Consider the following 57,671-nt stretch of genomic DNA (forward strand, 5'->3'; position numbering starts at 1 on the left):
GGTCACCGCATCACGCTGTACCGTCAAAGCAATATCTTGTCCCAGATTTAAAGCTTGATATCAGCACATTATGCTAAAGCTATAACGTCATTCATTTTGACCTTCCCGCTCCTTCAGCACCTCGGCAAGCAGCCGGTAACACTCCAGCCTTGCCGTGTAGTCCGGGATGGGACATACGATCAGAAACTCATCATTTCCGTATTCACGCTGCATTTCCTTAAGCTGCTCATATACGCTTCGCGGTGTCCCGGTTATGCTTTGGAATAAACTGCGTCCTGTTTGCTTTGCAGTCTCATCCAGCGTCTCCGCCCAGTGCGCTGCTTCCGTCTCCGCTGCTGCACAAACAACGCTTACGGCGAGAATTGTCCTTGGATCATTCTGCAAAGGCGAGGGGGTAAAGCCTGCCCGATAAGACTCAAGCACATCCACCCCGTCCCGTTCACTCATAAATCGTCCGAACACATAGCCCGTTCCAAATTTTGCCGCATACTGAGCGCTTTTAACGTTCGTCCCAAGCATCCATACCACCGGTTCGATTTGCGGCTCCGGACGGGCAGTCACACCATGCCCCTCATACTTATAATTGTTCTGGAGCAGCTCCATCAGCGAGGCCATTGTCTTCGGAAGCTCGGCGACCCGCCCTAAAAAATTGCCGCTCAAAGCCATAACCGCATGAGGATCTCCCCCGGGGGCGCGTCCTAAGCCCAAATCCACCCTGCCGGGGTATAAAGCAGCCAGCAACCGGAACCACTCCGCTACTTTGAGCGGACTGTAATGCGGCAGCAGCACAGCCCCGGAGCCGAGGCGGATCCGCTCTGTTTTGGCCCCGACATGAGCAAGCAGCACCTCCGGCGAGGAACAAGCCAGCCCAGGCATATCATGATGCTCAGCCGTCCAATAACGCTCATACCCCCATCGTTCCGCATGCTGCGCCAAAGCTGCCGCCTGTCTCAGCGCCTCTTCATCCGTACTTCCCGGCAAACAGGGCACCAAATCCAGCACACTAAGCGTAAGCGGCGTGAACGTTTCAGCTGTTATGACTGACAAGCCCACCACTTCCTTTTATTGATGTTAAACGATCTAAGCTTTATTCCTAGTCTATCTCCCCAGCTTGAGCTTCAATATATTTCCAGCGTCGATATGCGTATCCCAAAATCCCTTCTCGGGACGCAGCAAAGAGGAAATCAGCGAGATGACACCTCCATGGGTGATGACCAAAATTCGCTGCTTATCTCCAGCATTTGCATGAGCATGACGCTCAGCGATACTTTTCCATGCCTCACAAATTTCGCTTACCCGCTGCTGAAAATGCTCCCATGCTTCGCCCTTAGGAGGCGCAAACGATTGCGGGTCATCGATCCATGCACGGTAATGCGGATCCGCCTTCAGCATCTCGTAGGTTTGACCTTCCCACTGCCCGAAATTCATCTCCCGCAGACGCGAATCATAAATCGCATCGGTGACAAGATCCGGTCTAACCCTTGCCAGCGTCTGACGGCAGCGCAGGAGGTCACTGCAATATATAGACGAAAAAGCTATTCCTCTCAGCTCCTGCCGAAGATCGCCCAATCCTGCAGCTTCCTCGTCTAATAGAGCGATATCCGAATGCCCTTGATAACGCCGTTCATAATTCCAGCGAGTTCGTCCATGACGGACAAGCCATAGCTCCGCCGCATGATCCTCTTGCTTCTCCAATCGTGATCCCCCGCCTTCTGATCCGCACTCATATAACGTCCGGAATTCAATATGTCGCCAACTGCTGCTAAATCATATGGTCATTAAACAAAGCGCTCTAAGGATTTAATCGTATTTCAGCATCAGTCAAGCGATAGCGATTAGCCTCCATTGAATCCGCCGCTCCAAACCAGCCCTATCACCGTTCCAAGCAATACAAAGACATCTGATACCAAAAAGAGCATTCGGCTCGTCCTCGGAATATCCTCTGCCTGCAGTTCCCGGGTCTTATCCCCCATGTAGGCGCGAAAAGAAACGACGCCATGATACGAATTCTCGCCACCCAGGCGAATCCCCAGCGCTCCGGCCACGGCCGATTCCGGGTACCCGCTGTTCGGGCTCGGATGGGACGAAGCATCGCGCAGCACCATGGCCGCCGCACCTTTGGCATTGAAGCGAAGAAGCCAGGCTGCGGCGATTAGCAGCAGCGCCGTCAAGCGCGCGGGAATATAGTTGGCGATATCGTCAAGCCGGGCCGAGGCCCAGCCGAGATGAATGTATTTGTCGTTCTTGTAGCCGACCATCGAATCGAGGGTATTGACGGCCCGGTAAGCCATCGCCAGCGGCGCGCCGCCCAGCAGCGCGAAGAAGAGCGGCGAAATGACGGCGTCGACGATGTTCTCGGCGACCGTCTCCACCGCGCCGCGCACCACGTCCGGCTCCTGGAGATGTGCGGTGTCGCGCCCCACGATCATGCCGAGCGCGCCCCGAGCGGCAGGCATATCCCCGCGGCGCAAATGGCCGCACACCTCCATACCGGCATCGCGCAGCCCCTTGGCCGCGATGGTCGTGGCGATCAGCGCGGCCTCGGCCAGCGCAGCGAGCCACGGGCTGACCTGGGCCAACAGCCGCAGCGCGGCCCAGGTCAAGGCAAAGCTGCCGCCCGCGACGAGCAGCGGCAGCAGCAGCCCAGCGGCCCGGTAGGCGCGGGGCTTCACCAGGCGGCGAATGGCCGCCTCGATCGCGGCGATCGCCTTCCCCATCCCGACGACGGGATGGGGAAGCCAGCGCGGATCGCCAAGCAGCCGGTCGAGCGCGTACGCGACCGGCAGCACCCACCACGCGGCCGTCATTTCGGCGCTCCGGCCGCGGCCAAAGATTCGCGAACTGCGTCGTACACCAGGCGGCCAATAACGCCGCCCAGGTCGGTCGCGGTTCCCGCGTAGGCGTGCAGCAGCGGCCATTCGGCGCGCTGGCTGACGCCCAGCATGACCGCATCCGTCGTCGTGCCGGTTGCGGTCAGGCCGTTCTCGGCGTCGCGCACGCCGAGGTCGCTCAGCGCGGCTGCCTTCGCCTCCGTCGCGGTGATGACGGCGTTCACCATAGCCGCGGGGGTCATTCTGCCGTCGACGACGAGCATAATGTTAATCGTGCCCGGCGTCCATGAGGCCGGGAACGTCGTCCGCTTTACTCCGGCCCGGGCCGCATTGGACACGCCCGCCGTCGCGCAGCACAGCACGCCGAAATCGCTGCCCTGCTCCTCGGCGACGGCCGCGTGCTGCAGCTGCACCGCCGTCAACAGCCCCGCCGTTCCTTGCTCAGGGTATCCCCATTCGCCAAGCAATTTGCGGATGTCCTGCACCGGGTCATCGCAGCGATAGAACCGATCCACGTAAATATTTACGAATCGCTCCAGCGAATGCATTCCGCCGCCGTATACCGCGCTGCCCAAACTTTCCATCGGGCCCGGCGCTTCCAGCAAAATATGCCGCTCCTTCCGATACAGCTTCAAGCCAGGCCATATTTTCGCGTGGTAGGCCGCCTGTCCGATTGGATCGGTTTGACCGAATCGATGATGGGGATCCGATTGTTCCTTCAGATCAAATTGATCCCCTCGATCGAACTGATCGTTAAAATCAGTTCTGCCGGTTTGATTGTTTTGAACATGTAAAAAAGGGGTCGTCATCCCTGTCCGCCTCCAATCACCCGCTCCATTTCCCGGATCAGGATGGCATTCGCTGCCCGATCCTTTACCGCGACGCGGATATGGCTCCCTTCAAGTCCCGGGTACATCGCACAGCTTCGCACAAGCACGCCGCGCCGTCCAAGCGCCTCCTGCATGCTTCCGGCCATCCACGGCTCCGGGAGCTTCAGCAGCAGGTAGTTCGCTTCCCCCGGTGTCACCTCGCAGCCCAAGCGTGCAAGCTCCGCCCGGAGATACTCCCGCTCTGCGGCAATCATAGCGATTGTCGCCGCTTCGTATTCCTCCCCGGCCTGTAGGCTGATCTCCCCTGCCCGCAGCGCCAAAATGTTGACGCTCCACGTCACCTGTTTGCTTCTCATCGCAGCAGCCATGTGAGGATGTGCGATGCCATAGCCGAGCCGCAGACCGGGGATTGCATAGAACTTCGTCATCGACCGAACGAGGATGACATGCGGATACCGCTCCAGCTCGGGCAGCAGCGATTGGCGACGTTCCGCAGGAATGAAGTCGATGAAAGCTTCATCCAATACAAGATAAGTCTTATGCTGCTCCGCAGCCTCCGCGAACTGCCGCAATAGTTCCACGTCATACTGCACCCCGTTCGGGTTGTTCGGCTGTCCAAGAAACACAAGGTCGCTTGAAGCAATCAGCTGCACAATTTGCTCGGGCTCGGCGCGGTAGTCCCGCTCTGCGGTGCCGTAAACCGCGTGAACCTCTGCTCCAAACTGCCGGGACAGCGTTTCATATTCCGAGAAGCAGGGCTGCACGACACCAACCTTATTGGGTTCCAGCGCCAATAAGATGAGGGCCATGATTTCCGCCGCGCCATTGCCGATGCAAACGGCCTCCTGCTGTATCCCGTGCCGCTCGGCCAGCAAGGAGAGCAGCGCCCGATGGCCCGGATCGGGGTAACGAATGATTTCAGGGAGCGCAGCCCGCAGCGCCTCCAGCATGCCCGGCGGTGGCCCGAGCGGGTTAATATTTGCGCTAAAGTCGGTGAATTGCCCCGGCTCAAGGCCGTATCGTTGTGATGCCGACTCTACATCTCCTCCATGTCCGTACACTTCCAACATATCGCCATTCCTCTTTTCCCATAAACCATTAGTATGTCTTGGCTGTCTTTCGCCCGTAAGTTCAATGCCCTCATTATGAGGTGAATTCCTATCTTCCGTCAATGTCGGCTGAACGCATGATTGCCCATTAAATGTAAAATGCTTGCTGCCGCGTTTTTTCCTTTGGTTTCGGTCTTAATTGGTTTACAATAATTACGGTAGGATATTTCAAATTTACTTTTAAAAATATAGATCTGTAATGGAGGAAGAGTCATGCTGTTTATTGATAACCAGGGAATTACCGATGCCTCGGTCAATCTGGCCATTGAGGAGTACGCGCTGAAGCATCTTCCGCTCGAAGATGACAGCTATTTGCTGTTCTACATTAATGCGCCGTCGATCATTATCGGCAAGCATCAGAATACGATTGAGGAAATCAATCTCGATTACGTCAAGGAGAACAACATTCAGGTCGTACGCCGTCTGTCCGGTGGCGGAGCGGTCTACCACGATCTCGGCAACTTGAATTTCAGCTTTATTACAAAAGATGACGGACAATCCTTCCATAACTTCCGCAAGTTTACGCAGCCGGTCGTTGAGGCGCTGCAATCTCTCGGGGTGAATGCGGAGATGACGGGACGCAACGATTTACAGGTCGGTGAACAGAAAATATCCGGCAACGCCCAGTTCTCCACGCGCGGCCGCATGTTCAGCCATGGCACGCTCATGTTCAACCTGAATCTCAGCGATGTCGCGGCTTCTCTGCATGCCAATCCGGAGAAATTCAAATCCAAGAGCACCAAATCCGTACGCAGCCGGGTAGCTAATATTATTGACTTTTTAGAGCAAAAAATGACGATTGAAGAGTTCCGCGCCGAGCTGCTGCGGCATATTTTTGGCATGGATGCGGACAAGGTTCCGCAATATCATTTGACCGAGGACGATTGGAGCAAAATTCACGAAATCTCCAAGGAACGCTACAAGAACTGGGACTGGAATTTCGGTCTGTCCCCGGAATCCAATGTGAAGCATACGAAAAAGTTCCCGATCGGCATCATCGATCTGCGTATGGACATTAAAGACGGGCATATTCAGGACATTAAAATTTACGGTGATTTCTTCGGGGTAGGCGATGTTGCCGATATTGAGGACAAGCTGCGCGGGGTGCGTCACGAGGAACAAGCTGTACGCATGGTGCTGGCAGATATTGATGTAAAGCATTATTTCGGCAACCTGGAATTCGATGATTTCGTGGGCCTGGTCTTCCTGAAAGAGTAGCCGTTCGTGAAAAAAATAAATATGCCGCGTTCACGCATCGCCGACCTGAGCCTGCTTGCCGTCGCTATGATGTGGGGCTGCACCTTCCTGATCGTGCAAAATGCAGTGCAGGCGCTCCCGCCGCTCGCCTTTAATGCGATTCGCTTCATTGGAGCCTCCCTGCTGCTGGCGCTGATTACGACGCTGTTCTACCGCAAGGATTGGCGCCGGTTCAATCTGCGCTTGCTCGGCCATGGCGTGCTGCTGGGACTGTTCCTGTGCGCGGGCTATGGCTTCCAAACGGTCGGCTTGCTCTATACGACGACTTCGAATGCCGGATTCATCACCGGCTTGTCCGTCGTACTCGTGCCGTTTCTATCTGTTGTCCTGTTCCGGCATAAGCTGTCCGTATTCACCTGGCTCAGCGCCCTGCTGGCCGCTGCCGGGCTATACCTGTTAATGTTCACGAACGGCAGTTTTTTGTTGAATCGCGGCGACGTCCTGATTCTGCTTTGCGCCTTCGCCTTTGCGCTGCATATCGGCTTTACCGGTCTCTATGCTCCCCGTTACCCGGCTCTGCTGCTAGCTACGGTTCAGCTTGGGGTGACCGGATTGTTCAGTCTGGCCGCCTCCCTAATGACCGAGCATACCGGAACTTTCGCCCAAACGACGGAGCTGCTTCTGCGTCCCGAGGTGCTGCTGGCGCTTCTCGTTTCCATCGGCCCAACCAGCGCCTTTGCCTTTTGGATTCAGACCGTCTGTCAAAATTACACGAGCCCAGCGCGGGTTGCCGTAATATACGCGATGGAGCCAGTATTCGCAGCGATTACGGGCGTGCTGTTCGCCAGCGAGCGGTTGGGCTGGTCTGCGCTGCTGGGCTGCGGCTTTATTTTTACCGGAATGCTTCTTGCCGAGTTAAAGGCAGGCCAAAGCTCGGATCATGGAAACATGAATGATGGCGGACATTCGAACCCTTCATATCAAGCAGCAAGGGAAGACGGTATCCCCTCTCTGCCTACGGAGGGCGCTACTTAAGTTCGTGATTACTGCTTTCAACCATAACAAGAAGAGGAGACACCTACACGATGTACAAACTTATTGCAATTGATATTGATGATACCTTGATTAATGATGACAAAGAGGTTACTCCGGCAACGCAGCAAGCGTTGGAAGAAGCTATTGCCGCGGGGGTAGTTGTTACGCTGGCCACCGGGCGAGCCTACTCCTCCGCCCAGGCGATTGCACGCCAAACCGGTCTTAACGTACCGATCATTACATACCAGGGCGCCTACGTGAAGAATCTGCTCGATGAAAAAGTGCTGTACGAGCGCTATCTCCCTCTGGACGCGGCCAGCAAGCTTTTCGATTATTGCGTGGAGCACGATTTGCATCTGCAAACGTATATCGATGATAAGCTCTATTCCCGAGAAGAGAACCAAAAGCTGATCGACTACACTTCTCTCAACAACACGGAATACTTTATCGAGCCGGATTTTGCCAAGCTGGTAGCCCAGCCTACGCCCAAAATGCTCATTATCGACGAGCCGGATTATTTGGACGAAATCGCCCCGGTGCTTCGCAAGCTGCTCGGGCCGACGGTGCATGTTACTAAGTCCAAGCCAAACTTCCTTGAATTCATGCATGCCGAAGGAACAAAGGGGCATGCGCTGAAGTTTATCGCCCGTCATTTCGGCTGCGGTCTGGAGCAGACGATTGCGATTGGGGATTCTTGGAATGATCATGAAATGCTCGAAGCCGCCGGACTTGGCGTCGCTATGGGCAACGCGATCCCGGCGCTGAAGCAAATCGCCGATTATGTGACTCGGAGCAACAATGGGGATGGCGTCAAGCATGTGATCGACAAGTTTATTTTTAACCGGGAAGCTTAAATGGAATAAAAGAAGGGGCAGCTTATGGGCTGCCCCTTGCTTATTAACCTTTAATCGAGCCTGCCACCATGCCCTTCATAATTTGGTCCTGCAGAATCAGGTACACAACAATCGTAGGGATGACGGCGATAGCCATGGCCCCCATCGTCAGACTATAATCCGTACCAAAGCCATCCGAGAATAAGGATAGACTCAAGGGCAAGGTCTTTAGCGCCTGTGAGTTAATGAATACAAGGGCAAAAGAAAAGTCATTCCAAAACCGCAGAAAAGCTAAAATTGAAATAGTAGCGATGATTGGAGTACAAAGCGGGAAAATCACCCGGCCAAAGATTCCCCACCAGCCGCTGCCGTCGATCATGGCCGCTTCCTCAATTTCCTTCGGAATGGAGGTCATATAGCCCATAGCTAAAAAGACAGCTAGTGGAAGCTCAAATGCCGTATAAGGTAAAATAAGCGCTCCGTAAGTATTTAACAGGTTTATCTGCTTCATCATAAGAAATAAAGGGACAAGCGTACTATGAATCGGAATAAGCAGACCCGCCAGGAACAGCGCTACGGCTGTCTTCTTAAAACGGAATTCAAATCGTGAAAGCACGTAGCCTGCAAGAAGACCAAGAATAAGAGTAAGGATGACGGCGGCTAACGTCACAAACGTAGAATTCAGCATCGCCCTTCCCATATTTCCAAGCTCCCACGCCCGGATAATGTTCTCTTTCATCCACACATTCGGCAGGGAGTAGGGGTTCTTAAAAAAATCTTCATTGGTCTTAAAAGCACTGATAAACAGCCAATACAAGGGATACAGCGTAAGGACGGCATATCCGAGCAATATCGATTTTCCGAATACGGCTAATCCCTTTCCCATAAGCTTTCTGCCAGAGGAATCCACGGCAATTTTCGTGGCCCTGGTCGTTCTGAGCTCCACTCTCCTTCCCCCTTCTCGTTATCCCGCTTTCCTTCGAGTCAGGATATAATTGATCCCGATCAATAAGGCGCTTATGATCATGATGATGGTCGACACGGCAGAGCCGTATCCATAACGATAAACACGGAACGTATTGTTATACATATAGGTCGCTAGCAGTTCTGTCGATTGCGCCGGTCCTCCTTGCGTCATCACCATCACATGATCGAACGCCTTCAGGCTTCCCGAGATGCAGAGTACCATGGTGACGATCACGGTACTCCAGATCATAGGCAGCGTTACGTAGAACAGCCTCTTTCTCCCGTATGCTCCATCGATATGAGCCGCGTCGTAAATTTCCGGCGATATATTCTGCAGCGCTGCAATAAAGATAAGCATATAGGGTCCGATATTGCTCCAGTTAATCGGAATGGTAATAGCGAAGATGTTCACATGTGGCACGGAAAGCCAAGCCCGGGTCCAAGACTCCAGCCCGACAGCCTCTAGGATGGTGTTGACCAATCCGAACTGCGGATGGTAGATATATCCCCAAATGAGCCCCACTACAACCGTCGAAAGCACCATGGGCATAAATACCGCCGAACGGATAAACCGGAAGAAGAACGAATTCTTGACCAGAACCAAAGCTAGAAGAAGTGCAATAGGAATCTGCCCTATGATCGCCGATATAACCAGAATCAAGTTATTTTTAAGCGCTCTCCAAAAAATAGGATCCTGTAGAATTTCACGATAGTTGCCTGCACCGATAAATTTGGATGCTCCGATTCCCTTCCACTCGAATAGTCCATAGTAAGCGGACCAAAAAATAGGGACGATCACAAAGACCACGAACAGAAGCAGCGCAGGAAGCAGGGCTAGTGCAATAAATCCTTTACTCCGCAGAGCGGTAGGCATGAGAAGTCTACCTCCTTATGTCGACTCGGGATAGCCCTACTATGGGGTGACTGACCTGGCCTGTGCTTCTTGGAGCTTCTTCGCGACACTTTCTGGAGAACCTCCTGCCATAATCTCCTGGAGTCCGTTGTTGATCACTTCCGCCGCTTCAGCAGATAAATAGGCATCATAGACGGGTGTAATATTGGTCTTCTTCACCAAGTTGAATGCTTTATAGTAAAGCGAGCTTACCTTGGATTCATCAATTTCCGTATCGTACATCACCATAGAATTACTCTCTGCAATCGCCTTCTGTGCTTCCGGGCCGCTAACGGCATAAATGAGCTCGAGGGCTGCTTCTTTAGCTGCGCCTTCCGTTCGTTTGCTTAATGCGAGACCGCCGCCGGCACCGCCGGAAATCGTATTCGCCTCTCCTTTGCCTCCCGGAATAGCTGGAAGTACGGTAACATCAACGACCTTCATCTGCTCCTCGCTCGCCGAGGCTGCCAAATTGGTGAGACTCCAGGCGCCGCTAATCATCATAGCCGCATTACCTTGAATGAAATATTGCTCTGCCTGCGTATTGTCTATGCTGTTGGCTCCCTCTTGGAAAGCCTTATGATCAACTAGCTGTTTAAAGTAACCCAAAGCCTCGATAAATTCAGGGTCCGTAAAACTCGCGCCATTTTGGGCAGCAGCATTCTTAAACCATTCAGTTCCGGTTACACGGTCGGCGAGCGAACCAAGTATGGTCGACTGCGCCACCCAGGGTGCTTTATTCCCCAAAGCGATCGGCGTTATTTTATTTTCGTTAAAAACGTTAATAGCGGTCATCATTTCATCCCATGTCGTTGGAACCTTCACGTTATATTTCTCAAACAGAGCTGTGTTGTAATAAAGGATGGAGGTTGCCGACATTCCGATAGGAGCTGAGTAAATCTCGTCCGGCTCAAATGTATAGGGATCAAAGGCGCCTGACAGGAACTTATCCTTCCACTCGGGATTCTGGTCAACAACTTCTGTAATCGGTTGCAATAATCCGGCCTTGTATAATTCAGCAGAATGACTTCCCGCATAGACGAAAAATAAATCCGGAAGCTCATTCCCTGCTGCAACCGTGCTTAAGCGTTGGCGGTAGCCATCCGGCGGAATTGCTTGCGCATCGAGCTCCACCTCAGGATGCTCCTGAGCAAACTTCTCGATCAATCCTCTTACCGTTTTGGCCCGCAAGTCATCTCCGGCAAAATTATGCCAAACCGACAGCTTTATTTTCTCGCTCTTCTTGCTGGCGTCGCCAGCCTTGTTACTGCCGCTATCCCCACAGGCTGCGAGAAGCATCGTCATCAGCAGCAGCAAAAGACTCATCTTTTTTAATGATTTCACCGTTAATCCCCCTTTGTTATACGGAACGAACCTATGAACAACCTGATCCATCCTGTAAAATAAATTCCTTGAGCGCGAGTTCAACAGTCACCTTTCAGCACCTGGGCATATGCTTGCGATGCTGCGTTTTCTCAGGCGGGTATAGCTGCAGAGATGCCTTGTGAGCAAAAAGATGACGGCTCGAACCTGCTCTTTTTTAAGTATAAAGAGAAGGGGAACAGGCCCATAGGGGACATATTTCAGTTAATAGAGGGACTTTATTCAGCTTTTGCTTCGATATTCCGAAGGGGTTTGATCCGTAAATTTTTTGAATAAACGATTAAAATGCTTGATATCCTCATATCCAATCTGGTTGGCCACTTCACTGATTTTAGCGGGCGTCTCCCTTAACAGAGCCATTGCTTTACGCAGCTTGGCCTGCGTCACGAATTCAATATAGTTCTGCCCGGTCTCCCGTTTGAATACCTCGCTAAAATAGTTTGGGTTCATATGCACATGCTTGGCTACTTGGCTCAGTGAGAGGCTTTGATCCAAGTGATCATGAATGTAGGCCAGGGCTCGCTGAACTGGACTTACCCCCGAAACCATCAAGCTGTACTGCTTCATCATCGATTCAAAATGAACCATAAGCGTCTGTTCGGGCCTGCTCGCTAGTGCTGCCTTATCTATTTCCTCCCCATGGGGCAGTTGGCTGGAATACCCGATGGAAGATGCGGCGCGTTCCAGCCAACGATAACCCGCGATAAGCAAGGAATGCAGGTAAGCCTGAACAGAGCCCGGCGTTGCCTGACTATCCTGCTTGATCCGCTCTAAAACCCTCTCGATCTCCGCCCGCAAGCCCTCCTTGCTGCCTGCCCGCAGCAAAGAGGAAAGTGCAATTTCCTCTTCCTGTGTGCAGACCATTCGCAGCCCTTTACGTTCACCAAGCTCGTCATAGCGTATGAACTGCTCATGGCTTAACAGCCAGGCGTAGGAATGCGCTTCTAAAGCTGTGTCGACAGCTTCACGTATCTGGCGCACATCCTCTATACTCCGGCCGCAAGCGGCAAATGTCCGGCAATGCAGCGCTTGCTCCGCTTTTTGAATCGCCCGCATTACCGGATTCCAGCCTTGATGATCCGCTTCGATTTTTACCAATAAAAGTAAAGATTCATTCCATGGCAGCCACTCGCAAGGCAGCAGTCCTGTTAACATTTCACTCAGCCTGCCATGCAGAACCTCAGAATTGCTGACTCCCGCGAGATCTCCAGCTTGCGCTGAGATCACCCAGATCTGCAGCAGATGCTTACCTTTTATCGTTCGCAGACGCGGATATCTGTTCCATAGCTCCGCTGCCATTTGCTCATCCGGACTGGAAGCTGAGGTCACGAGTTCTCTTAGAAAGCTTCGGTTCACAACAGCTTCCCTCGCTCTTCCCAGTTCATCCGCCTGTCTTCGCTGTTCAAGGCGCCCTTTTGCCCGAAGGGCAGCTTGAATGATTTCATCGGGACGGCTTGTTTTGAGCAGATAATCACTGACTCCTTCCCGCAGAGCCTGCTGGGCATATACAAATTCATCAAATCCGGAGATAACGATCATTTCAGTGTTGGGGTATGCCTGCTTGACTTCATGAGCCATCTCCAGTCCGCTTTTCCCAGTCATCCGAATGTCTGTAAAGATAATCTCCGGGCGTTCGTCAGGTATGCGCAATAGAGCCTCCTCAGCCGAGGCGGCCGGCTCCAGCACCGTAAATCCGCTAGCTTCCCAATTGATTACGCTGCTTAATCCAGTGCGAATGATCACTTCATCGTCAACAATCAGTACTTTCATTCTCATCATCTCCTTACCCTCGTTAGTTGCTTGCGCTCTCCATGCAAGGGATCGTAAACATGACCCGAGTTCCCTCACCCTCTGTACTATCTACACGAAGCCCTGCTTCCTTGCCGTAATGAAGCACCAGCCGGTTATGAACGTTGCGCAGCCCATACCCGCCGTTAGCGGACTGCTCTTTCTTGTGATCTGGATGCCCCGACAACTGAGCGCGAAGCCACTTCAATCGCTCAGGCGCGATCCCGATGCCATCGTCTAAAACGGTAAAATGAATGCCTTGCCCATCGCACTCCGCTGAGATTGTAATACAGCCCTGTCCTTCTCGCTTCAATATACCGTGTAGCATAGCATTTTCGACTAATGGCTGAAGCAGCAGCTTTAATGTGAACTGCTCCTGGATAGCCGTATCTACGTTGACCTGAAATGCGAATTTATCGGGATACCGGATGGATTGAATGCTTACATAATTTTTAACATGGATGATTTCTTGCTCGATGGAGCAATATTCTTGACCATTATTCAGGCTAAACCTTAAAAAGTCGCTCAATGAGCCTACCATTTCCGCAATTTTGGCATCATGGTTCATCAGAGCCAGCCAATGAATCGAGGATAGGGTATTGTACAGAAAGTGCGGATTCATCTGGATTTGCAGGGCGTGCATATCCGCTTCTTTTTTGAGCGACTCATTCCATTTGACTTCATCCGTTAGTTTGACAATGCGGGAGCTCAGCTTGTTATAGCTGACAATAAGCTGGCCGACTTCATCTATGGACTTCACAGGAATGGCAGGCATAGGCTCCTCAGGACTATTATGCTTGAGAAAGTTAGTCAGCTGGGACAACGGATTCGTTATTTTCTGGATAAGAAAAACTACTAAAATGATAACAAACAGGATGGCAACCGAGACGGCTACGGCCGTTAAAGTCAGAAAGTAGCGGTTTTGCGAACGGTATTCCTCAGAAGGAATGATCCCGACCAGCTTCCAATTTCCACTGGACATGGTTTTATAGAGAATGGTTTTTTTCTCAGCCCCTTCCCCATAGTCTATAAACCCGCTCACTCCATCGAATGGCCCTATGTTGGGATAATAATCCGAGAGTAGAAGATTGGTCTCCCATTCAGGGGGGCCAGCAAGAATCCGATTCTGCTCATCGAGAAGCAGCACAAACCCGCTTTTCTCTAAAACCGCCTGCCTGATTTGCTCGGCAATAACAGCTTGATCGAGATTAATTTGCTCCTTGCCAATCAGTTTGTATTTATCTGTACTACGTATCGGCCTGGCGAGCGTAATCACCTTGCGCGCTCCATCAAAGGACCATTGCTGGTGTACACCCGACCACCATTTAGGCTGCTCATCATAGTAATTAGGGTAGGCTTCGGTAATGTCCGTAAAATCAGATCCAGTTATTGATTTATGAGAAATAGGCGGTTTGGCGCCTAAGGGTTCAATAATGATGTTCGCAATATAATCTTTGGAGAAGGCCAGATTCGTCAAGAAATTAATGATCGACGTTTGCTGGACAAAGTCGCCCTCAGGCGACTTCAAATAATTCTGCACCCCATTGTGACCGATTAAAAATAAGGACATATTCTCGACATCTTTGACCATCGTAGCCAAATAAGCCTCCAGTTGACGCAGCGTATTCATCCCTGATATCTTGGCCTTCTCCTCGGTGAGACCTGCTGCTATATTATAAGAGAACAATCCAAGAAACAGCAGGGGAACTAGTGTAGCCACGATAATGAGTATCGATAATTTATGCTTAAGAGATTTTCCCAACCACCTTTTCATACCCTACACCCCGATCTTAAATTAAACATAACGGAATAAGCTTCCCGAAGTAAACGCTTCCAATTTAAAATTGATTTTTAATCAAGTTATGTATTCCACTTCGGCCTAATGGTAACATATTCGCCGAATAGGGTATATCCCCACAGAACTAATCCCTTCTTAATAACATCGACCGCAATTCTCCAAAAAATTAGACTTTCACCATAGTGTGAATCCCGTGCTGGCACCGTAAAAAAACCGTCCTGCTACTTCAGCAGAACGGTCATTCCTATGTCGGCTAACCCGACGTTGTCAGGCAGTCCATAATCACAGCGCAAATCGATATCGTGGGACATGTGGGTAAATAGCGAACGCTTCGGCCGAAGCTCCTGAAGGAGCTCTAGCGCTTCCTTCACATCATATACGGAGCGGGTCGAGAATTCCGCCTTCTCCTCGTAGAAGCTCGTTCCCAAAATGAGCAAATCCAATCCGTGAAGTGGCGCTTTTTGTTCCTCGGGAAGCGCAATGGCATCCGAGCAATAGGCCCATGCATAACCCTGCTTAGTCAGACGATAGGCGTAGGAAAAGCCATTTTTGCCATGGAATACTTTCCAGCCCTCGATATGCCATCCAGCCAATTGCAAGCCCTGATCCACAGCATGCATATCAAGCTGACCCGGCAGCCAGGGATATTGGCGCAAAATCATGTCGATCACTTCCTGCGGCGCATACAGCTGTCCCCGCCGATTTAACCAGCGGCAGGAGTCCGCCCATTCCGGCAAACCGCCGATATGATCAAAATGCGCATGCGTCACCAGAATATGCTCTACAAAGCGGAGGCCATTCCGCTCCATGGCTTCACGCCAATCCGGGCCGCAATCGATAAGGAATGTCCCGTCTACACTCTCAAGCATCACAGACGAGCGATATCGCCGATTGATGCCCTGTTGCCTCGCCTCCTGGCATACCCCGCATTCGCAATATACTCTGGGCACGCCCATTGCGTCTCCGGTTCCCCAGAACGTCAGTTGATCTGCCTTTCTAACCATCCTTTAGTTCACCCCGTAGTCAGCAAGCTGTAAAATATATAGTCTCCCATTGGCAGCACTGCCCGTGCCACACGATCTATTCGATCATACCACAGTCCTTCTGCGGCTTACTTGGCGAATCCTATTTTTATTACTGGTTATTTTTTCAAATAATGTTGACTGCATCACCCTCTGCTTCTCCAATCAACAACAACCGCCCTTATAACACGGACGGTTGTTCATATTATTAATATTCACAGTAGAATAAAATGATTATAGCATGTGCACAGGATTTAAATCATCACGGTTAACGGATCGCCCTTCAGTGGATTTTCCACAATCCAGCTTTTCTCGTCATTGAACAAATATGCCCGATGCACAAGCACTCTAACCTCTTGTCCTGCGTGAAGAGTTTCCTTCTCCAGCGAGCGGAACGTCGTTAGCTTGTGCCCGCCGACCTCCACTTCTACGAGCCATTCGCTTCCCCGGAAGTGCAGATGCTTCACAACTCCCGGCGCCGTAGCGGATTTCAGGATAAATTCCTGCTCCGTTCCTACCTCAATGTATTCCGGACGGATGAAGGCGCGGATCCCCGAAGCCTCCGCTTCCTTCTCAAAGCCTTTCAGGTCGGAGGCCCTCTCCACCAGCGTAGATTGGCCGATAAATGAGGCTACGAATGGCGTATGCGGCTCTTTATAAATGTCCCAAGGCGTTCCCTTTTGCTCCAAGCGGCCCTGATTAATAATCATAATTTCATCCGCGACTTCGATCGCCTCGTCCTGGTCATGCGTGACGAAAATAGAAGTAATCCCGACGCGCTCAATCAGCTCGCGAAGCCAGGAACGAAGCTCCTGCCGAATCTTGGCATCAATGGCCGCAAACGGTTCATCCAGCAGTAGAAGCTGCGGCTCCGGCGCCAATGCGCGGGCAAAAGCGACACGCTGACGCTGTCCTCCCGACAGCTGATGCGGATAGCGCTGCTCAAAGCCTTTCAACCCCGTCAACTCAACGAGCTCCATGACCCGTTCCTTGATTTTGGCCTTCGATACCTTCTTCACCTGTAGGCCAAAGGCTATATTATCAAAAACCGTCATATGCTTGAACAAGGCGTAGCTTTGAAAGACGAAGCCAATCCCGCGTTCTTGTGGAGCAAGCCCATTAACCCGCTGTCCATGGAACAGAATTTCTCCCGAATCGGGCTGTTCCAGACCTGCCAATATGCGCAAAATAGAAGTCTTCCCCCCGCCGCTCGGCCCAAGCAAACCGATGAGCTGTCCTTTCTCGATTCCAAAGCTAACCTCTTTTACCGCATGAAAATTACCAAAATGTTTGTCTAAATACCTTACTTCTACATGCATTTTAGGCCACACCCTTTCGTTAATGCCTTGCCCGCTTGCTTCTTATATTATTCTTATGAAATTACTCGGTATTATATAGATAAAAATACTTTACCAAACCCTGCCTTTACCGTCAATCCATTAAGTTTGTTTCTTTTATTTACAGTCAAGCATGATGTGCTCCTGCGGCGGATGAAGTGTATCCCTGGAACCATCCAAAATACCGCCATAGCGAATGAGGGCAACAAAAATAGCAGGAGTCGAGTCACTCGATCACCTGCTATTTTACAGCCATCGCATTTACATTTTGGAAGTCTGTTACGTTATTAAAGTAATGTAATAAAGGAGTACAGCTATAACAATGTAAATGAGTAAAGTGAGAACCGAAAACAAAAACGTCCTATGACGTCAAACGGTAATTGCTCTGACTCAACATCTTCACATGAGCAATGGCAGCAGGCATAATTTCTTCGAATGTCAACCGATCCTGAATGTAGAATGAAATAAACCCATGTATGCCCAAAAACATGCTAAGCGGAAACGCCGGGTTATTTTCCATAGGATGTCTATCTTCCTTTAGAAATTTTCTGATGATCGATTCGAAAATATCAAAGCATTTCGCCTGCTCACTGCGACAATAGGCCAGTATTTCTTCGTCCCGAAGCATGAACATAATTTCATATTGATGCGGATGCTCAAGGCCAAATTTGATGAACTCCAGCATCAACTGCTCAATATGCGTCAGCCCGTCCATCGGTGGAGATTTCGTGACTTGGTTGCACAGCTGGATCAGATGATTGAAATCCTGCACCACGATGGCATAAAACAGCTCCGCCTTCTCCTTAAAATGATAATAAAGAGAGCCGTGACTATATCCCAGATGCTGTCCAATGCTTCTCATCGATATTCCTCGATAGCCCTTGGTGATAAACAAGTGTCTGGCCGCATCCATTATTCTTTCCCTCGACAACTCCTGCTCTACTGCTCTTCTTGCCATAGGCATTATTCCCCTTCAATAAAGTAAACCTTGTTACCTTCCTTCAACACGACTTGTCCTTGGGTTAAATCGACCAACCAATCCTTAAAGGCGTCACCTTCGCTATCCAGCGGCAGACATAACAATGTAACTGTATCCGCAAAAGCAGTCTCTCCCGTGCGGATTTCCCGATTCCTGAGCTCATTCTCTACCTTGCCCAGCCAAGTATAATCGAGCTCGGCATAGACTTCACGATGGAGTACGCGAGTAATCACTTCTCCAGCCTCGGTTGCTGCAACCGCACCGTCCGTGTAAGCCCGGATCAAGCCGCCTGCCCCCAGCATAATTCCGCCGAAATATCGCGTTACGACGATGGCTACATTTTTGAGGCCCTGCTGCTTTATCACTTCCAGAATCGGCTTGCCAGCCGTCCCGCTTGGTTCGCCGTCATCCAATTGCTTCTGGATTTCGTCCCGTTCCCCAATCATATAGGCGGAACAGTTGTGGGTTGCGTTCCAGTGCTTCTTCTTAATCTCTTCAATAAATGCAATAGCTTCAGACTCGTTTTCGACCGGCTTAATATGACCGATAAAACGCGATTTCTTGATGACAATTTCTTTTTCTCCGGCTCCACGAACCGTCTTGTAACGTTCCAGCATAGTTGATCATCCTTATAGAATGTGCCAAGAAGCAGCTCAACCGGGAATTATCCGGTGAACTGCTTCCCTGGCGCTGATATCTTCTGGCTTAAACGATGTAGTCTCTTGTCCTTATTCGGACAATCTGGCTTCCAGTTCTGCTTTTTCTTTCTCAAAGCCCGGCTTGCCGAGCAGTGCGAACATATTCTTCTTGTAGGCTTCAACACCCGGCTGGTCAAACGGATTTACTCCGAGCAAATAGCCGCTGATGCCACAAGCTTTTTCAAAGAAGTATACGAGATAGCCGAAGGAGTACGGCGTCAAATCCGGAACGTTAACGATCAGGTTCGGCACTTGTCCATCCGTATGGGCAAGCAGCGTGCCTTGGAAGGCCTTCTTGTTCACGAAATCCAGCGTCTTGCCGGCTAGGAAGTTCAAGCCGTCCAGGTCAGCAGGATCGGATTCGATCGTAATATGGCTAGGCACCTCCGTCACTTGAATGACCGTTTCAAAGATGTTCCGGTTCCCCTCCTGAATGAACTGTCCCATCGAGTGAAGGTCTGTACTGAAATCGACCGATGCCGGGTAAATCCCTTTATAGTCTTTCCCTTCGCTCTCGCCGAACAGCTGCTTCCACCATTCGGATACATAGTGCAGGGACGGCTCGTAGTTCACGAGGATTTCAGTCACTTTGCCTTTGCGGTAAAGGGCATTGCGGACGGCTGCATATTGATAGCTGGCGTTCTCGGCCAGATTAGGATTGCTGAATTCCTTGGCTGCCTCGGCAGCGCCCTGCATCATTTCCTCAATGTTAATGCCCGCTGCAGCAATCGGCAGAAGACCGACAGCTGTAAGCACGGAATAACGTCCGCCTACATCATCCGGAATAATAAAGGTCTCATAGCCTTCTTCTGTAGAAAGCTTCTTAAGAGCGCCCTTCTCGCGATCCGTTGTAGCGTAAATGCGCTTGCGCGCTTCTTCCTTGCCATACTTCTTCTCCAATGCAGCGCGGAAAATACGGAAAGCAATCGCCGGCTCCGTCGTTGTTCCTGATTTGGAAATGACGTTAACCGAGAAGTCCTTGCCTTCAATGAGGTCAAGCAAATGATTTACATAGGTCGAGCTTATATTGTTACCGGCAAAATAAATTTCCGGAGTTTTGCGCTTGTCTTTCGGAAGCAAATTGTAAAAAGAGTGTGACAACGATTCAATCGCTGCGCGGGCACCAAGATAGGAACCCCCGATTCCGATCACGATCAATACATCGGAATCGCTTTGGATTTCGGCAGCGGCCTTCTGGATGCGGCTGAATTCTTCTTTATCATATTCTGTTGGCAGATTGATCCAACCGAGATAATCCGAGCCTGCCCCAGTGCCGTTATGTAACTGTTCATGAGCTAGACGCACCGGCTCCGTCAAATAATCGATTTCGTGCTGCCCTACGAATTCCAGAGCTTTGCTGTAATCAAAAGTGACTTTTTTAGACATGGTAAATCATTCCTCCGTCTATACAATATTGTTTCTATCTCACTGCCCTATCCACAATTAACTTACACCTAGGATACTGTAAATTCCCAGTGAAGACAAGGCACAATATGCAGTATTCCAATAGTCGTGATAAAATAATTAAATGCTGTTCAATTCCTTATAGAAGGTGATTGTTGTGAAAAAAATCGGATTTATCGGTCTCGGAACAATGGGTGCTCCCATGGCCGCGAATTTGCTTAAACAAGGCTATCAGGTTACCGTGTTCAATCGTACGGCAGAGAAGGCACAGCCGCTTGTTCAGCAGGGGGCGGCGCTGGCAGCCACACCAAAGGAAGCGGCGCTGGCGGCCGACACCGTCATTACAATGGTCAGCGACGATGCCTCGATTGCTGCTGTTTATGAAGGCGATAACGGCGTTCTGCAGGGCGTTCGTCCCGGCAGCACAGTGATTGACTGCAGCACGATTTCTCCGGCGCTTGTCCAAAAATTAGCAAGCGACATTGCCCAGCTCAGCGGACAGTTCCTCGATGCGCCCGTTACCGGCAGCTCCCCGGCCGCTCATGCCGGTACGCTCGTATTCATGGTCGGCGGATCGGCCGAGGCGCTGGCCGAGCAGCGGGACATTTTTGAAACGATGGGCCAGAAAATACTCCACATGGGGCCCAGCGGCAGCGGGGCCGTCGCCAAGCTGGCTCACAACACAATCGTCGGCATCAACAATCTGGCTCTGGCCGAAGGCTTTGCCATCGCCGCCAAATCCGGGCTGCCAGCTGACCTTTTCCTTGAGCTGGTTCAGAATGGCTCCGCAGGCAGCAAGCAAGCCGAGCTGAAGGGACGCAAAATCATCGAGCATGATTTCACCAATCAATTCTCCCTCTCGCTCATGCTGAAGGATTTGAAGCTGGCCTCCTCGATGACCGACGGCGCCAGCATTCCGGCCCCGATGCTGAACATGGCCAAAAGCCTGTTCCAGGCAGGTCAAACCGAGGGCTACGGCGACGAGGATCTCTCCTCCGTCGTTAAACTCTACGAAGCCTGGATCGGCCAAACCATCGGCGGCAAAAAGCTGTAGCGGTTGGAAGGGACATCGTCATACCTTAGCTGCAATTAGGTGCGAAAAAAAGCAGGCGTCAACGGTTCGTTGTATTCGTAACTTGCCAAGGAGGCAAAAAGGCAGGCCCTTGCAATATGCGCGGTGCCTGCCTTTTTCATGCTATCCCAAACCTATTTCAACTGCTCTTTAACATGCTTCACAACGTTCTCCACCGTGAACCCGTACTCGGCGATAACTTTATCGCCAGGAGCGGATGCGCCGAACGTGTCAATGCCGATAATGGAGCCCTTCTCGCCAACGTAACGCTCCCATCCGAACGGATGCGCCATTTCAATAGCTACGCGTGCTTTAACGTCTGGAAGAATGACAGAATCTTTGTAGGCTTGATCCTGTTTGTCGAACAGATCCCAGCTGGACAAGCTGACAACGCGAACATGAATGCCTTCTTCGGCAAGCGCTGCTTGCGCTCTAACTGCCAACTGCACCTCAGAACCGGATGCAATCAGCTGAGCTACCGCTTTGCCGTCCTTCGCATCGGAAACAACGTACCCGCCGCGCTTCACGCCTTCACGAGCCTTCTCGGCAGTACCTTCGAGCACAGGCAGGTTTTGGCGAGTCAGCACCAGTGCTACCGGATTCCCTTTATTTTCAACAGCGTAAGCCCAAGCGGCAGAAGTCTCGTTGCCGTCAGCTGGACGAATCACCGTCAAGTTAGGAATAATGCGCAAAGAAGCAAGCTGTTCAATCGGCTCATGCGTAGGTCCATCTTCACCGACAGCGATACTGTCATGCGTCAGAACATAAGTAACCGGAAGTCCCATCAACGCCGACAGACGCACAGCCGGACGCAAGTAGTCTGTAAAGACGAAAAACGTACCGCCGAAGATTTTCAGACCGCTGTGAAGCGCAATACCGTTCATGGCAGCCGCCATAGCAAACTCACGAACCCCGAAATAGAGGTTGCGGCCATCGCGGGACTCAGGTGTGTAAACCGTCAAGCCTTTCAGGTGAGTCATGGTCGAGCTCTCCAAGTCAGCAGATCCGCCAAGAAGCTGCGGAACGCCGCCAGTCAAGCCATTCAACGCATTACCGGAAGCAACGCGTGTAGATAGCGGCTTGTCTTCTGCGCTGTACTTAGGAAGATCCGCGTCCCAGCCCTCTGGAAGATCTCCAGCAATAGCAAGCTCGAATTGAGCTGCCAGCTCAGGGAATTCTGCTTTATATTTCGCAAACTGCTCATCCCAGGCTTTATTTGCGGCAATACCGCTTTCTTTCACTTTTGCAAAGTGCTCGCGCACTTCTTCAGGTACATAGAAGTCCTCTTCATATACCCATTTATAATATTCTTTCGTCAGCTTCGCTTCATCGGCACCAAGTGGAGAACCGTGAGTTCCGCCAGATCCGCCTTTACCCTGTTTGTTCGGGCTGCCGTAACCGATAACAGTCTTCACTTCGATCAAAGTAGGACGCTCGGTGTCTGCTTTGGCTTCAGCAATAGCTTTTTCGATTGCATCCAAATCATTTCCGTCTTCTACAAGAAGCGTTTGCCAGCCATAAGCATCAAAACGCTGTCTAACATTCTCGGAGAAGCTAAGGTTCAATTGACCATCAAGCGTAATGTCATTGGAATCATACAGGAAGATCAGCTTGCCCAGCTTCAGATGGCCTGCGAGCGAAGCCGCTTCACTAGCTACGCCTTCCATCAGGTCTCCGTCACCACAGATTCCGTAAGTATAGTGGTCGACAATTTTGTAATCGCCTTTGTTGTAGGTAGCCGCCAGTTGAGTTTCGGCCATAGCCATACCCACTGCCATTGCAATACCTTGACCCAGCGGCCCAGTAGTTGCGTCTACCCCTGCAGTGTGTCCGAATTCAGGGTGACCCGGTGTCTTACTGCCCCATTGACGGAATTGCTTGAGATCGTCAAGCGAAAGATCATAACCGCTCAGGTGCAGCAGGCTGTACAGCAGCATGGAACCGTGTCCGGCGGACAATACGAAACGATCGCGGTTGATCCAGGATGGTTGATCTGGGTTGTGCGTCATTGTTTTGGCAAACAGCTGATACCCCATCGGCGCTGCTCCCATCGGCATTCCCGGATGACCCGACTTAGCTTTCTCGATCGCATCTATAGCAAGAGTACGGATCGTTGTGATCGACAGATTTTCGATGACCTTGTTGTCTGAAAGTGGCATTCTAGCTTCCTCCTTAGTTATGAAGAAATACATTCTAGTTACAAAACAATCACTTTGAAAAAATCATTTCGACTTTATATATTGTAACACGTTGTTAAGCACCTTTCCATATCCCTTTTTGTCATACCCTGCCCTGGATGATGACTTTTTTATGCATCTATTCTTTAGGCGGGGAAAATCGGGGATGCAAGAGCCATCGCCAGCCAGCGCTTATGCCGCGGCTAGCGCTGGCCACGCCGCTTGGCCTCCAGCAGGCGGCCAAGCGTGGCCGTGCCCGGCGACTCGCTCGCGCCGGGCCCCGCGCCTCCGGCTTCCTCCTGCGGAGGTGAAGCCGGGGGCGCCGCCTTGGCCCGCGGCGGCTCAGGCCGCGCGGGCTCGCTGCCCGTCCCGCCTAGAGGCGGACGGGCCGAATTCGGCGCAGGCGTTCCGGGGGCAGTCTCGCCCCCGGCATCTGCGCCGTAGAAGCTGGCCGTGCGCGCTTTGCGTGCGGCCAGCCGGGCCAGCCGGGCGTCCGCTTCCGCAGGAGCGGCGCCGGCTGCAGCTGCCGCGCGCGGATCGCGGCGGCGCCAAGGCATGGCAGCGGCAGCCAGCCGCTCCGCCATGCGGCCCCAGGGCAGCGCCAGACGCCTGACGGCGATGTCGGCGAGCCATAGCAGCAGCGCGGCGATGAGCAGCGCGCGCTCCCAGCTGCGCAGCGATTTATGCGGCTGCACCGGGAAATCGAACACCTCGCTCGGCTCCTCCCAGGTCAGCTCGCGTCCGCCCGTTAATGCGGCGAGCTTGCCGAGCTTCTCTCCGGTCTCCTCCGTCACGATCCGATACTCCGGTGAATAGGGTATCACGAAGCCCGTGCCAGTTCCCCCGCCACCGACGATTTCGTCATCGCGCTTGCCCTGCAAATGGATAAGGAAAGAACCCGGATCACGCACTGTCGTCACGCCGGTATATACGCCAGGAGATGTCTGTATTAACGGTACAGTAACATCGTTTAAATCCTCACCCGTAACAATCGCCTCAAGCTCCTCCGGCGGAGCTGTCCCTTCCGCGGCGGCAACTTCAAAGTAAACCTCATTGCCCTTTACCGTCGTGTTCACCTCAAAAGGGGAAGCCGAAAATTGCGGAAAAGTCCACTTCACCATATCCGCGAACGCGTTCGGAAACCCCGGCCAGTTTACCCAATCCCGTGACCATTTCCCCGTCAAGTCGCTCGTCCAGGCTACAGTTCGTCCAGAGCCGTACTGCCATCGGGCCAGGAGGGGATCAGGCTCGGGACTCGCCAGCACCGTCTGCGCGGTCGACTTGGCCGACGTCGCCACATAACCGTATATGGTCGGCAAGCCGCCCGACAACGATTCCCGCCAATCCCCCGGTTGAACAAGCGCGGGTACGAACGGTTTGTCCACAATGTACGTTCGGGCAATCATAGCCGCTTCCCGGCTGAATATTGTCGGCAATGTCGTCGCATCTTTTACAAAATAATAACGCCCCTTGGCGCCCTGTGCGAGCGATTCCAGCAGCTGCGTGTCCGCGCCGTCGCCCACCGCGACGGTAGACATCGTCATATGATTATCCTTCATCGTATTCAGCAGCTCATCGTAGCCTGAATTCACCGCCGACTGCCCGTCCGTCAGCAAGATGATATGTTTACGCTGAGCCTCAATTTCCAGTAATTTATTTGTCGCATCGGCCACAGCCGGATAAATATTTGTTCCGCCCGCGCTCGGAATACTGCTGATCTTGGCAATGACATCGTCCTTCTGATCGCCCAGCCTTGTCGGTTCGACCACCCACCACGGCTTGTCGTCGAAGGCGACCACTCCAACCGTATCCTTGGAACGCAGCATCTCCACCGTCCGCATAGCCGATTCCTTGGCCAGCCTGATATTGTCTCCCTCCATGCTGCCCGAACGGTCAATGACGAGAATGAGTCCAAGGGATGGTATTTCACGCTTGCCCTGCAGCTCCATCGATACAGGCAGCAGCTTCTCGATCGGCGTTTTAAAATAACCGCCCATGCCAAAGCTCTCTGCTCCGCCGACCATCATAAAGCCGATGCCATAGGAACGTACTGCCTGCTCGATCAACTCCATCTGCTTGCCTCCGACCTGCTCGCCGGAAACATTATTAAAGATCATGCTGTCATAACCAGCGTACTTCGCCATCTCCGTGGGGAGCATGCCAGGTTCAATGACCGAATATTGGATCAGTCCGGATTTCAGCGCATTTTCCAGATTGGAAGACGTTCCTGGCTGCCCCTCCACGATCAATACCTTAGGACTGCCAGTAACGCGGGTAAAAGCATAGTTCGCGTTATTCGCCGCTTGCTCATCCCCGTCCATAAATATTTCCGCTCTATAGCGATGGAGCCCGGGTTCTCTAGCCAGGCCTTGCAAAGCGAAGCGATTCTCTCCCCGATCGAGCGTAACCGTCTTGCGGCCGATTTCCTGATTATCCTCATATAAACGAAGCTCGCCGGTGCCCGAAAAAGTACTGCGAATCGATACCTCGAACGTAAAGGACTCCGCTCTATACAGCTTTTCCGGAATTTGCAGCGACTCGACGGCGACATCCTTCTGCTCTTTTGCCGGTGCCTGCAGTACATCCACGCTGATGCCTCTCTCCTTCAGCATTTTTGCTGCGGAGAGCGCATCGCCTACATTTTCCTCCCCGTCCGAAATTACAACGATCCGCTGATTTCCTTGACCGCCAAATAAGCTGCCTGCAAGCTGAAGTCCCTTTTCCAAGTGAGTAAAGCTCGCATTCACTTCGGCCCGGGCGCCACTCGTTGACAGCGGAAAGGGATCCAGATTCTTCTCAATGACAGCATCAAGCCCCGCCGAGACAATGGCTGCGCTATCCTGATCCCCTTTGCCGCTGGATGCCTGAGCTGCCCAGGCCAAGGCAGCTTCAGCGTCCTCCATACTCGCGGAACGGTCGAGGAGAAACACGACTTCCTTATTCTTAACCAGTGTGAAGGTCTGAAAACCGGCAAGCGCCAATATGAGCAAAGTAATGATCGTTACCCGCAGGCCTACGGCCCATTTCTTTCTGCCGCCAATTAAGCGAAAGTCCGAGCGATAGGCATAGAATGCACCAGCAGCAACCAGAATCAGCAGCAGTAAAACCCACGGATGATTAAATTGAACGCCCACGCTGGTACACCCCCCATTCTGCGATAATCACGATCAAAGCCAACAGCACCGCCAAATACGTAAGGGAGTGCTTGGATTTTGATTCCGGGGCGGAATGGCTTGAAGCTTTACTGGAGTCGCCTTGGCCAGGCTGGATGCCCTCCGAACCCTGTCCATCGGCTCCTCCCAAGGACGCACCTTCTGCTGACGCGCCGCCCTTAAATACAAGCGGCTTCGCCTGCCCGATCACGGATTCGGACGGATGGGCGGTCACCTCCAGATTGTAGCCGGGCAGCGTACTCCCGTCCGCTCCTTTCATCTCAAATCGCCATAAACCAGGAATCAGCGGCACTGTCTGCGCTGCTGCTGGATTTTGATCCTTGGTCATCGCGGGAATCGAAGCGGCTCCCGTCTCCAGTGCAAAACCATCCGCCGCAATCCAGGAAGCCTCGGCTGCCTCTACGGTTACAGGAATCTCCAGTGCCGATCCCGCAACCATGCGGCCCAGCCCTGTCGTCCGGCCCGCCTGCAGCCATTGAACCGCATTATTGACCATAACCGGAAACTCCGGTCGCAGCGGCAAATCGCCATCGCTTAATGAAAATAGAAATACCAGCCGATTGACCCCACCCTCTGTTCCCGCATAAGCCGCCGTTGTAGAGCCGATTTCGATGAGCGGTTTCCCCCATGCTGGAATTTCCTGCGACAGAAGAGTTCCCGTTGGCGGATCATTCAGCGATATATAGCGGGTAACCGGGTGGTTGGATATCATTGTGTTGCCGTTCGAGGGCTGAAGGCTTTCACCCTCCCCGCCGAATGTCCATGATGGCGTCTCTCTTACGAGCCTGGCCCACTCCCCGGTTTCCATGTATGCCGGGGGCGAGCCGTCCATAATGAGCATATCCGGTTTTTCTTTGGGTATGGCCGGAGCCTTTGCAGCCTGCTCGCCCGCTGCGTTTGAGTCGGCACTTGGTAAAGGCTCCATGCGGGTTACGCGCGCCCCCGACAGCTGGAGCGCTTTCTCTAGAAACAGGTTGCCCTGAGAAATAAGCAGCACGTTAGGAGCACCGCCCTTTTCGCGGAAAGCAAAAGCCTCATTATCCGGCGCGTAGTCATCGCTCGGTCCGAGCTTTAACTTATAAATATCCGCTGCAGGAAGCTCGTCGAAGTTAACAGTTACGGCCTGGCCGCCAGCCACATCTACAGCCTCCGAAGCCAGCAGCTTGCCATCTCCGAATAATTCCAAAGCAGCCTCGAAAGGACTTTCACCGTAATTTCGAATGACCGCCACTCCTGTGCCATTATCCCCGTCGCTCTTTACACCGAACTGTTCCACGGCAGCATTATTGGCCGCTTCCCCCCGCAGAGACACCACCTCTACCGGAGCGGTAAACGAAATATCGTCGGCAAGCTCACTCCACTGCTCATCCGTAAAAATAACCACCCTCGCTTCAGGATCATCCCTCGTCAATGCCGCAGCAAGGGACATCGTTTCCCGGTAAGCAGCTTTGCCATACTCTACCGCCAGCTTGTCTACCTGCTCCCGGATCACCTTCTGATCCTGTTCCCGAGTAAGCAGCACTTGCGGCTCCGCTCCTAGCTTCAAGAGAGTAACCTCGCCGTCCGCTCCCATCGATTCGATGTATTTGCTGACTTGCAGCTTAAGCTCGTCCATCGCGGTATGGGATGAAAGAGTCTCCTTCCCGGGTTCGTCGTTCCAAGCTGCGCTCATGCTTGCCGACGTATCGACGACGATGACGGTATGCCCTGCCAGACCTCCTTGAATCCACAGGAATGGCATCATCAGCGCAAATGTAAGCAGGGCAGCTGCCAGCAGCTGCAGCCACAGCAGCAGCCGATTTTGCAGCTTCTGCCAAGGACGATTGGCCTCGATATTGCGAAGTACGCGATTCCACAGCAAATGGCTGGGCACCAGCGTATCTACATACTTCCGCTTAAACAGATACATCAGCAAGATCACCGGAATCGTTAAAGCGAACCACAATCCGGCCCAAGAGGAAATCCCCATCATTTCACCCCCTTCTTGTTGCTATAACACGATCGCCTATATACCGCATGCAGCTCCTTCGATAAACAGGCCGCAAGTATAGATGCTATCTTAACCAAGAACTCCGGCTCCGCGGAGCGTCTCAAAGATTCCCGTTTCCAGCGGGAGATCTGTGGTTGTCTGAACATAATAAATCGCCCGTTCACTGCAAAAGCGTGCAATTTCCGCTTGATAAGCCTGCAGGCTGCGCCTGTACGCATCCAGCACTTTCCCGGTTAAGGCGATTTCTTTGCCCGTGCCGAGCTCACTGTCCACGAGCCGCAGATCCCCGCTCAAGGCTGGTGATATTTCCTCCGGCGACAATATATGCACGAGCACAATTTCCTGGCCGGCAGCAAGCAAATAGGACAATGTTTCCGTCAGATCATCCATTCCTCCATCCAGCCAAAAATCAGAAAATATCCACGCCATCCCCGGCTGCTTCGGAAGGGCTTGGGGCCGTCGCAGCGCCTGCGCCAGGTTGCCCAGACCGCTCGGCTCCGCCGACTGCAGAAATGAAAACAATCTGGCTGCCGAAGCCTTTCCCCTCACAGGCGGCAGCTGCCCCTCCAGCTCAGAGCTGAATAAAGTCGCCTGCACACGGTCATATGACGCCAGTGCCATGTACCCTACGGAAGCCGCAAGCTGCTTCGCATAATTCAGTTTATTCCAGGCCGGCAGCCGTTCCTCTGTTCTGCCTGATGCCTCATTGCCCTCGAAATCCATCGAAGCGGAGACATCCACATACAGGCTCACCTGGAGCTCCTGTTCATCCCAATATTGACGCACGAAGGGTCTTCCCGTCCGAGAATATACGCCCCAATCGAAGCGGCGAATATCGTCGCCCGGCGCGTACTCCCGATAATCGGCAAATTCCAGCGATGAACCGAAGCGGCCCGAGCGCCTCTTCCCCTGCATCGTTCCGCGAACCCGCCGTTTGGATGCAATCGACAGCCTTTCCAGACGGGGAAGAAGCGACGGCGGAAGGAGAGGTTCGGTCATCTTCTCGTCCCCTCCAGCGCCGCCAGAATATCCTCAATCAGCAAATCTGTGGAGATGCCTAGCGCTTGGCCCTCAAAATTCAGGAACAATCGATGGCGCAGCGCAGGAACAGCTACCGCCGCAATATCCCCGGTGGATACATGCATCCTTCCCTTGGAAATCGCTCTTACCTTAGCCACAGATACGATCGATTGGATGCCGCGCGGTCCCGATCCAAACCGCAAATATTTGCGGACGGAGTCCGGAGCGAGGGCTTCCTCGGGATGAGTCATCATAAGCAGCCGAACTCCGTAGTCCAAAACATCATCCGCAAGCAGAACCTCCTTGGCGGCCTGCCTGATTTCCAATAACTCAGCCGCTGAGGCCAGCTTATCTGCCGTCGGCAGGCTGCCGGAGGTCGTCCGGCGGACGATTTCCTTCAGCTCATCGGGGGACGGATAACTAACATGAATTTTTAGCAAAAATCGGTCAAGCTGCGCCTCCGGCAAAGGATACGTCCCTTCATTCTCCAACGGATTTTGCGTCGCAAGGACAAAAAAGGGCTGCGGCAGTTTGTGTGTCTCCCCGCCAACGGTTACCGTCTGTTCCTGCATCGCCTCGAGCATAGCGCTCTGTGTTTTCGGCGTAGCGCGGTTAATTTCGTCCGCCAGCACAATGCTGCTGAATACTGGCCCCGGCTGAAAAACGGTTTCCGTACTGCCCTGGGGCCCGAAGCGAATGACATTCGTTCCGGTTATATCGCTCGGCATCAGATCGGGTGTGAACTGAATTCGCGAGAAAGACAGATCAAGCGTGTCGGCAATCGTCCGGACGAGCATCGTCTTGCCGAGCCCCGGGATGCCCTCCAGCAGGGCATGCCCTCCGGCAAATACGCACCAGAGCAGCTGCTCGACGATCTCCTCCTGGCCCACGATGACTTTTCCGATCTGTTCCCGTACGTTTGATATCGTATTTTTCCAAGATTCTACCTGGGCATTTGCTTCCAACATCATATGTCCCCCTTCTCCTTCATCCTCAATATCCCGGATCGATTTCCGTAAAATAGCTCTCTACTAAGCTTTGCATGCTCTGCGGCAGCTCGCTTCGCTCCAAAGAGCGTTTGGCTTCGGCGGCATAATCGCTATACACTTCATCATAAGGTCGGCTAACTCCGTCAAAAACAGGCGATTTCCCGCCCTTCTGCACATCCCCGCCGCCACCGTGAATTTCGCCGCCATCCCGCTCTACATTTCCACTGCCCTGCAGATCGCGGGGCGTCGTAACGAGCTCCCGTCCGCCGCTTCCGAGCCCTGCGCCCTGGCCGGTGCCATTCCCTTGGCCGCTACCAAATCCTTGGCCGCCGTTTCCTATGCCACTTCCGTTCCCGCTGCCTGATGCGGAGCCTTGACCTTCGCCGCTCCCTTGGCCGGAGCCTTGACCCTGACCTTGGCTGCCTCCATCTTCACCGGAATCTCCGGTTCCCGGCTCCCCGCTGCTAAGTGGATAGCCAGAGGCTAGATTGTCAGCGACACCGCCCATACTCCAAGTATCGGATACCGCCAGCCCGGAGGCGGCCATTTGTTCCGCCAGCTCCATCCCTTGCTTGGCTAGTGCGGCGGCCAATGCAGCTGCAGCCTCGGCCTGATCCAGATCGGAATTCAAGCCGGCCATGCCCTCTTGTATCGCTTGATTCAGAAGCTCCAAAGCTTGCTCAATTTCTTCAGCATTTCCCTTTTCAAGCGCCTCGGCAGCTTTCTTTAACGCTTCGGCCAGACGCTGGGCCTTCTCGTCGTTTAATGGAGCGGCCTCTGCCACTTTTCGCAAATCCTCAGCAAGCTGCTTGCGCTCTTCCTTGGACATTGAGGAGGCTTTCTGGCGCATTTCCTCCATTTTCTCGCTCAATGTCTGTGGATTTTGCTGCTTCAGCGCCTCAGCCAAGCCCTGGGAAAGCGGATTGATCTTCCACTGATCCAGCCATTTCTCTATTTCCTGCTGCTTTAGCTCTATTTTGTCGGACATTTCCTTCAAGCTTTTCATCGTATTCTCCACGCTATCCAGCGCTTCTTCCGGTTCTTTGCTTAACTCCAGCGCACGTCTCAGTTCAGCCATCTCCCGGCTCAAGGCATCATGCGCTATCGGCTCCAGCTTACGCGTCTCCAGCTCCTTGACTCTTTCCTCCGTCTCCTCCTTTTGGGCGTTTACCCACTCCCTTTGCTCCTTGCGCTTGGCAAGCTCCTGCTGCATCGGATTCGGAAGCATAGCCAATAGGACTAAGGCTGCCAACAAGCAGGCGCCGGTTACCCAAAATTTACGACGAATCGTAAAGGGGAGCCGTCGCTTGATCTCTCGCAGGTAGGCTGAGCCGTATGTAGCAGCCTGAGCACGCTGCCATTTCGCCGCGACCGCATCCGATTCGCTGAACGACAGCGCTGTCGCCATGTCGTCCCGCCGCTCTTCTCTGGACGCCTGACGATCCATCGTACGAGCCGCGTCCAGCAAAGAGACACGTCTGGCGAAAAATCCCCATAACAAACCAGACAACACACACAAAACGATTAAGCCCGCTCCCTGCCACAGCAAGCCCTCGATCGGCCACAGGCGACCGACAGCCAGCCATAATAAAGCGGCTCCCAATCCAATGACTAGTCCATAGCGGGCTCCTTTCCACGCTTTGAGCCACTGCATACGACGGCGCACTATGTTGAGCTGCTCATATATTTCCTTCACGCTGCCGGCCTCCCCCCATAAATCCAGCTACGAACCTATTTTTATCAAAAATTATTTTTCCGTCTGCTCGCTTTCCTGCGCTTCCCAGCCTGCCTGGAGACGCTTCTTCCCCCGGCCTCGTTTGACCGGTCGGATATAACGGATGGCAAGCCACAGCACCAATACAATGACTACACTATAAACCAGCAAAAATTGCTGCCAAAGCTGAATCGGCGCACCCTTCTGCTGACCGCTCCAGCGCGTTAGAAAAACGGTATCCGAAAACGAAGGCTCAAAAATGCTGATCAATGCCCCCGCAGGATTCAGCCCGAGAATGAAGCCGATCCAGGAGTGATCCGGAACTGTAGTCGTCCCCGAAACATAATAATTAGCTTGAACAACTCCCATGGCAAACAAATAAACAATGCCGGTAACGAGAAAAATAACAAGCCCTACGCCATAGGTCATAATCACCGCCACCATCGTTCGCTTGAACAACGTGGAGAACAAAACACCTAGCGAGCCGAGCAGCAGCATGATGAATAAATAAAACAAAAATACGGATATAAGCTGCTTCGGAGCTACCCCCCCATAAAGAAAAGCTATGCTGTACACAGGCAGCGTCGCCAAAATGACTAGCGTCATAAAGCTTAACGAAGATACCAGCTTGCTCAATATAATCGTCGACGAGCTTTGCTGGGTTGTCAGCAGCATGTTCAAGGTCTGCTTCTCCCTTTCTCCGCTGATGACCCCTGCCGTCAGCGCGGGCGTCATGAATGCGATAAGAACAAGCTGGGCAATACTGAGCGCGTAGAACATCACCCGGCTTGTGCTCGGATCAATCCGCCCCGAAGAACCGGCACCGCTGCTCATCATGACATAAATAATTCCCATCGCCAAAAGTCCCATGACCAGTACATAAATAAATACCGTTATAGCAGAACGGGAAGAGCGCATACGCAGCCTAAACTCTTTATCCATCACAGGATTGATTAATTTCCTACGCCAATTCATCCGCCGCGCCTCCCTTCGTAATCTCCAGGAATACATCCTCGAGATTGGTCTGTGCTTCATGGAAGGATACAACCCCGTATCCTGCACCAATAACTTTATTCAACAACTGAGCTTGCTCTGCATCTCCGCCGCCAAAATGAACATGAACGCCCGTGGAATCGCTCAATACTTGAGTGACATGGAGCTCATCGCGCAGCATGGCGGCAAGTTCATCCCCGCGCTCCATCACGCGAATATGGAGTACTCGCTTGACGCGCAAGCGATTTTGGATATCAGCTACTTTGCCTTGAGCAACCATCTCCCCGTGCTCAATAACACCGATCTCATCCACCATTTCAGCCAGCTCGGGCAAAATATGCGAGGAGATGATGATCGTCTTGCCCATAAGCTTCAGCTCTTTCAAAATTTCTCTCATTTCGATCCGGGCTCGGGGATCAAGGCCTGACGCAGGCTCATCCAGAATGAGCACGTCCGGATCGTGCACCAGGCAGCGGGCCAGGCACAGCCGCTGCTTCATGCCGCGTGACAAGCTGTCCACGTACGCATCCTGCTTGTCTGTTAAATTGACCAAGTCAAGCAGCTGCGGAATAAGCTTCTCCCGCTCAGGACGCGGAATGCCATAGCTGGCTCCGTAGAAATGCAGGTACTCCGTCGTCCTAAATTGATCATAGACACCAAAGAAATCCGGCATATACCCTATTCTCTTCCGCACCTCATGCGGCTGCTCGGTCACCTCAAAGCCGCCTACCGTTGCCGTCCCTGAGGATGGCAGCAGCAATGTTGCCAGAATGGACATCGTTGTTGACTTCCCGGCTCCATTCGGCCCGACAAAGCCGAATACTGTCCCTTTTGAAATGGAAATATTGACCGACTTCAGAGCCTCAAAGCTCCCGTAGGTTTTAGTCAGATTACGTATTTCTATCATCGGCTGCTACTCCCCTTTACAGCAATTTCCGGCAGGTCGAATCCGTTCCAATCCTGCGTAGTGATGACAACCCGCAGCGTCGTCCCGCCGATCAAGTATTGATCAATTGGCTGAGGCAGTTCGGCCGTACCCTGATTCCATTGAACAGGCTCAAGCTCTTCCTTGACCGCATTCCATACGGATAAGGTGATCCCATTCCCGCGATTGCTCTGACGCATCGTCAGCTCGGAATACTCAACATGGCTAGGCAAAATGTATTCAAGCTCCATTTCACCTGCAGACATATGCACACTTCGGGAGGACTCATATCCCCACTCTGAAGATGTTGTCTTACTGATCGAAGGGGTGATATACCCGTAAGGCGCACTCCATTGTCCATTTTCTTGGAGCTCCGGTTTAATCCGCTGAACCCACATATTCAGCGGATCATCCGTCACATTTTTACCGTTCACCTCATAATCGAGCAGCTTATCCTTGCTCCAGCCGATAAACGCATAGTTGTGTGTCATATTGTTCTGGCTGAAATAACTGTTGACTAATCCTCTGGCTCGTTCCTGCTTCATATCCTCCTGGCGATTTCCAATCGTCGGAAATATATGATAGCCGTAATCATTGTAGCTTATAGGAATCGGAGATGAGGTGATCGTCGCCGATTGGTTTTTGGCAATATCGCCAAGCAAGTATAATTTATCATTCAGTAGGATCGCTGTATCTGTTAAGTCTACGGAGGTTTTATTCGTAACCGTCCCTTGGGGAACGCCTTGATCATCAAAGGCAATATTCATTTCCACCTGACCGAACTGCCGACTTTCAACCTGCGCGGTCGTTAATTTGGCGAGAGAACGATGTGTCATTCCTTTTAAACTTACAGCTGTCGCGCTATCGTCGTTCCGAATCATCTGACGATCTGAAGCAACCGACTGTCCGCCCGAAATAAGCCCGTCTTCACGCTGCACCGTAACATGCGTCCCGGCAGGAAAGCTTAATTTGTAATTGCCGCTGCGCGGGATAAATAGTGCTGTAGATGTGCTGCGGTTTGCATGGCCCGTGCCATCCAGTTCAACAATACTGAGCGTATTCGTACGCATTGTGCTTTTTCCGGTCGTTCCGGCCATATATATTCCACCGCTGGCAAGCACCGCAATAACCGGGATCAACAGCCAAGCCCATTCCCGCTTGTCGAGCTTTTTCAGCACGAAATAGAGCCCCGGGGCAACGATAACCGCATATCCCAGCAGCAGCCATAATAATAGAGAATAAGGCGGCAGCGTAAGGCTTGGGAAATAATCCAGCAAATAATTGATTCGTTGGGCGAAGTCCCCTCTTTGGACTATGCCTTTCGAGGCCAGGGACATGTGCTGCTGAAGCACCGTATTCCATACATCGGCATGACCTGACCAGGATTGCAAAGGCTCCATAGAAATATCATAGGCGGCATAAATAACCGTACCCTTGCTTACGTCCCAGGAGGCAAACAACGGCTGTTCTCCTTGATAGATCATTCGTGCACCGTCTTTGAGCTTACCGGCCGAAATCGGAAAAGCTCCATCCAAGGACAGGGATTTGCCTGTCGCTTTCTCCAGTTCCTTCAACGACGTAACGTCGTCATGGCCGGAATAGTCTACAGGCGACAATTCCTCCAGCCCCTGGATCGTTTTGGCGTAGCCTGCGCCTCCGGCAAGAACAAGAGTTCCGCCCTCTTTTACCCAGGCTTTAATCGCGTCCGCCCGTGCGTTGCCCAAATTGCCAGTCGTGTAATTATTGATGACGAGCATATCCAGCCCTTCCAGCAGAATGCTGTCTTCCGGTAATTGCTCCGACCTAAGCGGGATAACCTGCAAATTCTTGCCCTTGCCGTTCAGCACGTTCAGAAAGTTCATACTGTCCGGGTCGGAAGCCAGGACGCCGATCAAGGTTCCATTGTTTCCGCTAGTATTCAAGTATGCGTCGGAGGCTGCAAATGGGATATATTTCCCCGACTCCACCGAATCTTTATAGAATCGGATCGAGTTGTTGTTTTTGTTATAGGAATGTCCCAGGATGCCGAAGGTGATTTCCTTTGGAGTGCCCGCTGGCAAGTCCACTCTTTGGACATAGGAAGCCTGACTGGAGTTATATGGATATTCCGCCTGGACAACGAGATCACCCGATAGATCCGTGTCACTGGTCAGTGTAATTTTAAGCGGTGTCCATTCTCCCATTTTGTAATTTCCATCGTAGCCGATTTCCTTCTTTATGCTGATCGACGGCTCCGCCGCGCTGGCAGCTTGAGGCTGAACGACCCCTGGCAGAAGCGCTAATATGGCGATTACCAGCCACTGCATCGCAAAGGATAACCTCTTATTGTTATGTAAGAACAAATGATTCTCTCCTCTCATCATCAAAATGACCCTATACATTAGGACGTTTCAAGCGCATAAAATGTTTACATTTCAGCATCTGATTTTTCTGCATATAAAGGCAAAACCTTACAAAATAACCTCGAAAAACGTAAAGCTAAAGCCGTCCAGTATGACATGTACGCCAACTGTGACGGCTTTCTAGTTGTTCGAGGTAGATTAATAAATTTACTCTATAATTAGCTGAATACGACGGTTTTGTTCTGATGCACGAGAATGCGATCCTCGATATGCCATTTCACGGCCCGGGCCAATACGACTCTCTCGATCGTTCGGCCGATCCGTTTCAGCTCCCCGACGTCATCACGGTGGCTGACGCGCTGAACGTCCTGCTCAATAATCGGACCGCCATCCAGCTCTTCGGTCACGTAATGGGCGGTTGCACCAATGATTTTTACGCCGCGATCATAAGCCTGGGCATAAGGCTTGCCCCCTACGAAGGCCGGCAGGAAAGAGTGATGAATATTAATGATGCGGTTCCGGTAAGGCTCAATCAGAGCCGGTGACAAGATTTGCATGTATCTGGCCAGCACGATCAAATCTACCTTTCCATTAACCAGTTCCAGCTGCTTCTGCTCGGCCTCTCTTTTCGTATCCGGCGTAACCGGAATATGATAGAAAGGAATACCGAACGACTCGACGTATTCTTTATTGTCGGGATGATTGCTGATGACCATGGAAATCTCTGCATCAAGATCGCCTGCTTGCCATTGCCAGAGCAGTTCTACAAGGCAGTGGTCTTCCTTCGATACGAAAATAGCCAGCTTTTTCTTCCGATTCAGCGGGTAAATATTCCACTTCATGTCGAATTTATCGGCAATGACCGCGAAATCCTGCTTTAATTGCGCCAGGTTGTCATGCAATTGCTCCAGATCAAATTCGATCCGCATGAAAAACATGCCGCCCTCGGGATTCATCGTATACTGATCCGATTGCACAATGTTCGCACCATGCTGATGCAGGAAATCAGACACCGCTGCGACGATACCAGGCCCGTCCGGGCAGGAAATCAACATTCGCGCTCGGTGATTCTCGTAAGGTTTGATAGGTCTTGCGCCTGTTTTAACATGTATATCCATCTTTTCTCTCAAGTCCTCCTACTAACTATTATAACTATCATTCGTATCTATACTGTAACGGACAAATTCTTTGCCGCCAGCCAGCCAATCAATCTAAAGTTGATTTGCTCCTCGCTGTAATCCGGGAACAGGTTGGCTTCCAATACTAAATCGTATAGGCGCTCTAGCGGCTCCCGCGGATCTGCCTTTCTTGCTTTGGCATCTTCCTTAAGCAGTGTCCAGGTGTCCAGCACGAACGACCGCTGTTCAATATCCCGTTTCGCGAAAAAGCTGCTGAGCAGCTCCATTTCCGACAGGAAGGATTCTCCGAATCTCTCGGTAATGCTGCCGCGAAGCAAAGCGATTTCTACTTCATACATCGGACGCTGGGTTTTGGCTTCTTTGCCAATCCAAGGCGTCTCCAGAATAAATGGACGCCCCTGCAGCAATTCATGATGCACCACGCGGTTCAGTGCTTCGAATCCGATCCATCCAGTACCGATCGGCGTATGACGGTCTTTCCGCGCACCGATCGGATTTTTGCTGTCATTGACGTGCACGACCGCGATCCGATCCAAGCCGACCAGTTGATCAAACTGGTGAAGGACGCCATCCAGATCATTTACAATATCGTAGCCGGCATCGTGAATGTGGCAGGTATCCATGCAGATCGTCAGTCGTTCGTTATGCTGTACTTTGTCGATGATGGCGGCGATTTCCTCGAAGCTGCGGCCCATTTCCGTACCCTTGCCAGCCATCGTCTCCAGCGCAATATTGACTTCCGTTTCATTCGTTCCGTTCAGAACCTCGTTCAAGCCCTCGGCGATTCGGTTGATGCCATATTCGGCATCCTTATCCGTAAACGCGCCGGGATGAAGTACGATATTTCTCACACCCAGCGCATGGGTACGGCGAATTTCCTCCTGCAGAAAATCTACCGCCAGCTGGTACGTGTTCGACTTATAAGATCCCAAATTGATAATATAAGGCGCATGGACGACTATTTCGTCAATGCCGGCAACGGCCATCGCGGCCTTGCCGTCTTCAATATTCATCGATTCAATCGGTTTGCGGCGCGTATTTTGCGGTGCGCCGGTATATATCATAAACGAGCTGGAGCCGTAAGATGCGGCCTCCTCCGTTGCGGTTAATAGCCCCTTGTCCGAGAACGAGACATGCGAACCTATTTTTAACATTTCCTTTATCCCCCTTATGGACAACGATCTTTGAACAAACCTATTTTATCTTGAATATCGATATAAATCCAGAAATAAGGTATAATTCTTAAAGATTGAAGGGTTTTAGGACTAATTACTTGAGGTGAATGAATCGATGCTGCACTTGAACATAACGTGGTTTGCACTGGCTTCGTCTCAGCCGAATCGCTGGTTTATGAACTCGATAGCATTTTGGGGATTTGTCATGCTTGGCGTCATGTGCATCGGCGGTTTTTTCATGTTTCGCAAATTTTTGAAGGTACTCCCCAAGGCCGACGGCATGTCCAAGCTTGATTGGCAGAATCACTGGGTAGAGAAGAGCCGGCATTTATGGACGGATGAAGCAAAAGCCTTTCTGGATGAGCTTGTACAGCCTGTACCGTCTCCGTTTCGGGATATCGCCAAGCATTCGATTGCGGCAGAAATCGGCAAAATCGCAATAGAAGAGGAAGCGAACGAAGTCACTCAGGATCACTGCATCAAAGGCTATATTGTGGCTACGCCAAAACGGGACTACAAGTTCCTGATGAATTTTTTAGAAAAGAGCAATATCGACTACCATCCGTACCAGCATCTGATCAACAAATAGCACAATTCCTGCATCCGGTCGCGACGTCCTGAACAACGCCAGCCGGATGTTTTTCTTATTTGCTCGCTAATTTTAACGTAGGAGGGAAAAGCTTTGAAAATCATAATATCCGGGGGAACGGGTTTTATTGGAAGGGCATTATCATCCTACTGGCGGCAGCAGGGACATGAAATTACGATCATCACGCGCGGCAAGCCAAAGCAGGACAGTTCAAGCCATCCAAATAATGAAGCTCATCGGCAGGCAACTCCGCTTGCCTATCTGACATGGGAGCAGCTTCAAAATCCTTCATCCCGTGAAATGGAGGTAGATGCGGTCGTCAATTTGGCAGGTGCTACGCTGAATCAGCGTTGGACAGGCAAAGCCAAAAACCGCATTCTGGCATCAAGGCTGCAAGCAACAGATTTGACCGCCAAATGGGTGCAATCGCTGAACAGCAAGCCTCAAGTTGTCATTCAAGGCTCTGCCGTCGGGATCTACGGGACATCCCTCACGGAGACCTTTGATGAGGCCTCGCAGCCGAAGGCCAACGACTTTCTCGCAAGCGTAACAAGACAGTGGGAGGCCGCAGCGAATGAAGGATTCCAAGGAATTCGGCTCGTAAAGCTGCGGACAGGCGTAGTGCTGGGGAACACTGGGGGAGCCTACCCACTTATGCGGCTGCCTATTCTATTAGGAGCAGGCGGCAAAATAGGAGCCGGCAATCAGTGGGTGCCCTGGATACATATCAACGATATCGTTGCCTTGATCGACTTTTGTATCATGCATCCGGAGGTCGAAGGCATCATTAACGCAGTAAGCCCAAATCCCGTGACTAACGATGATTTTGGCAGAATCGTGAGCCGGGTACATCGCAGGCCCTATTGGTTTCCGCTGCCTGCTTTTATGTTAAGAGCGATGCTGGGTGAAATGTCTGCTCTGCTGCTCGCGGGTCAAAGGGTTATGCCGCAAGCCGCTTTACAATACGGCTTTTGTTTTCGGCTGCCTGAACTGGAATCGGCAGTAGCCGACTTAAAGAAAAGGCATTAAATATTCCTTCCTAGTTGAAAAGTGATCTCAGCAATGCTGAACGAGTCCCCGGGCTCAAGCGGGTAATCCTTGTAAGGCGCGAGCAGCTCACCGTTTAATTTGGTGCCGTTTCGGGAACCTAGATCCTTGATGCAGCAGCCGTTCTCCCGAATCATGAGCTCGACATGAGCACGCGACACCCCGGCCTCCTTCTCTACATATTGAGCCAGATCCTCTGAGCGGCCGATAATAAAGCTGCCCTTTGGAAGTGGGATGCGTTCCGCTCCCATGCCGGAGTGAGGCTTTCTTTCTAAATAATGGACTACATTTCCTGTCTTCAATTGGTCAGCCCCCGATAAATCCTTTAACAAAACAGTAGCGGGAGCAGGCTCTGCTGAAGCCCTGTTTGACATGAACGGTGACAATGGAATTTGAACAGGATCTGAAATGGGCGATTCTACCGCAATGGGAGCCATATTTCCTCCTGCTTGTTTCGCTGATGTGGATGACAATCCTAATGCTTCCGATCCTTCATTCCATCTCCATTTTTCCTCATAGCGGTGAAGCTTACCATGGTATGTCGATCCAATTTTTCCCTCCCTATCTATATCGCCCTTCCCATCAAAATGAACTTTCCGTTCCTCATGATCCTGATTCTCGTCCTCGCTTCGTTTCAAACTGCTATCGCTTCTAAAAAATCTGCCTAAGTCAATTCTACCGCTATTTATGAACAGAACGATTAATATTAAAGCTGCCGATATTCCGATACTGATATATAATCCAACGTTGGTCGGCCTATCCCAATACGCAAATTTCCAGACTAACGCGCCTAACAAAGCAGCGCCAAGCCACAAATAAGTAGGCTTAATTTCCGTCCGGCTTATCTCTGGCTCCCCTGGGCAAGCATCGTCTTCTTCCTCCCTGAAGGAGCGATCACCAAGGCTTGCTGGATCGAACGTAAAATTCATTCTGCTTGGATTTTGAGGATAATCCGCTAACGGGAGATTAAGATGATTTAAAGAATTTTCTGTCAGCTGAGGGGCAACGGTCGCTTCGTCCAGCAGCAAGGATGTCAGTAATTTTTTTAACCCGGCGACCGAGAATAGCTCTCCTCCGCATAAGCCGATGATTTTCTGTATGCCACTCCCTTCCATATCCGTCACCCTCGTCATGAGACGATTGACGAGAGTCAGCAAAGATTGGGATATAGACTGCTCTGACGATATATCGAGTAAGGGAAGATAAGTTAAGTAAACCGTGCCGCTGGATAACGGCTCCTCCACGAAAATATGTTCCTCATCCAGCAGGTAATTTCCGGCAGTGAGCATGTATTCCTTACTACTATCGAGCACTTTAACGATCTGCAGCAAGAGGCTGTAAAACTCCGTCATCGTCATCCAATCGCTTTTTAGGCACTGCGACAGCATTCTTTTCCCGGTAATTTCATAATGCAGCGTAACCTCAAAGTCTATTTCCCGAATATCCAGCCGCAGTAAATTAGGAATCGTCACCGAAGCCAGCATATTTCTTTGAATTCGGTTCAAGTGATCGCTATGTAATCCTTCTTCAGTATTAATAATCATATATGTTCCACCGTTCCTGATAAAATCGGTCACAAAGCCCGACATCAACGTTCACCCCCTTGCTTCTAAAAATAATAGACAGCCGTGATGGCACCGGGCAGCACAGCCAGCATAAATGGGAAGGTCAGCGGCTTATCCTTCGCTGTAAGAGATTGAACGGGACTAATGCTGCGGAGCATGATGACCCCCAGAAGGCTGCGCAAGATACCGCCAAGCCGCATGATCGTTTCCCTTCTGAAAATAAGAATGAGGATGCCGATGCATCCGGCAGCTAAAATCGAATACAGCAGCATAGATAATGTGAGAGGTACTCCTACCCAAGCCCCAATTCCAGCAAACAATTTCACGTCTCCGCCACCCACAGCTCGCACCGCGTATAATATCGCCATAATTCCAAAACCAACGGCGGCGCCCTTCACTGAAAAAACAAGGCCTGTACCGCCATTTGCCATCGTATGATATACAGCGCCGAGTACCGTGCCAGTTATTGTGATCGTGTTGGGAATTTTCATCGTGCGAATATCGGTAATAAAGGCTGCGGCGAGCAAAATAAAACAGCCCCAAATTTCTAAAAGCATGGCCAGCTCTCCTTACTTCTTTTTATTTGGACTCTCGACAACAAACTCTGCCGTAGTACGAAGTCCATCCCCCGTCTCGACTACAAAAGTCCAGGTACCCGGCGTCGTATTCCCCCCGACAAGCCATTGCCATTCCACAACGCCTTGCTCATCGGAGGAAGCCTCGCCCAGAAATTTAGCTTGGCTTACTCCGCTTTTATAGTAGACCGTCAGCTTGGCAACCGTACCCGGCTCGACTTGGGCAGTTATCCGCGCTTTATGGCCAGCAAGCGCAGGCTCTGGCTTGGTTAAAATTACCGGGGCCCTTCCCTCCGCCTGCTCCTCGCTACCGCTCTCCTTCAGCTCCCCGGTATCCCCGATCCAAAGGCGCTCCTGCGCCCTGGCCTGAAGCACCAATTTCCGATTGGTGAATGGCACCTTGACCGGTAATTCATAGCTTAACTCGATGCCAAAATACGGATTTTTACCTGTCTTTAATTCGGGCACAGTAATTCGACTGACATGCACTCGTTCTACACTTAACAGGGTGTCCAGCAAAAACGGCTTCAAAAGCGGCTTCACCACGGGATCAAGGACAGCCTCCAGCACACTATTTTTTAAATCGTTTAACGGTTCATCCCCCTTGGCTGCGGCATCGGTCATCCACCCGGATAAGGGCTCGGGAAGTGAACCAGCGTACTGTCCAGCCCATTCCGATAGAGACAGCTTAGGCATACTCCAATCAAAGACGTCCTTTTGCCCGCCATCCTCATTCCCGTTCCCGGCATTTTGCTCCGAGTACTTATCGACAGCCAAAGCAACGGGGTATATGTGCGCAGATACTTGCTTCACCGCGTTTGAAGCAACGATATGCATTTGAACTGAGTAGACGGTCATCTGAACCATATATATAAAAAAGAACATCACCATAATGAAAATGGGCAGTACGAGTGAAGCTTCCAGCACCATGCTTCCTTGAGTGCCTCTGGCTGAAGTTTCAATATGAGTAATGCGCTTGCTTGACAGCATAATATCGGCTTCCTTCCACCCGTCCCTTTAAAGCGCCGGAACTCCCGATAGCTTTGGATACGCCCGGCAAGAACCATAATGGTAAAGCTATCGTTACTTCTCCTTTAATATAGGTAGCTCGTTCATCCGGGTTAATTCCTGTTTTCAAACGAATTACCGATAGCATCCGCGATAGCCGCTGTTCGCTTCCTCCATGGAGCAATAGAAATAGCCGCAAGTGATCCCTGTACGTTAAATCGATTTTCAAAAAACTGCTCAGCGGTATGCTGCCCTTCTGACATAGCAGTACCATATCTTTTATGGCTTCGACGACTCCGTATAATAAAGCGGAGGCCAGGATCAATAACGGATTGACCTTGTTAGCGTTCTTGATCAATCCCTCCATCGTACGGATCGCTAGACGCATCGTGAATATTTCGCCATAAGCTGCACCCACATTTCCTGCCGGATTATGAAATCCATACAAGATGTATTCCACTTCCTGACGTTCAGGGGCAAATTGCTCCACGATAGCGTCCAGTTTATCCGCGCTTCCTTCCATAAGCTCCTTAAGGGCGCTAACATCGAAGAAGTCGAAGTAACTGACGATATACTCGGTCTGATAGCCATTGTCCGTCATGCTCGACAGCATTTCGGACAAGGACGCATACAAGGCATCCATGCCCCCCATCGCCTCCTCGCCCGTTTCATAAGGATCATTGCTGCGCCCCCTCGGGCTTCCTCCTGTTTCGTTAGATAAATTCTGATTCAGGCTGCGATTGCCGTCAAAATAAGTCTTCAGCACATCGAATTGCTTCTGATGCTCGCCCATTTTGTTCTTCAAATCCTCGATTTTCCGAAGCAAATTGGATACTTCCTTCAGCTCCGCAGCAGCTTGCTTCTCTGTCTGCTTACGCTCAGCATCGCTGGAACGATGAGCCTGCAAAGCTGCTTCGAATTGCTGCAGTACGTTGCCGCTTCCGGAATCAGCATATGTCCGCAAATAATGATCGACTTCACGACTGGCGTGAATAGTCTCCGACTTAAAAGTACTTGCACTTCCGTAAGAAGTCCCGCCAATAGCAGAAGGGCTTGACAGCAGCGAGCCTACTGCCTGGTAAACCTTATTGAAACTCGACGCTTGGGCCTCGATTCCCGCTTCCAAATCCGCCAGAAGGGAGTCCTGCAGCAGCAAGGATTGACTCTTATTTCGGATGTCGGCGATTTCAGCCTCTCCGTTGATATCTGTCTCTCCCCCTGTGCTTGGCGCCTCGGTTACTGAGTTATACCCCTGTTGAACCGGCCGTTTCTCGGATTCCCTGATCACTTGACGCATCTGCTCGTTAATTTCTCGTACCTCTTCAAGCAAAGCCCTAGCTGCCGGAAGCTGCTGAGCGTGCTGCCTTTCTGAAGCTTGATTGGCTTGTGAAAGGGCGGTAAAAGCAATATCCGTATCGTATCGGAAATCCGCCAGCAGCTCGGTATAAATTCTCTCGGACGCTTCCCTCTGCTGATCCTCCTCCAATTTTGCCAAGTAGTCATTATATTGGGAGGCCGCATCTGAAATGAGATAAATACGCCCGCCAAGCGAGTTGTCCGGAATATATGCATTGCCTCCGCGGGCTAACCGGTCTGAAAATGCTTTGACCGAGAAGGCTGCCTGTTTCTGGGCAGCAAGCAATTGATCCAATTTACTCTCCCGCCTGTCATACAGTCTCTGAAGCTTGCCCAGCAAATCCACCGTGTTCGAGGCTTCCTTCATGACCTGCGACATCGGTTTAAATTTGTTGATGACCTCGATTGCAAAATCAATCGGGGCCTTATATTTCATCTCCTCCCGAATTTGCTGCGTTAATACGGAATAATTCCCCAGCGGCCGCAACAGCTCTACAGTGGAGGAATCCAGCCTTGCCCCCATGATCGGCAAATCATCGCTCCGTATTGCAAGATCAAAATGATCCTGGAGCACCTTCGACATAATATAATTCTCATCCGTTTCGCCAAATGCGAATAAGCCATACTCCTCTAATAATTGCTTGTCATACGCGGATAAAACCGAACGAGATGCCGCATGGGCAAGCGCCTCTGTCTTCGCGTGGAGCGCTGACATTCTGGCAAAATCAATAAAAATAGCTACAAAAGCGAAGACAGCCGCAAAAATAACGATCAAAAATACCGTTACTGCCCCCTGTTCTGAACGGCGCTTGTCAACCATATGAACCTCCTTATGAAAGATATGGCCTTATTTTGCATATAACTTCAACGCGTTCCCTGCCTCGGCCTGATTGACATGCTCTTTTCCAGAGCCTCTGAACCTCGCCCCGTAATATCGGACAAGTTTCACCGTTCGAATCCATTCCGCCGGCTCCACAACATAGGCAGCGGAATGCCCCGATTGCATGACGTCTCCAATTACGGCTTCTAGCGGGGAAAGGGAATCATATCGATTTAAAGACACGGAAACCTTGCGAAACAGCAGCCGATTATCGTATTGCATTTGTCCTTCCATTTCGGCTGGAATCTCGCTCCCTGTATTTCCGAGTTTCTTTAAAGTCAGGCTTTCACCGGATCTCCCCTCCTTTGGCAGCTCCAATACAACCGAGGAATTTCCTCCGAGCCAGCCGAAGAGAAGCTGCAGCATGCCATCGTCATTTAAGCGCCAATAAATGGAGTCCTGCTTTCCTTCCTCATAAGCCCCTGTTCGGGGATCCCGATAGCTGTTGTCCCATGTATAGGCGCTGCGTTCAGCGGCCACGGCAGACATGTGGCCAAGTACGGCATTTTGATACAAATACATGCAAAAAAACATAAGCAGCAATATCGTAAAAAATATGACCGGAAAAACTAGCGAGGCTTCTATTGTAAAGTTCCCATCCTTATTCCGGAGCAGCTTCACTACTCTCCGCCTTCCATGAAAGAATCGGTTTTTTTGCCGGCTTTGGAAAGCAGGTTCTCAACGATCGCCTTCAGCTCCTTACGAAATACAACTGCAATAATAACGATGACCGCGATAATCAGGATCATTTCAAGCATCCCAAGTCCGTCCTCGTTCCGCCAAAGCTCTCCCATTCTCGCACGCATTACCTTCAACATAATTAAATTCCTCCTTAATTAATAAAAGCTATAAATCCATGATCATGAAGGCGGGAGTCCCCACCAAAATTACAATAATTAAAAATAACAGCACCATCGGAAACACCAGCTTGGATGAAGCCTGCTCTCCCAATGTCTTACCGACTGCCTTTCGCTTCTCCCACAACGTATGGGACAAATCGCGAAGCGCCAATACAAAATCGTTCCCGCCGCGGCGGAAATTAAGCAGAACAGCCGTCGTAAATGCAGACACCTCCTGAATTCCACAGCGTTTGCTGAAGCCTTCCAATGCCTGGGGAAAGGAATATCCCCCTTCACACTCTCTTTGCATTTGAAACAGCTCGCGATACAGAGGATGCGTCTCTTGCCCCCGCTTTCGTTCCAGGCATTGCTTGATTGCCTGCTGGACGGTTGAACCGGCGCCGACCAGCAGTACAATTTTATTCAGCAGCTCCGGCAGCTCAAGTATGATCTGCTGCTCTCGACGCTTTACCTTGCTGTGCAGATCTTTAATCAGAGCGATCGGCAGCAGCACGGCGAGAACAGTACTTATGAAGAATCCGCTGGCTTCCCCCTCCATGACTAAAGAGATGAGGCAACCTCCTATAAGCAGCAAGTAACTGTAGGAGAGCATCTCCGCTAGAAACAGCATGGTGTATTCCCCGCCGTGCTGCTGGCCATTAATCCGCCTTATCGAGCGCTGGATTTTGAAGAAAAAAAGCGGGAGCCTTTGCGACACTCTCACCTTTTCCAGCAAATAAAGCATGGGAGGGGCAATTCGCTGCAGCCGGATGACTTCCATCCGCAGCTTGGCGAGGCCGGAATATTGATGTACTGATTTCTGATACAGTAAAATCCACGTGATAAGTAAAACGATCAGCAGGGTTCCCCACAGCAGGTTCATTTTCATCCCTCCTAAACCCGGATATCCATAATCTTCATCATGATCCAAGAGCATATGACGAATAGAATGAGGGCAACGGCTGAAATGATCAGTCCGACTCCATGATGAAGCGGCTGCATATATTCCGGAGATGTCAGATCCATAAATAATAAAAACAGGACGGGCGAGGCCAGCATGGCCTTTGCCTCAAAGCGCTTTTGGGCAATCATGACACTGATCTCCTGGCTGATTTCCAGCTTCTCGCTAATAATGGAAGAGGTTCTTCTCACCACCTCTACTAAATCACCGCCGGAGCGCTTGCAAGTCATAAATACATCCGCGAAATTACTGATGTCTTCCATGCCGGCCCGTCTGCTGAAATCCTGCAGCGCGTCCTCGATCGGCTCCCCGTACTCAAGACGGGTGCATATAATTCCAAGCTCAATGATGAGATCATTCGTCCCATCCGGGTATAGTAGCCGCAAATCTTGTATCGCTTCACGAAATCCGTTCTCCACCGAGCGTCCTGCTGCGAGGGAGGAGGATAATGAATACAAGGCCTGCTTGAAGTTCAGACTCAGTGCCTCCCTTCTTCTGCGCAATAAATACCTGCTCCACGGCTTTGGAACAAATACGGTGCAGCAGGCCAGAATAAGCGCCAGTATCCAGGAGTGAAAAAATATATACCCGACAACTAAAAGCAGCGCGCCCCCTACGACCAAACAAAGTACGGTTTGCCTTCCTGAAAGCACATAATCCCGATAATCCGGCAGCTGCCCTGCTTCATTCTCCGGGGAATTGATCCTGCTACTCCGCCTAAGCAATGCTTTCTTCATGCGTTCTCACCCTTCGATACTGCTCTTTTCGACTCCTATTGATCCGGCGTAATTCCCGCCATGCGAAGCTTATCGAGATGAGTCAAGCTTCCTCTCCTAGCCAACTGCCCTCGTATTTTCCCCTCACATTCTTCCTCTTCTTGAAAAATATATAGCGGATTCAGCACCACCTCCCCCTCGCTTAAACCGCATACTTCCGAGATTTCTACAACCCTGCGCGAGCGATCCCGCAGCCTTGAAAGATGAACAATGATATCAATCGCAGAGCCGATTTGCTGCCGCACCACTTGAATTGGCAATTCGGCGCCGCTCAGCACCATCGTCTCCAGCCGGCTGATCATGTCCTTGGTGCTGTTGGCATGGCCGGTTGATAGAGATCCATCATGTCCAGTGTTCATTGCCTGCAGCATATCCAGGGCTTCGCTCCCTCGCACCTCGCCGACCACGATCCGGTTAGGCCTCATCCGCAGTGAAGCGCGGATTAAATCCCGGACGGAAATTTCGCCTTTCCCTTCCGTGTTGGCATTTCGCGTCTCTAACGAGACTAAGTTCGGTACCGTGACAATTTGCAGCTCTGCCGAATCCTCAATCGTAATCACCCGTTCATCCGGCGGAATATATTGCGAAAGCGCATTGAGAAACGTTGTCTTCCCCGATCCCGTTCCCCCGCTAATAAAAATGTTGTATTTCCCCCTTACTAAGCATTGCAAAAAAACAGCCGCATCCTCGGTCAATGAGCCCCATTCCACAAGCCTTTCCATCGTTACAGGCTGCTCGGGGAACTTTCTAATCGTCATCGTGGGGCCTTTCAGCGCTATGGGCGGAAGCACGATGTTCACCCGTGACCCATTCGGCAGCCGCGCATCGACGATCGGTGAAGAGTCATTTACGACCCGGTTCACGCTGGAGACGATATTTTGAATGATGTCTTCCAGCTTGTCTCTCGATTCAAAGCGCACCCCAATGCGGCGGATTTGGCCATGCTGCTCAATAAAAATCTCCTCATGGCTGTTGATCATAATTTCAGATACCGATCGATCATCCACGAGCGGCTGAAGCACGTCCAAGCCCCGAAAAGAATCATGCAGCCTGCGAACCCACTTTCTCTTCTCGGATGCCGTTAATTCATAAAGCTCCTTCGCCTCGAGCACGCGGCGTTCAATATAGTCCATCAACTGCGCATCCGATAGCGTCGAAGTCATATCCAGCCCGGATCGGATGCTTGAACGCAGCTCCGCAAAAAAGTCCTCGGTCACCCTGCAGCTCCCCCACCCTCATTCGCATATCGGCCGCTGCGTATGCTGCGGCATAGCTTCAACATATCCTTCTGGAAAATCGGAGAATGCAGCAGAGTCCCTTGTCCCGTTCCCTGGCTCCATGAAGGAATATAGGGCAGGACAATCTCAGGGGTCATGCCTGATCTCGGCATGGCATGATTCAATTCCCCCATACAGCGGTTGACAGCAAACAACGTCTTCCCCATCACTCGGCGAAACAGGGCCGGATCTGTCCGCTCCAAATGAGCCATCCACAGTCCGCTTTTGCGCATCACGTTCCATTCATCGGCTAAAAGCCAAATCAGCTTGTCAGAGCGCTCTAGAATCGTTTCTGTTCTCGCGTTAGGATACGAATCGACATCGACGATAATAACATCATAGAGACTGCTGTCCGTGATGAAATCAATCAGCTCTGCCGCATCCTCGCGCTCCATCTCGAGCATTTCATTTACATTATCTAGCGGCCCAAATGTATCCCCCTCCAGTAAAGGGTGTCTGTGCGCATAAGCCGAAAGCGGTTGCTTCATGGGATCGCCACGCTCCCTCGTTGCCTTTAGATCATATAAAAGCCTCGCAAGACCTTGCGCCGGATTCTGCCCTTCCGACAAAGACCGGCCATCGTATAGAATACCGCTGCTGATCGTCTCTAGATTAAGATAAAAAGCCTTGCATCCCTCCCCGGCAAGCTGCTTCATCAAATGGATCGCCACCGTCGTTTTGCCGCATCCGCCAACTACGGAATATACGCCTACGATCAGCGCCTTGCCCTCCGCCGAGCCTCTGACCCCAGCTCCTCCCCGAGCATATTCCAGCACAGCGGACAGAAGCAGAGGCAGCGGTTGAAATTTGGAGAGGCTCTTCCCTTGGACATTCCCCTCCCCGCCTTCATCAAGGCGAATCCAGGGCACCTGCAGAGCTCCTCCGCCGCCCAGCCAAGCCTCCAGAAACGTATTCTCCGCCAGAACGAGATCCACAAATAGCCGACTCGACCCCATGTGCCGTACAAAAGCATCCTCACGGCTGAATGCCGTTACGGAGAAACGGCGATCAAACTCGCTATGGCGAACATAATACAGAAAAGGCTCAATATACTGCTCATCCTTAACGGCCAGAATAAGCCGAACTGGAACCACTCTTACCATCAACCCCCTTGGAACGCAAAAAAGCACCGCCCAATAACCGCTTTACGGTTGTTGGACGGTGCTTCCGCCGTTCATTCCTGAAATTTACAGTTAGAATACCATAATTAGCAAACTCTCGCAAGGCCTTTTTTACATGGCTATCCGTCCTGCAAAAAACGCTCCTTGTTATCCTTCGTAGGAACAAGACATGTCTCATCCTTGCCGAACCATCGATAACGATTGGCTGCCACTACGCGATACACGGCATCCCTTATGAATCGCGGCACAATGATAAACCCGTAAGCCAGCGGCCAAGGAAAACGCAGCCCCTTCGCGATGCGAAGCGCAGCAGATGACCGCGTATAGTAAGCGCCATTCTGATAAAGTACAATCGTATCGATCCGCTCGGAGGTAATATCCTGCCGGGGGCTGCCCTGCAATATTCTCTTCCCGGCTTCCGACTGGAGGGAGGCGAATCGAAAGCGGCGCCCTGGGTCGCGCTTTATAATAAATTTGACCGCGCCCTGGCATAAATGGCATACGCCATCAAACAAAACTACATTTTGCTCCTGCCCCGTCTTTCGTGTCATCATCGCTCACCTCACTTTAGAACGATTATAACATTTCAAATCTAATGAAGCTTCTTAATTCTCAGGGCAATTCCCGGCTTGGCCGGCAGCTCGATCGTGCTTATCCCGCTAAGCACACCCTCGACCGGAGTTATTGTCATCTCCCAAGTATCGATGATTTCCGCCTGGTAGCTGTTTTTCTCATCCAGCTCAGCTACAAAATAGGCCGGACGATGAATTCCGAAGTAGCCCAAATAGTACTTTCCCTCTATCCCGATCGTTTCCATTTGCCGCATCGTAAACAACGGTTCGCTTCCCTCGGGCAGTTGTTCTATAAAAAGTCGCAGGAAGGATATTCTCTTCGGGCTGCTCCCTTGAAGCTCTCCTCCCTTGGCCCACCATATTTCGCCGTCGGGGTGGAGATAAGTCTCGCCATGGCCGGCATACCCCCCGCGGACTGCCGCCTCCCAGAAGCGGTGGGTCATTTCCTCTCCCGTTATATTTCCCCAGCGAAAAGGCACATTGCCCTCATACAGGCATTCATCAATGACGATGGGCTTGCTGTAAGCTCTTTGCCACTCACGAACCAGAGTAACATCCCAATGCTGTATACTGCAATGCGTAACCCAATCGCGGCTGTGATCATAAAAAACTACACTGGCCGGCTCATACATCCTCGTACCGTTATGAATCGAGCGGAGATGTCCGTACGGATCCTCGGCTTGGACAATTTGAAACAGAGCATCCCACTGACCCATGGTTTTCTCATTCATAAAATCATATTCATTGGCTAGAGACCACCATACGTTGCGGAAAGAAGCAAGCCTGGCTATGATATAACGCAAATATCGCTGATCTGCTTCCGCCGGCATCCGGTCAAAGCCCCATCTTCCTTCATCATAAGGATGAAAAAGGATAAGATCCGCTTCGATTCCCAGCTTAAGCAGCTCATCAATATGGCCTTCCAATCTTCTAAAGAAGGAGGGGTTGAATCTCTTAAGATCAAATCCTTCCTCCGGACTGCCTTTATACGGGAATTCTACCGGATCGGTGGCATTGAAGCTGTAATTCTTCGGAAATACAGTCATGCGCAGCTTGTTAAACGGTGACCTGCCAAGAGAATCCATCGTACGCCGTCTAACCTCTTCAGGCTGATGAATCCAAGCATAACACGTCGTCCCAAATGGATGATAAGCCGTTCCATCCGCATAACAGAAATGTCTTTCGTCTTTTACCTTAACGTAGCCGTGATTGTTTGCGGCAGGAGCTGTACATTCAAATGTACCCGATACATCATGAAGCTCCGGCATCCTGCTATTTGTTACGTAGGACCAGATCCCTGTATCATTAGGCATGAACCGCAGCCGGTATATCCCGTCTCCATCGTAAAATCCCTTCACCTTCATGGATTGGGAGCCCTTCTTGAAGGTTGCGCTCCATATATCGTCACTATAAGGATCACTTTGTTCTGGAGCCGAAATAGCAAGCTCAAATCTGTCCCACTGCTCTACAATAGCTGAAGACGTATCCAACTGACCTGAATGCAGCAAGCGATAACCTCCTTGATCTACTAATCTGTTGTTTTATCCCTTGATCCCGGTTGTAGCGATTCCTTCCACAAAATACTTCTGCATCGAGAAGAAGAGAATCAAGCTAGGAACTAAAGACAATACGGACATGGCAAACATCGGCCCCCAGGACGATTCGCCGGTCGAATCCATGAACAGCCGCAACCCAAGCTGCACCGTGTAAAGAGCAGAATCATTAAGATACAGCAGCTGGCTGAAAAAATCATCCCATGTCCACATAAAGGAGAACAATGCAGTAGTGACTAACGCGGGAAAGGCGAGCGGCATAATCATACGGTAATAAATCTGCACAGGCCCGCAGCCGTCAATCCGTGCCGATTCATCCAATTCCCTCGGCAAACCCCGGATGAACTGAACCAGCAGGAAAATAAAAAATGCCTCTGTAGCGAGAAACTTAGGCGTAATCAGCGGAAGGAAGCTGTCCACCCAGTCGATATTTTTAAACATAATATACTGCGGTATTGTCTTGACGTGCTGCGGCAGCATAATCGTGATCATCATCATGGCAAACCAAAGCTTCTTAAGACTGAAATCCAGCCGTCCAAAAGCGAAGGCTGCCATCGAACAGGAGATCAGATTACCAATAATGACAAAGATGCATATGAGAATAGAGTTCCAAAAATATATGCCGAAGCCGCGTCCGGCAATCCCTTTCCATCCATCGGCATAATTGCCGAAGGTGAACTCTTTAGGCCAAAGGCTCAGGTCGCTAAAAATATATTGACTTGGCTTCAGCGAGCTCATGAACATCCAAATGACGGGGTACATCATCAGTACTCCCAGCAATATTACAAAGCAATGCTTCAGAAGCACCGAATAATTTTTTGTCGTCCGTTCCATGGTTTTATTCCCCTCCATCCCCATATGTCACCCAATGCTTCGAGGAAGCGAATATAACGGCTGTAAATATGCCAATAATCACAAGAAGTACCCAAGCCATCGCGGAAGCATAGCCCATTTCAAAGAAAGAGAAGCCTTTAAGATATAAATAAAGGGTGTAGAACATCGTCGAGTCTAAAGGTCCGCCTTTCCCGCCGCTAACGATAAACGCAGGGGTAAATGCCTGAAACGAGCTGATAATTTGCATAATCAAGTTAAATAGAATGATTGGGGACAGCATAGGGATCGTAATACTCATAAACTGCTTGAATTTGCCTGCACCATCGATCTGGGAAGCCTCATAGTAGTCCTGAGGGATCTGCTTCAGCCCTGCCAGAAAAATAATCATCGAGGAACCGAACTGCCAGACCGACAAAGCAACCAGCGACGATAAGGCATACTTAGGATTGGACACCCAATCCGGCGCCTGAATGCCAAAGTAATCCAGGAGAAAGCTATTCACAACGCCGCCACCGCCGAACATTTTGCGCCAAAGCACGGAAATGGCTACGCTTCCTCCCAGCAATGTCGGAATATAATATATTGTTCTGTATAAGCCAAGACCTCGCATGCCCTTGTTCATAAGTATTGCTACCAGCAAAGCAAAGGCAAGCTTTAGAGGAACCGAGCTAAAGACATAGGTGAAGGTTACCTGTAATGATTTTATATATCGCGGATCGTGATTGAACATCGTGTCGTAGTTGGCAAGACCGACCCATTTAGATGGTGTAAGCAAGTCAAAATCGGTGAAAGACAAATATAACGAAGATATCATCGGTATAAGTGTCAGAACAAAGAAACCGATAAACCAGGGCAGTAAAAAAAAGTATGCCGTTGCATTACGCTTCCACCACTTTACTAACGGGCGGCTGCTGGCCCGGTCATCTTGACCGGGCGCTGTTGGTGTAACTGCAGCCTGACTCAATGGCGCTCATCCTTTCTGTGCATTACACTCTAATTCGCTTTATTCACTGCCGCTTCCGCCGCAGATACGACATCCGTCGCTGCCTCCGCCGGCGATTTAGTACCAAATCCTACAGCCATAGCCGCATTATTCAGCTGTCCGTCGAATTCGCTAATGTTCGGAAGCTCGCGATCCATCGTACTGGCCGTACCTGTTGAGAGATTAAAGTATTCGTAAATCTTCTTATCAATATCGGAACCTTCACCGATCAGCATTTCTCTTACCTTCTCTGAGCCCGGAATGCCGCGGTCATTGCCCAGGATTTTAGTAGCTTCCAGATCGTTAACCATAAAATCAATGAACATAGCCGCTTCCTTTGGATGCTTGGATTGCTTACTGACCGTCATGAACTGACTCGGCTGAATCCACAAGCCAGAGCGCTTCTCGTCTTTGGCTGCCGGCAGCAGGCTAACGCCCAATTCATCCTGCATGGCATTTTGGAAGCCGGACATTTGGTTCGACCATACAAGCGACATCAATACTTTGCCCTGTACAAGCAAGGATACATCCGGGCTTGTTTCTGACATGGAGGCCGTTGCTTCGGAGGTAGGAACAATCCCTGCTTCCCGGAAGCCCTTCCACATATTGAACCAATTTTCAATATCCTCCTTGGCAAAAGCTACTGCACCATCGCGATAAAAGGTTTTGTCCTGCTGGCGAAGGAAGTAGTTCAGATAATGTGGGAAAAATGATTGATCCGCGAAGGCATAAACGCCTTTGTCCAGCTTTGTCACCGCATCTTTGCCAAATGCCTCTAGCTCTTCCCACGTCATGTTATCCTTCGGCGGCTGAAGTCCCGCCTTCTCCAGTAATGCCTTGTTATAAATGAGCCCCAGCACATTGGAACCCAGGCTGATTCCGTATTGTTTGCCATCCATAGCTCCTGCTTCGATCACATTCTGGTCAAAATTCTCTACATTGATCTCCTGTCCCATATAAGGGGTCAAATCCATTAAGGCATCCTTAGAAACGTAGTCTGGATAGTTATTGCCGAGCTGCATCAAATCCGGTGGATTCCCGCCGGCAATTTGCGTAGCCAGCTTGTCGAAATATCCATCATTGCCCATGTATTCCGGGCTGACTTTAATATGCGGATATTTCTCCTGGAACTTTTCAATGACCTTTAATGTCGCATCATGTCTAGCCTGAGAGCCCCACCACATAATCCGGAGGTTCACCTTCTCCTCCCCGGCGCCTTTAGATGTACTTGCAGCATTCTTACCGTTTTCGCCACCGCTTCCCGAGCAGGCTGTAACGATGAGCAGCATCAGTACCAGTAAAGCTGTCAGCAGTTTCTTCTGAAATTTCATGTTAGTTCCCCCATTCTGTTTTTTAAATGCTAGAAATCCTTCTATTTTATATTTAAAAAAAGAGAGTAACCGTTTTCATAACTTGTAGTTCATTCAAGCTCAATCGCTTAAATGCAAAGCAAGTGGAGGCTTGCCGGCAAGCTCGTCAACCATATTCAGCACTAGCATATTCCAATTCAGGAATCCGCCGTTCATGACGGGTTGCCCGCTGGCCGGATCATAATATTCATGGAGCGTTCCGCTTCTCTCCAGGTCGCTGCCGAAAAGCAATACCGTTTTTCGAGCAATCTCCTTCGCCTCTGCCTTGAATCCGTAGTTCATTAATCCGCGGAACGCTACGTAGTTGACGATTCCCCAGATCGGCCCAAGCCAGTTTGACGGATTATTGGTCGCCGAAATATTATACATTTTCTCATCCATAGCAAGCGAAGGAACTCCATAGGGACTGTTGAAAGTATTTTTGTCCGCGAGATGCAATCCAGATAAATAAGCGCTTTGCTCCAGCGTCGCTGTTCCCGACCATAAGGGAATAAATCCACTCCAAGCGCGAACTTTAATCGGCAGCGTCTTCCAGAAGACACCTAGTCCCGTATGGAACCAATCGAACTGACGTGTTTTAATGTCGACATCCACTGAGTAGAAAAACTTGTCCCTTGGATCCCAGCATTCTTCCTGAATCGCCAACTCCAGCGTCCTGGCTTTCTCCAAATAATGTTCCCTTCTGCCCATAAATCCCCATTTGCTGCAAAGTAAAGCCATAGCTTTCAGTTCGCTGACCATAAATGCATTTAAATAAATATTAGCCGTTGAATATTTCGGTCTTCCGAAGGTCGCTGGATCATTGTCCATCCCAATCATGATGTCGTCCGCCCAAACATATAGTTTGCAGTTCTCATTATAGTAATCGCGGTCATAGCAGCCGAAATACTTTTCTAACCCTTCAACGTATTGGCGTGCCCACTCGTAATCGCCGCAATGTCCCGAAATAAGGGCAATGTGCTGACTCAGAAACGGCTTGTGCATATTGAGCTTGAAACCTTCCTTGCGCTTGCATATAAGATAAGGCTCCTCTGTCTTGCCCTTCTCAATCATCATGGGAATATAGCCATCCTCCTGCTGATGATCAAAGAAGTTATGGATACTCCCCTTCGCGTACGGTGTCACTGCTCCCACTGGAAGCAGGCTGCCCTCCAAATTCAGCAAGGCGTAGGCCGACCAGAAGGAATCCCAATCCCATAGATTCGCGCTATACACGGATCCTGGGTCTATAAAAGGATATTTCAAATAATGCGACGGTTCCTTCAAGCAGCCTCCAGCCTGCTCAGCTATGAAACTACGAAGCAAGGTCACATGCTGATCATAGCTATTCGTGTTCATCCGCAACCTCCTGCAATTTACCTTGAGATCGTGCTTCCTCGGTTATTAATTCGCTTTCAAAGTAATAATGCCCCGATCCGGCCGTATAGACCGACCGCCCTTCCTTACTTCCGACATATTTAGCTGGGCCGACAGTATGCGTCACGCTGCCGGGAATGCAAAGCTCGGCAGTGGTGTTCACTGGCAGGCTCACCTTCATGCTAAATCTGTTGTTCTC

Annotated in this window: 49 protein-coding genes (1 of these 49 only partly in view); 6 read left to right on the forward strand and 43 right to left on the reverse strand. The window is 51.1% G+C overall.

All coding sequences use genetic code 11. The features are described from left to right. Positions 1-87: 87 nt before the first annotated feature. From ACE3MQ_RS23225 to cobD, 5 genes are all read right to left on the reverse strand, one after another. Positions 88-1,053, reverse strand: a complete 966-nt coding sequence (locus ACE3MQ_RS23225; RefSeq protein WP_379397233.1) for an MsnO8 family LLM class oxidoreductase — start codon at positions 1,051-1,053, stop codon at positions 88-90. A 45-nt stretch (positions 1,054-1,098) separates the two neighbouring features. Next, positions 1,099-1,695, reverse strand: coding sequence for a histidine phosphatase family protein (locus tag ACE3MQ_RS23230; RefSeq protein WP_379397235.1), 597 nt, complete (start codon positions 1,693-1,695; stop codon positions 1,099-1,101). A gap of 140 nt (positions 1,696-1,835) precedes the next feature. Next, positions 1,836-2,807, reverse strand: coding sequence for an adenosylcobinamide-phosphate synthase CbiB (cbiB, locus tag ACE3MQ_RS23235; protein WP_379397237.1), 972 nt, complete (start codon positions 2,805-2,807; stop codon positions 1,836-1,838). Beyond that, on the reverse strand, positions 2,804-3,640 hold the full coding sequence (locus ACE3MQ_RS23240; RefSeq protein ID WP_379397239.1) for an adenosylcobinamide amidohydrolase: 837 nt from the start codon (positions 3,638-3,640) through the stop codon (positions 2,804-2,806). The genes cbiB and ACE3MQ_RS23240 overlap by 4 nt, the downstream gene beginning before the upstream one ends. Further along, complete coding sequence (gene cobD / locus ACE3MQ_RS23245) at positions 3,637-4,731, reverse strand: threonine-phosphate decarboxylase CobD (protein ID WP_379397241.1); 1,095 nt, start codon at positions 4,729-4,731, stop codon at positions 3,637-3,639. Before cobD ends, ACE3MQ_RS23240 begins: the two co-directional genes overlap by 4 nt. Before the next feature lie 252 nt (positions 4,732-4,983). Between cobD and ACE3MQ_RS23250 the strand changes: the two genes are divergently transcribed. Genes ACE3MQ_RS23250 through ACE3MQ_RS23260 form a run of 3 tightly spaced genes read left to right on the forward strand, consistent with a single transcriptional unit; the run spans position 4,984 to position 7,856 of the window. After that, positions 4,984-5,988 carry a lipoate--protein ligase gene (locus ACE3MQ_RS23250; protein WP_379397243.1) on the forward strand — a complete coding sequence of 335 codons (1,005 nt, stop codon included), beginning with the start codon at positions 4,984-4,986 and terminating at the stop codon, positions 5,986-5,988. A gap of 21 nt (positions 5,989-6,009) precedes the next feature. After that, positions 6,010-7,002 carry a DMT family transporter gene (locus tag ACE3MQ_RS23255; RefSeq protein WP_379397346.1) on the forward strand — a complete coding sequence of 331 codons (993 nt, stop codon included), beginning with the start codon at positions 6,010-6,012 and terminating at the stop codon, positions 7,000-7,002. 50 nt (positions 7,003-7,052) lie between these two features. Further along, positions 7,053-7,856, forward strand: coding sequence for a Cof-type HAD-IIB family hydrolase (locus ACE3MQ_RS23260; protein ID WP_379397245.1), 804 nt, complete (start codon positions 7,053-7,055; stop codon positions 7,854-7,856). Positions 7,857-7,899: 43 nt separating this feature from the next. Here ACE3MQ_RS23260 and ACE3MQ_RS23265 read toward each other — a convergent pair whose 3' ends face one another. The 10 genes from ACE3MQ_RS23265 to ACE3MQ_RS23310 form a co-directional block, all read right to left on the reverse strand. Continuing rightward, positions 7,900-8,721, reverse strand: coding sequence for a carbohydrate ABC transporter permease (locus ACE3MQ_RS23265; RefSeq protein WP_379397348.1), 822 nt, complete (start codon positions 8,719-8,721; stop codon positions 7,900-7,902). A gap of 78 nt (positions 8,722-8,799) precedes the next feature. Beyond that, complete coding sequence (locus ACE3MQ_RS23270) at positions 8,800-9,675, reverse strand: carbohydrate ABC transporter permease (protein WP_379397247.1); 876 nt, start codon at positions 9,673-9,675, stop codon at positions 8,800-8,802. A gap of 39 nt (positions 9,676-9,714) precedes the next feature. Beyond that, entirely contained in the window at positions 9,715-11,019 is a 1,305-nt protein-coding gene (locus ACE3MQ_RS23275; protein WP_379397350.1) for an extracellular solute-binding protein, read from the reverse strand. A gap of 279 nt (positions 11,020-11,298) precedes the next feature. Further along, positions 11,299-12,846 carry a response regulator gene (locus ACE3MQ_RS23280; protein ID WP_379397249.1) on the reverse strand — a complete coding sequence of 516 codons (1,548 nt, stop codon included), beginning with the start codon at positions 12,844-12,846 and terminating at the stop codon, positions 11,299-11,301. A gap of 22 nt (positions 12,847-12,868) precedes the next feature. Next, positions 12,869-14,638 carry a sensor histidine kinase gene (locus tag ACE3MQ_RS23285; RefSeq protein WP_379397251.1) on the reverse strand — a complete coding sequence of 590 codons (1,770 nt, stop codon included), beginning with the start codon at positions 14,636-14,638 and terminating at the stop codon, positions 12,869-12,871. Positions 14,639-14,883: 245 nt separating this feature from the next. Then, positions 14,884-15,666, reverse strand: a complete 783-nt coding sequence (locus tag ACE3MQ_RS23290; RefSeq protein WP_379397253.1) for an MBL fold metallo-hydrolase — start codon at positions 15,664-15,666, stop codon at positions 14,884-14,886. A 272-nt stretch (positions 15,667-15,938) separates the two neighbouring features. Beyond that, a complete protein-coding gene (locus ACE3MQ_RS23295; protein WP_379397255.1) occupies positions 15,939-17,003 on the reverse strand; it encodes a sulfate/molybdate ABC transporter ATP-binding protein in 1,065 nt (354 codons plus the stop codon). Positions 17,004-17,382: 379 nt separating this feature from the next. Further along, positions 17,383-17,979 (reverse strand): TetR/AcrR family transcriptional regulator, encoded by a 597-nt coding sequence (locus ACE3MQ_RS23300; RefSeq protein WP_379397257.1) that lies wholly within the window; start codon positions 17,977-17,979, stop codon positions 17,383-17,385. Positions 17,980-17,984: 5 nt separating this feature from the next. Further along, complete coding sequence (locus ACE3MQ_RS23305) at positions 17,985-18,617, reverse strand: YigZ family protein (protein WP_379397259.1); 633 nt, start codon at positions 18,615-18,617, stop codon at positions 17,985-17,987. 111 nt (positions 18,618-18,728) lie between these two features. Continuing rightward, on the reverse strand, positions 18,729-20,084 hold the full coding sequence (locus ACE3MQ_RS23310) for a glucose-6-phosphate isomerase (RefSeq protein ID WP_379397261.1): 1,356 nt from the start codon (positions 20,082-20,084) through the stop codon (positions 18,729-18,731). A gap of 175 nt (positions 20,085-20,259) precedes the next feature. Between ACE3MQ_RS23310 and ACE3MQ_RS23315 the strand changes: the two genes are divergently transcribed. Continuing rightward, entirely contained in the window at positions 20,260-21,156 is an 897-nt protein-coding gene (locus ACE3MQ_RS23315; protein WP_379397263.1) for an NAD(P)-dependent oxidoreductase, read from the forward strand. A 152-nt stretch (positions 21,157-21,308) separates the two neighbouring features. Here ACE3MQ_RS23315 and tkt read toward each other — a convergent pair whose 3' ends face one another. The 11 genes from tkt to ACE3MQ_RS23370 all read right to left on the reverse strand — a co-directional run bounded on the left by tkt (position 21,309) and on the right by ACE3MQ_RS23370 (position 38,790). Continuing rightward, entirely contained in the window at positions 21,309-23,333 is a 2,025-nt protein-coding gene (gene tkt / locus ACE3MQ_RS23320; RefSeq protein ID WP_379397266.1) for a transketolase, read from the reverse strand. Positions 23,334-23,554: 221 nt separating this feature from the next. Next, a complete protein-coding gene (locus ACE3MQ_RS23325) occupies positions 23,555-26,485 on the reverse strand; it encodes a VWA domain-containing protein (protein WP_379397268.1) in 2,931 nt (976 codons plus the stop codon). Next, positions 26,469-28,493 carry a vWA domain-containing protein gene (locus ACE3MQ_RS23330; RefSeq protein ID WP_379397270.1) on the reverse strand — a complete coding sequence of 675 codons (2,025 nt, stop codon included), beginning with the start codon at positions 28,491-28,493 and terminating at the stop codon, positions 26,469-26,471. Before ACE3MQ_RS23330 ends, ACE3MQ_RS23325 begins: the two co-directional genes overlap by 17 nt. 90 nt (positions 28,494-28,583) lie before the next feature. After that, positions 28,584-29,513: a DUF58 domain-containing protein gene (locus ACE3MQ_RS23335; protein WP_379397272.1), complete on the reverse strand. Its 930-nt coding sequence runs from the start codon at positions 29,511-29,513 to the stop codon at positions 28,584-28,586. Beyond that, positions 29,510-30,502 (reverse strand): AAA family ATPase, encoded by a 993-nt coding sequence (locus ACE3MQ_RS23340; RefSeq protein ID WP_379397352.1) that lies wholly within the window; start codon positions 30,500-30,502, stop codon positions 29,510-29,512. The genes ACE3MQ_RS23335 and ACE3MQ_RS23340 overlap by 4 nt, the downstream gene beginning before the upstream one ends. Positions 30,503-30,527: 25 nt before the next feature. After that, positions 30,528-32,219 (reverse strand): phage tail tape measure protein, encoded by a 1,692-nt coding sequence (locus ACE3MQ_RS23345; protein ID WP_379397274.1) that lies wholly within the window; start codon positions 32,217-32,219, stop codon positions 30,528-30,530. A 51-nt stretch (positions 32,220-32,270) separates the two neighbouring features. Then, entirely contained in the window at positions 32,271-33,212 is a 942-nt protein-coding gene (locus tag ACE3MQ_RS23350; RefSeq protein WP_379397276.1) for an ABC transporter permease, read from the reverse strand. Then, positions 33,199-34,137 (reverse strand): ABC transporter ATP-binding protein, encoded by a 939-nt coding sequence (locus tag ACE3MQ_RS23355; RefSeq protein ID WP_379397279.1) that lies wholly within the window; start codon positions 34,135-34,137, stop codon positions 33,199-33,201. Before ACE3MQ_RS23355 ends, ACE3MQ_RS23350 begins: the two co-directional genes overlap by 14 nt. Then, positions 34,134-36,461: a DUF7408 domain-containing protein gene (locus ACE3MQ_RS23360; RefSeq protein WP_379397280.1), complete on the reverse strand. Its 2,328-nt coding sequence runs from the start codon at positions 36,459-36,461 to the stop codon at positions 34,134-34,136. Before ACE3MQ_RS23360 ends, ACE3MQ_RS23355 begins: the two co-directional genes overlap by 4 nt. Positions 36,462-36,715: 254 nt before the next feature. Continuing rightward, positions 36,716-37,615, reverse strand: a complete 900-nt coding sequence (gene purU / locus ACE3MQ_RS23365; protein ID WP_379397282.1) for a formyltetrahydrofolate deformylase — start codon at positions 37,613-37,615, stop codon at positions 36,716-36,718. 47 nt (positions 37,616-37,662) lie between these two features. After that, on the reverse strand, positions 37,663-38,790 hold the full coding sequence (locus ACE3MQ_RS23370; RefSeq protein ID WP_379397284.1) for a deoxyribonuclease IV: 1,128 nt from the start codon (positions 38,788-38,790) through the stop codon (positions 37,663-37,665). Positions 38,791-38,926: 136 nt separating this feature from the next. Between ACE3MQ_RS23370 and ACE3MQ_RS23375 the strand changes: the two genes are divergently transcribed. Next, on the forward strand, positions 38,927-39,400 hold the full coding sequence (locus tag ACE3MQ_RS23375) for a DUF2621 domain-containing protein (RefSeq protein WP_379397286.1): 474 nt from the start codon (positions 38,927-38,929) through the stop codon (positions 39,398-39,400). Positions 39,401-39,493: 93 nt separating this feature from the next. Continuing rightward, positions 39,494-40,429 carry a TIGR01777 family oxidoreductase gene (locus ACE3MQ_RS23380; protein ID WP_379397288.1) on the forward strand — a complete coding sequence of 312 codons (936 nt, stop codon included), beginning with the start codon at positions 39,494-39,496 and terminating at the stop codon, positions 40,427-40,429. Here the strand turns inward: ACE3MQ_RS23380 and ACE3MQ_RS23385 are convergent. The 17 genes from ACE3MQ_RS23385 to ACE3MQ_RS23465 form a co-directional block, all read right to left on the reverse strand. Then, complete coding sequence (locus ACE3MQ_RS23385; protein WP_379397290.1) at positions 40,426-42,036, reverse strand: DUF6382 domain-containing protein; 1,611 nt, start codon at positions 42,034-42,036, stop codon at positions 40,426-40,428. The two genes, ACE3MQ_RS23380 and ACE3MQ_RS23385, sit on opposite strands and share 4 nt — an antisense overlap. A gap of 20 nt (positions 42,037-42,056) precedes the next feature. Then, a complete protein-coding gene (locus ACE3MQ_RS23390; RefSeq protein ID WP_379397292.1) occupies positions 42,057-42,569 on the reverse strand; it encodes an A24 family peptidase in 513 nt (170 codons plus the stop codon). A gap of 12 nt (positions 42,570-42,581) precedes the next feature. Next, positions 42,582-43,577, reverse strand: a complete 996-nt coding sequence (locus ACE3MQ_RS23395; RefSeq protein ID WP_379397294.1) for a TadE/TadG family type IV pilus assembly protein — start codon at positions 43,575-43,577, stop codon at positions 42,582-42,584. Continuing rightward, positions 43,546-45,771, reverse strand: a complete 2,226-nt coding sequence (locus ACE3MQ_RS23400) for a hypothetical protein (protein ID WP_379397296.1) — start codon at positions 45,769-45,771, stop codon at positions 43,546-43,548. Before ACE3MQ_RS23400 ends, ACE3MQ_RS23395 begins: the two co-directional genes overlap by 32 nt. Before the next feature lie 27 nt (positions 45,772-45,798). Continuing rightward, positions 45,799-46,452: a TadE/TadG family type IV pilus assembly protein gene (locus ACE3MQ_RS23405; RefSeq protein ID WP_379397298.1), complete on the reverse strand. Its 654-nt coding sequence runs from the start codon at positions 46,450-46,452 to the stop codon at positions 45,799-45,801. Then, positions 46,452-46,649, reverse strand: coding sequence for a Flp1 family type IVb pilin (locus tag ACE3MQ_RS23410; RefSeq protein ID WP_110933733.1), 198 nt, complete (start codon positions 46,647-46,649; stop codon positions 46,452-46,454). Before ACE3MQ_RS23410 ends, ACE3MQ_RS23405 begins: the two co-directional genes overlap by 1 nt. Positions 46,650-46,677: 28 nt before the next feature. Next, on the reverse strand, positions 46,678-47,553 hold the full coding sequence (locus tag ACE3MQ_RS23415; protein ID WP_379397300.1) for a type II secretion system F family protein: 876 nt from the start codon (positions 47,551-47,553) through the stop codon (positions 46,678-46,680). A gap of 11 nt (positions 47,554-47,564) precedes the next feature. Continuing rightward, complete coding sequence (locus ACE3MQ_RS23420) at positions 47,565-48,368, reverse strand: type II secretion system F family protein (protein ID WP_379397302.1); 804 nt, start codon at positions 48,366-48,368, stop codon at positions 47,565-47,567. Between the two features lie 35 nt (positions 48,369-48,403). Beyond that, a complete protein-coding gene (locus ACE3MQ_RS23425; protein WP_379397304.1) occupies positions 48,404-49,624 on the reverse strand; it encodes a CpaF family protein in 1,221 nt (406 codons plus the stop codon). Beyond that, a complete protein-coding gene (locus tag ACE3MQ_RS23430; RefSeq protein ID WP_379397354.1) occupies positions 49,621-50,787 on the reverse strand; it encodes a P-loop NTPase family protein in 1,167 nt (388 codons plus the stop codon). Before ACE3MQ_RS23430 ends, ACE3MQ_RS23425 begins: the two co-directional genes overlap by 4 nt. 137 nt (positions 50,788-50,924) lie before the next feature. Beyond that, complete coding sequence (locus ACE3MQ_RS23435; RefSeq protein ID WP_379397356.1) at positions 50,925-51,356, reverse strand: thiol-disulfide oxidoreductase DCC family protein; 432 nt, start codon at positions 51,354-51,356, stop codon at positions 50,925-50,927. A gap of 41 nt (positions 51,357-51,397) precedes the next feature. Further along, on the reverse strand, positions 51,398-52,885 hold the full coding sequence (locus ACE3MQ_RS23440; protein ID WP_379397306.1) for a DUF5060 domain-containing protein: 1,488 nt from the start codon (positions 52,883-52,885) through the stop codon (positions 51,398-51,400). Positions 52,886-52,918: 33 nt separating this feature from the next. Further along, positions 52,919-53,764 (reverse strand): carbohydrate ABC transporter permease, encoded by an 846-nt coding sequence (locus ACE3MQ_RS23445; protein WP_379397308.1) that lies wholly within the window; start codon positions 53,762-53,764, stop codon positions 52,919-52,921. A gap of 4 nt (positions 53,765-53,768) precedes the next feature. Beyond that, entirely contained in the window at positions 53,769-54,728 is a 960-nt protein-coding gene (locus ACE3MQ_RS23450; protein ID WP_379397310.1) for a carbohydrate ABC transporter permease, read from the reverse strand. A 29-nt stretch (positions 54,729-54,757) separates the two neighbouring features. Then, positions 54,758-56,077, reverse strand: coding sequence for an ABC transporter substrate-binding protein (locus tag ACE3MQ_RS23455; protein WP_379397312.1), 1,320 nt, complete (start codon positions 56,075-56,077; stop codon positions 54,758-54,760). A 99-nt stretch (positions 56,078-56,176) separates the two neighbouring features. After that, entirely contained in the window at positions 56,177-57,454 is a 1,278-nt protein-coding gene (locus ACE3MQ_RS23460; protein WP_379397314.1) for an MGH1-like glycoside hydrolase domain-containing protein, read from the reverse strand. Beyond that, a protein-coding gene (locus tag ACE3MQ_RS23465; protein ID WP_379397316.1) for a family 78 glycoside hydrolase catalytic domain crosses the window boundary here: on the reverse strand, positions 57,441-57,671 show its final stretch. 2,475 nt of this gene lie beyond the right edge of the window; the window shows 231 of its 2,706 coding nt (coding positions 2,476-2,706); its start codon lies beyond the right edge, outside the window; its stop codon occupies positions 57,441-57,443. The genes ACE3MQ_RS23460 and ACE3MQ_RS23465 overlap by 14 nt, the downstream gene beginning before the upstream one ends.

This window comes from Paenibacillus lentus, assembly GCF_042714055.1.
Lineage (GTDB): Bacteria > Bacillota > Bacilli > Paenibacillales > Paenibacillaceae > Fontibacillus > Fontibacillus lentus_A.

Excerpts from the sequence above, each read along its gene's own strand:
- cbiB (WP_379397237.1), bottom strand. The coding sequence starts at position 2,807 with ATGACGGCCGCGTGGTGGGTGCTGCCGGTCGCGTACGCGCTCGACCGG.
- ACE3MQ_RS23240 (WP_379397239.1), bottom strand. The coding sequence starts at position 3,640 with ATGACGACCCCTTTTTTACATGTTCAAAACAATCAAACCGGCAGAACT.
- cobD (WP_379397241.1), bottom strand. The coding sequence starts at position 4,731 with ATGTTGGAAGTGTACGGACATGGAGGAGATGTAGAGTCGGCATCACAA.
- ACE3MQ_RS23250 (WP_379397243.1), top strand. The coding sequence starts at position 4,984 with ATGCTGTTTATTGATAACCAGGGAATTACCGATGCCTCGGTCAATCTG.
- ACE3MQ_RS23255 (WP_379397346.1), top strand. The coding sequence starts at position 6,010 with ATGCCGCGTTCACGCATCGCCGACCTGAGCCTGCTTGCCGTCGCTATG.
- ACE3MQ_RS23260 (WP_379397245.1), top strand. The coding sequence starts at position 7,053 with ATGTACAAACTTATTGCAATTGATATTGATGATACCTTGATTAATGAT.
- ACE3MQ_RS23265 (WP_379397348.1), bottom strand. The coding sequence starts at position 8,721 with ATGGGAAAGGGATTAGCCGTATTCGGAAAATCGATATTGCTCGGATAT.
- ACE3MQ_RS23270 (WP_379397247.1), bottom strand. The coding sequence starts at position 9,675 with ATGCCTACCGCTCTGCGGAGTAAAGGATTTATTGCACTAGCCCTGCTT.
- ACE3MQ_RS23275 (WP_379397350.1), bottom strand. The coding sequence starts at position 11,019 with ATGAGTCTTTTGCTGCTGCTGATGACGATGCTTCTCGCAGCCTGTGGG.
- ACE3MQ_RS23280 (WP_379397249.1), bottom strand. The coding sequence starts at position 12,846 with ATGAAAGTACTGATTGTTGACGATGAAGTGATCATTCGCACTGGATTA.
- ACE3MQ_RS23285 (WP_379397251.1), bottom strand. The coding sequence starts at position 14,638 with ATGAAAAGGTGGTTGGGAAAATCTCTTAAGCATAAATTATCGATACTC.
- ACE3MQ_RS23290 (WP_379397253.1), bottom strand. The coding sequence starts at position 15,666 with ATGGTTAGAAAGGCAGATCAACTGACGTTCTGGGGAACCGGAGACGCA.
- ACE3MQ_RS23295 (WP_379397255.1), bottom strand. The coding sequence starts at position 17,003 with ATGCATGTAGAAGTAAGGTATTTAGACAAACATTTTGGTAATTTTCAT.
- ACE3MQ_RS23300 (WP_379397257.1), bottom strand. The coding sequence starts at position 17,979 with ATGGCAAGAAGAGCAGTAGAGCAGGAGTTGTCGAGGGAAAGAATAATG.
- ACE3MQ_RS23305 (WP_379397259.1), bottom strand. The coding sequence starts at position 18,617 with ATGCTGGAACGTTACAAGACGGTTCGTGGAGCCGGAGAAAAAGAAATT.
- ACE3MQ_RS23310 (WP_379397261.1), bottom strand. The coding sequence starts at position 20,084 with ATGTCTAAAAAAGTCACTTTTGATTACAGCAAAGCTCTGGAATTCGTA.
- tkt (WP_379397266.1), bottom strand. The coding sequence starts at position 23,333 with ATGCCACTTTCAGACAACAAGGTCATCGAAAATCTGTCGATCACAACG.
- ACE3MQ_RS23330 (WP_379397270.1), bottom strand. The coding sequence starts at position 28,493 with ATGGGGATTTCCTCTTGGGCCGGATTGTGGTTCGCTTTAACGATTCCG.
- ACE3MQ_RS23335 (WP_379397272.1), bottom strand. The coding sequence starts at position 29,513 with ATGACCGAACCTCTCCTTCCGCCGTCGCTTCTTCCCCGTCTGGAAAGG.
- ACE3MQ_RS23340 (WP_379397352.1), bottom strand. The coding sequence starts at position 30,502 with ATGTTGGAAGCAAATGCCCAGGTAGAATCTTGGAAAAATACGATATCA.
- ACE3MQ_RS23350 (WP_379397276.1), bottom strand. The coding sequence starts at position 33,212 with ATGAATTGGCGTAGGAAATTAATCAATCCTGTGATGGATAAAGAGTTT.
- ACE3MQ_RS23355 (WP_379397279.1), bottom strand. The coding sequence starts at position 34,137 with ATGATAGAAATACGTAATCTGACTAAAACCTACGGGAGCTTTGAGGCT.
- ACE3MQ_RS23360 (WP_379397280.1), bottom strand. The coding sequence starts at position 36,461 with ATGCAGTGGCTGGTAATCGCCATATTAGCGCTTCTGCCAGGGGTCGTT.
- purU (WP_379397282.1), bottom strand. The coding sequence starts at position 37,615 with ATGGATATACATGTTAAAACAGGCGCAAGACCTATCAAACCTTACGAG.
- ACE3MQ_RS23370 (WP_379397284.1), bottom strand. The coding sequence starts at position 38,790 with ATGTTAAAAATAGGTTCGCATGTCTCGTTCTCGGACAAGGGGCTATTA.
- ACE3MQ_RS23375 (WP_379397286.1), top strand. The coding sequence starts at position 38,927 with ATGCTGCACTTGAACATAACGTGGTTTGCACTGGCTTCGTCTCAGCCG.
- ACE3MQ_RS23385 (WP_379397290.1), bottom strand. The coding sequence starts at position 42,036 with ATGTCGGGCTTTGTGACCGATTTTATCAGGAACGGTGGAACATATATG.
- ACE3MQ_RS23390 (WP_379397292.1), bottom strand. The coding sequence starts at position 42,569 with ATGCTTTTAGAAATTTGGGGCTGTTTTATTTTGCTCGCCGCAGCCTTT.
- ACE3MQ_RS23395 (WP_379397294.1), bottom strand. The coding sequence starts at position 43,577 with ATGCTGTCAAGCAAGCGCATTACTCATATTGAAACTTCAGCCAGAGGC.
- ACE3MQ_RS23400 (WP_379397296.1), bottom strand. The coding sequence starts at position 45,771 with ATGGTTGACAAGCGCCGTTCAGAACAGGGGGCAGTAACGGTATTTTTG.
- ACE3MQ_RS23410 (WP_110933733.1), bottom strand. The coding sequence starts at position 46,649 with ATGTTGAAGGTAATGCGTGCGAGAATGGGAGAGCTTTGGCGGAACGAG.
- ACE3MQ_RS23415 (WP_379397300.1), bottom strand. The coding sequence starts at position 47,553 with ATGAACCTGCTGTGGGGAACCCTGCTGATCGTTTTACTTATCACGTGG.
- ACE3MQ_RS23420 (WP_379397302.1), bottom strand. The coding sequence starts at position 48,368 with ATGAAGAAAGCATTGCTTAGGCGGAGTAGCAGGATCAATTCCCCGGAG.
- ACE3MQ_RS23430 (WP_379397354.1), bottom strand. The coding sequence starts at position 50,787 with ATGGTAAGAGTGGTTCCAGTTCGGCTTATTCTGGCCGTTAAGGATGAG.
- ACE3MQ_RS23435 (WP_379397356.1), bottom strand. The coding sequence starts at position 51,356 with ATGACACGAAAGACGGGGCAGGAGCAAAATGTAGTTTTGTTTGATGGC.
- ACE3MQ_RS23445 (WP_379397308.1), bottom strand. The coding sequence starts at position 53,764 with ATGGAACGGACGACAAAAAATTATTCGGTGCTTCTGAAGCATTGCTTT.
- ACE3MQ_RS23455 (WP_379397312.1), bottom strand. The coding sequence starts at position 56,077 with ATGAAATTTCAGAAGAAACTGCTGACAGCTTTACTGGTACTGATGCTG.
- ACE3MQ_RS23460 (WP_379397314.1), bottom strand. The coding sequence starts at position 57,454 with ATGAACACGAATAGCTATGATCAGCATGTGACCTTGCTTCGTAGTTTC.